General features: G+C 64.9%; 58 protein-coding genes (1 of these 58 running past the window's edge). 36 read left to right on the top strand and 22 right to left on the bottom strand.

All coding sequences use genetic code 11. The annotated features are described in order from the left end of the window. The 4 genes from HZZ16_RS06450 to HZZ16_RS06435 all read left to right on the top strand — a co-directional run. Positions 1-74, top strand: partial view of a TetR/AcrR family transcriptional regulator gene (locus HZZ16_RS06450; protein WP_197947670.1) — the end only. 547 nt of this gene lie to the left of the window's left edge; only the last 74 of its 621 coding nucleotides appear in the window; the start codon falls outside the window, past its left edge; the stop codon is at positions 72-74. Positions 75-128: 54 nt separating this feature from the next. Next, positions 129-1,322, top strand: a complete 1,194-nt coding sequence (locus HZZ16_RS06445; RefSeq protein WP_197947669.1) for an MFS transporter — start codon at positions 129-131, stop codon at positions 1,320-1,322. 136 nt (positions 1,323-1,458) lie between these two features. Continuing rightward, positions 1,459-1,878: a DUF4118 domain-containing protein gene (locus HZZ16_RS06440; RefSeq protein ID WP_197947668.1), complete on the top strand. Its 420-nt coding sequence runs from the start codon at positions 1,459-1,461 to the stop codon at positions 1,876-1,878. Positions 1,879-2,007: 129 nt separating this feature from the next. Beyond that, positions 2,008-2,205, top strand: a complete 198-nt coding sequence (locus HZZ16_RS06435; protein WP_197947667.1) for a hypothetical protein — start codon at positions 2,008-2,010, stop codon at positions 2,203-2,205. Between the two features lie 236 nt (positions 2,206-2,441). Here the strand turns inward: HZZ16_RS06435 and HZZ16_RS06430 are convergent, their stop codons facing one another. Beyond that, the gene (locus HZZ16_RS06430; RefSeq protein WP_197947666.1) at positions 2,442-3,419 is read right to left on the bottom strand and encodes a LysR family transcriptional regulator; all 978 of its coding nucleotides are present in this window, start codon (positions 3,417-3,419) and stop codon (positions 2,442-2,444) included. A gap of 120 nt (positions 3,420-3,539) precedes the next feature. Between HZZ16_RS06430 and HZZ16_RS06425 the strand changes: the two genes are divergently transcribed. From HZZ16_RS06425 to HZZ16_RS06380, 12 genes are all read left to right on the top strand, one after another. Next, positions 3,540-4,577, top strand: a complete 1,038-nt coding sequence (locus tag HZZ16_RS06425; RefSeq protein WP_197947665.1) for a class 1 fructose-bisphosphatase — start codon at positions 3,540-3,542, stop codon at positions 4,575-4,577. Positions 4,578-4,589: 12 nt separating this feature from the next. Continuing rightward, on the top strand, positions 4,590-5,465 hold the full coding sequence (locus HZZ16_RS06420; protein ID WP_035716173.1) for a phosphoribulokinase: 876 nt from the start codon (positions 4,590-4,592) through the stop codon (positions 5,463-5,465). Between the two features lie 16 nt (positions 5,466-5,481). After that, on the top strand, positions 5,482-7,500 hold the full coding sequence (gene tkt, locus HZZ16_RS06415; RefSeq protein ID WP_197947664.1) for a transketolase: 2,019 nt from the start codon (positions 5,482-5,484) through the stop codon (positions 7,498-7,500). A gap of 11 nt (positions 7,501-7,511) precedes the next feature. Further along, the gene (fba, locus tag HZZ16_RS06410; protein ID WP_197947663.1) at positions 7,512-8,597 is read left to right on the top strand and encodes a class II fructose-bisphosphate aldolase; all 1,086 of its coding nucleotides are present in this window, start codon (positions 7,512-7,514) and stop codon (positions 8,595-8,597) included. A gap of 38 nt (positions 8,598-8,635) precedes the next feature. Then, complete coding sequence (locus HZZ16_RS06405; RefSeq protein WP_197947662.1) at positions 8,636-10,096, top strand: form I ribulose bisphosphate carboxylase large subunit; 1,461 nt, start codon at positions 8,636-8,638, stop codon at positions 10,094-10,096. A gap of 10 nt (positions 10,097-10,106) precedes the next feature. Next, positions 10,107-10,514 carry a ribulose bisphosphate carboxylase small subunit gene (locus HZZ16_RS06400; RefSeq protein ID WP_197947661.1) on the top strand — a complete coding sequence of 136 codons (408 nt, stop codon included), beginning with the start codon at positions 10,107-10,109 and terminating at the stop codon, positions 10,512-10,514. Between the two features lie 100 nt (positions 10,515-10,614). After that, a complete protein-coding gene (gene cbbX, locus HZZ16_RS06395) occupies positions 10,615-11,547 on the top strand; it encodes a CbbX protein (RefSeq protein ID WP_197947660.1) in 933 nt (310 codons plus the stop codon). After that, entirely contained in the window at positions 11,544-12,281 is a 738-nt protein-coding gene (rpe, locus tag HZZ16_RS06390) for a ribulose-phosphate 3-epimerase (protein ID WP_197947659.1), read from the top strand. The genes cbbX and rpe overlap by 4 nt, the downstream gene beginning before the upstream one ends. 273 nt (positions 12,282-12,554) lie before the next feature. Next, positions 12,555-12,926 carry a hypothetical protein gene (locus HZZ16_RS38260; RefSeq protein ID WP_376707552.1) on the top strand — a complete coding sequence of 124 codons (372 nt, stop codon included), beginning with the start codon at positions 12,555-12,557 and terminating at the stop codon, positions 12,924-12,926. 67 nt (positions 12,927-12,993) lie between these two features. Further along, complete coding sequence (locus tag HZZ16_RS38255; protein WP_376707551.1) at positions 12,994-13,791, top strand: diguanylate cyclase domain-containing protein; 798 nt, start codon at positions 12,994-12,996, stop codon at positions 13,789-13,791. Next, positions 13,698-14,375 (top strand): putative bifunctional diguanylate cyclase/phosphodiesterase, encoded by a 678-nt coding sequence (locus tag HZZ16_RS38250; protein ID WP_376707553.1) that lies wholly within the window; start codon positions 13,698-13,700, stop codon positions 14,373-14,375. The genes HZZ16_RS38255 and HZZ16_RS38250 overlap by 94 nt, the downstream gene beginning before the upstream one ends. Before the next feature lie 163 nt (positions 14,376-14,538). Next, positions 14,539-14,751 (top strand): hypothetical protein, encoded by a 213-nt coding sequence (locus HZZ16_RS06380; protein WP_197947658.1) that lies wholly within the window; start codon positions 14,539-14,541, stop codon positions 14,749-14,751. Positions 14,752-14,769: 18 nt separating this feature from the next. Here HZZ16_RS06380 and HZZ16_RS06375 read toward each other — a convergent pair whose 3' ends face one another. Continuing rightward, entirely contained in the window at positions 14,770-15,606 is an 837-nt protein-coding gene (locus HZZ16_RS06375) for a universal stress protein (protein WP_197947657.1), read from the bottom strand. A 205-nt stretch (positions 15,607-15,811) separates the two neighbouring features. Here HZZ16_RS06375 and HZZ16_RS06370 point away from each other — a divergent pair, with 205 nt between their 5' ends. Further along, positions 15,812-17,356, top strand: coding sequence for a Do family serine endopeptidase (locus tag HZZ16_RS06370; protein WP_197947656.1), 1,545 nt, complete (start codon positions 15,812-15,814; stop codon positions 17,354-17,356). A 272-nt stretch (positions 17,357-17,628) separates the two neighbouring features. Next, a complete protein-coding gene (locus tag HZZ16_RS06365; RefSeq protein ID WP_197947655.1) occupies positions 17,629-17,991 on the top strand; it encodes a hypothetical protein in 363 nt (120 codons plus the stop codon). A 6-nt stretch (positions 17,992-17,997) separates the two neighbouring features. Here HZZ16_RS06365 and HZZ16_RS06360 read toward each other — a convergent pair whose 3' ends face one another. Both HZZ16_RS06360 and HZZ16_RS06355 read right to left on the bottom strand, forming a co-directional pair. Continuing rightward, positions 17,998-18,303, bottom strand: coding sequence for a DUF6496 domain-containing protein (locus HZZ16_RS06360; RefSeq protein ID WP_197947654.1), 306 nt, complete (start codon positions 18,301-18,303; stop codon positions 17,998-18,000). Between the two features lie 70 nt (positions 18,304-18,373). Next, positions 18,374-18,568, bottom strand: a complete 195-nt coding sequence (locus tag HZZ16_RS06355) for a DUF3072 domain-containing protein (RefSeq protein ID WP_197947653.1) — start codon at positions 18,566-18,568, stop codon at positions 18,374-18,376. Positions 18,569-18,683: 115 nt separating this feature from the next. On the opposite strand from HZZ16_RS06355, the gene HZZ16_RS06350 reads away from it, so the two are divergent. After that, positions 18,684-18,908, top strand: coding sequence for a hypothetical protein (locus HZZ16_RS06350; RefSeq protein ID WP_197947652.1), 225 nt, complete (start codon positions 18,684-18,686; stop codon positions 18,906-18,908). A gap of 262 nt (positions 18,909-19,170) precedes the next feature. Here the strand turns inward: HZZ16_RS06350 and HZZ16_RS06345 are convergent, their stop codons facing one another. Next, on the bottom strand, positions 19,171-19,428 hold the full coding sequence (locus HZZ16_RS06345) for a hypothetical protein (protein ID WP_197947651.1): 258 nt from the start codon (positions 19,426-19,428) through the stop codon (positions 19,171-19,173). 140 nt (positions 19,429-19,568) lie between these two features. On the opposite strand from HZZ16_RS06345, the gene HZZ16_RS06340 reads away from it, so the two are divergent. After that, complete coding sequence (locus HZZ16_RS06340) at positions 19,569-19,790, top strand: hypothetical protein (protein WP_197947650.1); 222 nt, start codon at positions 19,569-19,571, stop codon at positions 19,788-19,790. On the opposite strand, the gene HZZ16_RS06335 is transcribed toward HZZ16_RS06340, so the two are convergent. Together HZZ16_RS06335 and HZZ16_RS06330 are read right to left on the bottom strand one after the other, a co-directional pair. Beyond that, a complete protein-coding gene (locus HZZ16_RS06335) occupies positions 19,787-21,274 on the bottom strand; it encodes an HWE histidine kinase domain-containing protein (RefSeq protein WP_197947649.1) in 1,488 nt (495 codons plus the stop codon). The genes HZZ16_RS06340 and HZZ16_RS06335 overlap by 4 nt on opposite strands. Positions 21,275-21,287: 13 nt before the next feature. After that, entirely contained in the window at positions 21,288-27,581 is a 6,294-nt protein-coding gene (locus HZZ16_RS06330) for a HAMP domain-containing protein (RefSeq protein ID WP_197947648.1), read from the bottom strand. Between the two features lie 279 nt (positions 27,582-27,860). On the opposite strand from HZZ16_RS06330, the gene HZZ16_RS06325 reads away from it, so the two are divergent. Further along, positions 27,861-28,154, top strand: a complete 294-nt coding sequence (locus HZZ16_RS06325; protein ID WP_197947647.1) for a hypothetical protein — start codon at positions 27,861-27,863, stop codon at positions 28,152-28,154. A 5-nt stretch (positions 28,155-28,159) separates the two neighbouring features. Here the strand turns inward: HZZ16_RS06325 and HZZ16_RS06320 are convergent, their stop codons facing one another. Further along, positions 28,160-28,672, bottom strand: a complete 513-nt coding sequence (locus HZZ16_RS06320; protein WP_197947646.1) for a DUF4142 domain-containing protein — start codon at positions 28,670-28,672, stop codon at positions 28,160-28,162. A 95-nt stretch (positions 28,673-28,767) separates the two neighbouring features. Here HZZ16_RS06320 and HZZ16_RS06315 point away from each other — a divergent pair, with 95 nt between their 5' ends. Beyond that, positions 28,768-28,962 (top strand): hypothetical protein, encoded by a 195-nt coding sequence (locus HZZ16_RS06315; protein WP_197947645.1) that lies wholly within the window; start codon positions 28,768-28,770, stop codon positions 28,960-28,962. A 309-nt stretch (positions 28,963-29,271) separates the two neighbouring features. Beyond that, positions 29,272-29,475: a hypothetical protein gene (locus HZZ16_RS06310; RefSeq protein ID WP_197947644.1), complete on the top strand. Its 204-nt coding sequence runs from the start codon at positions 29,272-29,274 to the stop codon at positions 29,473-29,475. A 145-nt stretch (positions 29,476-29,620) separates the two neighbouring features. Here HZZ16_RS06310 and HZZ16_RS06305 read toward each other — a convergent pair whose 3' ends face one another. Further along, a complete protein-coding gene (locus HZZ16_RS06305; RefSeq protein WP_197947643.1) occupies positions 29,621-29,866 on the bottom strand; it encodes a hypothetical protein in 246 nt (81 codons plus the stop codon). A 167-nt stretch (positions 29,867-30,033) separates the two neighbouring features. Between HZZ16_RS06305 and HZZ16_RS06300 the strand changes: the two genes are divergently transcribed. Continuing rightward, the gene (locus HZZ16_RS06300) at positions 30,034-30,201 is read left to right on the top strand and encodes a hypothetical protein (protein WP_197947642.1); all 168 of its coding nucleotides are present in this window, start codon (positions 30,034-30,036) and stop codon (positions 30,199-30,201) included. A gap of 98 nt (positions 30,202-30,299) precedes the next feature. Here the strand turns inward: HZZ16_RS06300 and HZZ16_RS06295 are convergent, their stop codons facing one another. The 6 genes from HZZ16_RS06295 to HZZ16_RS06270 all read right to left on the bottom strand — a co-directional run bounded on the left by HZZ16_RS06295 (position 30,300) and on the right by HZZ16_RS06270 (position 34,533). Further along, positions 30,300-30,788 carry a DUF3147 family protein gene (locus HZZ16_RS06295; RefSeq protein ID WP_197947641.1) on the bottom strand — a complete coding sequence of 163 codons (489 nt, stop codon included), beginning with the start codon at positions 30,786-30,788 and terminating at the stop codon, positions 30,300-30,302. Continuing rightward, positions 30,788-31,135 carry a DUF3147 family protein gene (locus HZZ16_RS06290; RefSeq protein ID WP_197947640.1) on the bottom strand — a complete coding sequence of 116 codons (348 nt, stop codon included), beginning with the start codon at positions 31,133-31,135 and terminating at the stop codon, positions 30,788-30,790. Before HZZ16_RS06290 ends, HZZ16_RS06295 begins: the two co-directional genes overlap by 1 nt. Further along, positions 31,132-31,719, bottom strand: a complete 588-nt coding sequence (locus HZZ16_RS06285; RefSeq protein WP_197947639.1) for a phosphatase PAP2 family protein — start codon at positions 31,717-31,719, stop codon at positions 31,132-31,134. Before HZZ16_RS06285 ends, HZZ16_RS06290 begins: the two co-directional genes overlap by 4 nt. Before the next feature lie 153 nt (positions 31,720-31,872). After that, entirely contained in the window at positions 31,873-32,424 is a 552-nt protein-coding gene (locus HZZ16_RS06280; RefSeq protein WP_197947638.1) for a DUF4142 domain-containing protein, read from the bottom strand. Positions 32,425-32,509: 85 nt separating this feature from the next. Continuing rightward, positions 32,510-32,737: a hypothetical protein gene (locus tag HZZ16_RS06275; protein WP_197947637.1), complete on the bottom strand. Its 228-nt coding sequence runs from the start codon at positions 32,735-32,737 to the stop codon at positions 32,510-32,512. 8 nt (positions 32,738-32,745) lie between these two features. Beyond that, positions 32,746-34,533, bottom strand: a complete 1,788-nt coding sequence (locus HZZ16_RS06270) for a thiamine pyrophosphate-requiring protein (RefSeq protein WP_197947636.1) — start codon at positions 34,531-34,533, stop codon at positions 32,746-32,748. A gap of 145 nt (positions 34,534-34,678) precedes the next feature. Between HZZ16_RS06270 and HZZ16_RS06265 the strand changes: the two genes are divergently transcribed. Further along, the gene (locus tag HZZ16_RS06265) at positions 34,679-35,053 is read left to right on the top strand and encodes a PRC-barrel domain-containing protein (RefSeq protein WP_197947635.1); all 375 of its coding nucleotides are present in this window, start codon (positions 34,679-34,681) and stop codon (positions 35,051-35,053) included. A 61-nt stretch (positions 35,054-35,114) separates the two neighbouring features. Here HZZ16_RS06265 and HZZ16_RS06260 read toward each other — a convergent pair whose 3' ends face one another. Further along, a complete protein-coding gene (locus tag HZZ16_RS06260) occupies positions 35,115-35,579 on the bottom strand; it encodes a winged helix-turn-helix transcriptional regulator (protein WP_197947634.1) in 465 nt (154 codons plus the stop codon). A 174-nt stretch (positions 35,580-35,753) separates the two neighbouring features. On the opposite strand from HZZ16_RS06260, the gene HZZ16_RS06255 reads away from it, so the two are divergent. From HZZ16_RS06255 to HZZ16_RS06235, 5 genes are all read left to right on the top strand, one after another. Further along, positions 35,754-36,491 (top strand): SDR family oxidoreductase, encoded by a 738-nt coding sequence (locus HZZ16_RS06255; RefSeq protein ID WP_197947633.1) that lies wholly within the window; start codon positions 35,754-35,756, stop codon positions 36,489-36,491. 62 nt (positions 36,492-36,553) lie between these two features. Continuing rightward, complete coding sequence (locus HZZ16_RS06250; protein ID WP_197947632.1) at positions 36,554-37,555, top strand: NAD(P)H-dependent flavin oxidoreductase; 1,002 nt, start codon at positions 36,554-36,556, stop codon at positions 37,553-37,555. 108 nt (positions 37,556-37,663) lie between these two features. Next, entirely contained in the window at positions 37,664-38,083 is a 420-nt protein-coding gene (locus tag HZZ16_RS06245) for a hypothetical protein (protein WP_197947631.1), read from the top strand. Positions 38,084-38,195: 112 nt separating this feature from the next. Then, complete coding sequence (locus HZZ16_RS06240; RefSeq protein WP_197947630.1) at positions 38,196-39,761, top strand: alkaline phosphatase D family protein; 1,566 nt, start codon at positions 38,196-38,198, stop codon at positions 39,759-39,761. A gap of 143 nt (positions 39,762-39,904) precedes the next feature. Continuing rightward, the gene (locus tag HZZ16_RS06235; RefSeq protein ID WP_197947629.1) at positions 39,905-40,723 is read left to right on the top strand and encodes an aldo/keto reductase; all 819 of its coding nucleotides are present in this window, start codon (positions 39,905-39,907) and stop codon (positions 40,721-40,723) included. Between the two features lie 212 nt (positions 40,724-40,935). Here the strand turns inward: HZZ16_RS06235 and HZZ16_RS06230 are convergent, their stop codons facing one another. Then, entirely contained in the window at positions 40,936-41,388 is a 453-nt protein-coding gene (locus tag HZZ16_RS06230) for a hypothetical protein (RefSeq protein ID WP_197947628.1), read from the bottom strand. Positions 41,389-41,547: 159 nt separating this feature from the next. On the opposite strand from HZZ16_RS06230, the gene HZZ16_RS06225 reads away from it, so the two are divergent. Beyond that, the gene (locus tag HZZ16_RS06225; protein WP_197947627.1) at positions 41,548-41,820 is read left to right on the top strand and encodes a helix-turn-helix domain-containing protein; all 273 of its coding nucleotides are present in this window, start codon (positions 41,548-41,550) and stop codon (positions 41,818-41,820) included. Positions 41,821-41,838: 18 nt separating this feature from the next. Here HZZ16_RS06225 and HZZ16_RS06220 read toward each other — a convergent pair whose 3' ends face one another. Both HZZ16_RS06220 and HZZ16_RS06215 read right to left on the bottom strand, forming a co-directional pair. After that, positions 41,839-43,071, bottom strand: coding sequence for an aminotransferase-like domain-containing protein (locus tag HZZ16_RS06220; RefSeq protein WP_197947626.1), 1,233 nt, complete (start codon positions 43,069-43,071; stop codon positions 41,839-41,841). Between the two features lie 85 nt (positions 43,072-43,156). Next, the gene (locus HZZ16_RS06215) at positions 43,157-43,684 is read right to left on the bottom strand and encodes a DUF3124 domain-containing protein (RefSeq protein WP_197947625.1); all 528 of its coding nucleotides are present in this window, start codon (positions 43,682-43,684) and stop codon (positions 43,157-43,159) included. A 67-nt stretch (positions 43,685-43,751) separates the two neighbouring features. On the opposite strand from HZZ16_RS06215, the gene HZZ16_RS06210 reads away from it, so the two are divergent. The 4 genes from HZZ16_RS06210 to HZZ16_RS06195 all read left to right on the top strand — a co-directional run bounded on the left by HZZ16_RS06210 (position 43,752) and on the right by HZZ16_RS06195 (position 49,197). Then, a complete protein-coding gene (locus HZZ16_RS06210) occupies positions 43,752-45,482 on the top strand; it encodes a cation:proton antiporter (protein WP_197947624.1) in 1,731 nt (576 codons plus the stop codon). A gap of 188 nt (positions 45,483-45,670) precedes the next feature. After that, positions 45,671-46,747, top strand: a complete 1,077-nt coding sequence (gene ribB / locus HZZ16_RS06205; RefSeq protein ID WP_197947623.1) for a 3,4-dihydroxy-2-butanone-4-phosphate synthase — start codon at positions 45,671-45,673, stop codon at positions 46,745-46,747. 148 nt (positions 46,748-46,895) lie between these two features. Then, positions 46,896-48,110 carry an acyl-CoA dehydrogenase gene (locus HZZ16_RS06200; RefSeq protein ID WP_197947622.1) on the top strand — a complete coding sequence of 405 codons (1,215 nt, stop codon included), beginning with the start codon at positions 46,896-46,898 and terminating at the stop codon, positions 48,108-48,110. A gap of 169 nt (positions 48,111-48,279) precedes the next feature. Beyond that, positions 48,280-49,197: an MBL fold metallo-hydrolase gene (locus tag HZZ16_RS06195; protein WP_197947621.1), complete on the top strand. Its 918-nt coding sequence runs from the start codon at positions 48,280-48,282 to the stop codon at positions 49,195-49,197. 104 nt (positions 49,198-49,301) lie between these two features. Here HZZ16_RS06195 and HZZ16_RS06190 read toward each other — a convergent pair whose 3' ends face one another. Both HZZ16_RS06190 and HZZ16_RS06185 read right to left on the bottom strand, forming a co-directional pair. Beyond that, positions 49,302-50,156 carry a DUF1499 domain-containing protein gene (locus HZZ16_RS06190; RefSeq protein WP_197947620.1) on the bottom strand — a complete coding sequence of 285 codons (855 nt, stop codon included), beginning with the start codon at positions 50,154-50,156 and terminating at the stop codon, positions 49,302-49,304. 294 nt (positions 50,157-50,450) lie between these two features. Beyond that, positions 50,451-52,079 carry a fatty-acid--CoA ligase gene (locus tag HZZ16_RS06185; protein WP_197947619.1) on the bottom strand — a complete coding sequence of 543 codons (1,629 nt, stop codon included), beginning with the start codon at positions 52,077-52,079 and terminating at the stop codon, positions 50,451-50,453. A 65-nt stretch (positions 52,080-52,144) separates the two neighbouring features. On the opposite strand from HZZ16_RS06185, the gene HZZ16_RS06180 reads away from it, so the two are divergent. After that, positions 52,145-53,242 carry an extensin family protein gene (locus tag HZZ16_RS06180; protein WP_197947618.1) on the top strand — a complete coding sequence of 366 codons (1,098 nt, stop codon included), beginning with the start codon at positions 52,145-52,147 and terminating at the stop codon, positions 53,240-53,242. 34 nt (positions 53,243-53,276) lie between these two features. Here HZZ16_RS06180 and HZZ16_RS06175 read toward each other — a convergent pair whose 3' ends face one another. Continuing rightward, positions 53,277-53,954, bottom strand: a complete 678-nt coding sequence (locus tag HZZ16_RS06175; protein WP_197947617.1) for a L,D-transpeptidase — start codon at positions 53,952-53,954, stop codon at positions 53,277-53,279. Positions 53,955-54,277: the final 323 nt, after the last annotated feature.

Below are 54,277 nucleotides of genomic sequence, written 5' to 3'. Positions count from 1 at the left end.
GCGTCGTCGGCAAGGCCCGCGTGCCGCTCGAGGGCGAGCGCCTCGTCGGCGTCGCGATGAAGCTGCTCGCCTGAATTTTTCGTCATAATAGGGAATCATCATTCCCTATTGATAAGGAGTCGATGCGAATGACCATGAATGCCACGATCGAGAGCGCGCCCAGGCCGGATGCGGTGTCGCAGCGCCTGACCTTCGTGCTTGCCGCGGCCTGTGGCATGGTCGCCGCCAACATCTATTATGCGCAGCCGCTGATCGCCCCGATCAGCGCCGCGCTTGGCCTGTCGCATGCAGCTAGCGGGCTGATCGTCACCATGACGCAGATCGGCTACGGCACCGCGTTGCTGCTGATCGTGCCGCTCGGCGATCTCGTCGAGAACCGCGCGTTGATCTGCTCGGTGATCATGCTCGGCGCCGCGGCGCTGCTCGCCGCGGCTTTCGCAACCCATGCGCTGCCGTTCCTGCTCGCCGCACTGTTCATCGGCCTCGGCTCGGTCGCGGTGCAGATCATCATCCCCTATGCGGCGCACCTGGCCCCTGAAGCCATCCGCGGCCGCGTCGTCGGCAACGTCTCGACCGGCCTGATGCTCGGCATCATGCTGGCGCGGCCGGTGTCGAGCTTCGTCACAGCCCTGCTGTCGTGGCACGCTGTGTTCTTCTGCTCCGCCGCGCTGATGATCGTGCTCGCGGCCGTGCTCTGGATGACGCTGCCGAAGCGCAAGCCGGTGACTCGGCTGCACTATGGCCAATTGCTGCTATCGATGCCGCATCTGGTGCGGGCCACGCCGCTGCTGCGGCGGCGCGCGCTCTACCAGGCGAGCCTGTTCGGCGCCTTCACCCTGTTCTGGACGGTGGCGCCGCTGCAACTCGCCGGCGAGTTCGGCTTCTCCCAGCGCGGCATCGCGCTGTTTGCACTGGCCGGTGTCGCCGGCGTGTTCGCAGCACCGATCGCCGGGCGCCTCGCGGACCGCGGCCATAGCCGTATCGCGACGCTGGTCGCGATGCTGCTCACGGGCGCCGGCTTCCTCGTGACCTCCATCGGCGCGCCCGGCTCGATGCTCAATCTCGCCTGTCTCGTCGTGGCCGCGATTGCGATCGATATTGGCGTCCAGGGCAACGTGGTGCTGGGCTTCCGCGCCATCTTCGCGCTCGGGCACGAGCACCGCAGCCGCCTCAACGGTCTCTACATGGCGACGTTCTTCGCCGCCGGCGCGGCCGGCTCCGCGATCGGAGCCTGGGCGTTCGCACAGGGCGGCTGGACGCTTGCATCGGCCATTGGCCTTGCTTTGCCTGTCGCGGGGTTGCTCTACGCGGTGACCGAGTAGCGGCCGGTCGCCAACACGGTGCGATGCGAGCCGTTCACCAACCTTGCGATAACGCAATTTCCATCTCGCGGATTGGTTGCGGCTGTAGTACTTTCGTCGCAACCGCACCTGGTTAACGGGCGGCAGGGGGAGGCTGATGAAGCGTGCGGGGCTGTTTGGCGTACCGCGGATACGGCCGTGGTCGTGGCAGGCGTTTCTGCTCGGGCTCGCCGTCGTCGCGGTGTCGGCCGTGGTTCAGGGCATTTGCGTCCTGCTCGGTGCAAAGCTCTATTTCGCAGCGTTCCTGCCCGGCCTGTTCGTGCTTGCGCTCATGACGGGCGCACCGGCCGCGGCGTTCGCCGCGCTGCTCACCGTGCCGCTGGTGTGGTGGGCGTTCATCCCGCCCGCCTTCGAGTTCAACGCGCTGACCAGCGCGAATGCCGATTCCATCAACTTGTTTTGCCTTCTTGCCGTCCTCCTGATCGGCCTCGCCGATCTCTGCCGCGCGACAATGACGATCGTCAGAAGCGGCGGGCTGAAGCGTTCGGGCGAGAGCGCGGCGACGAATCCGCAATAGATCGCGCCGCGCGCGTTGCGCCCGCGCAACAGTCCAGCAACCATCCGCGAACTTGCCGCGCGCCGCTAACTTTTCGAAAAAGATTTGGCCGCAGTTTCTCTCGCGGGAATGACGAGGGAGTTTTCGGACATGAACGGTCACGCCATCCTGGAGAACGTGCGCCGCTACCGCGGCATCGCATCGCTCTATCGCCAGACCGCAGCATTCCGCCCGGGCCAAAGCTGGTCGCTGCTGGAGCAGGCGAGCGAGTGGGAAGCGCGGGCGCTGTCGGAGCTGGAAGCCTATTTTGGCTCGCGCACGGACCACGCCGCCCCGCTCGCGGCCTGATCGCCGGCCATCGGCGCGCCCCTGAACCGGCTCGCCGAAGGCGCGACCGCCCACGGGCAATTACGGAGTTGTCTCCGCATCCTTCTGTGCTAGCAACGGCCGAGACATTCTTTACGTCGGCCGGGGCACGCGATGACCACCTTCAACCGCATCTTCACGACGGAGCGCCTGCTCCAGATCATCGTGGTGCTGGCGGCGACGCTCGCCATGAAGCTGATGAGCTGAGCGAAGGCCGGCTATCGCCCGCCGAGCTCGGGCACGTCGGGCAGATAATTCGAGCCTTCCGAGCCGAGAAAATCGAACATTGCCTGCGCGGGCGGCAGCAGCACCTTGTCGCTGCGGCGGATCACGTACCATTGCCGCACGATCGGCAGGCCCGCGACGTCGAGCACGACGAGCCGGCCCTCGGCGAGCTCATGTGCCACGGTGTGGGCCGAGATGAAGGCGATGCCGAGCCCGGCGATGACCGCCTGCTTGATGGTCTCGTTGCTGCTCATCTCCATGCCGATGATCGGCTCGAGATCCGATTTCTGGAACATGCCCTCCATCAGCGTCCGCGTGCCCGAGCCGGGCTCGCGGGTGAGGAAGGTCTCGTGCACGAGGTCGGTCAGGCTGAGGCCGGAATCCTTTTCCAGCCAGTGACCCTTGCGCGCGACGATGATGTGCGGGTTGCGTCCGAGCTGGCGGACGTCGACGGTGACGTCGGCCGGTGGCCGACCCATCACCGCGAAGTCGAGGTCGTAGCCGTGCATGGCCTCGCGGATCTCCTCGCGATTGCCGATGGTGAGCTTGATCTCGATCTTGGGGTAGCGCTTGGAGAACGCCGCGATCGCATGCGGCACGAAATATTTCGCGGTCGAGACCGCGCCGAGATGCACAGTGCCGCCGGTCCGCCCCGCGAGCAGGTCGAGCGCGCCCTGGCAATCCGTGATCGCGGCTTCGACCCGTTCGGCCAGCGCCAGCACCTCCCTGCCGGCTTCCGTCAGCAGCATGCCGTCGCCGGTCCGCTGCACCAGGGGCAAGCCGGCGAGGTCCTGCAACTGCCGCAGCTGCTGGGTCACGGCCGGCTGGGTCAGCCCGAGATGGCTGGAGGCCGCCGTCACGCTGCCCTTGGCCGAGAGCGCCGCGAGCGAGCGCAGCTGCCGGATCGTCAGATGCCGGAGCTGGGCCGCTGCATGGCTGGCGCCATTATAAGAAAATTCTTTGAGAGCCATTATGAATAGAAATTTTCCTTATTAAGCCGCCCCTGTCAATCTCCTGATGCCGGCACTGACCGCGACCTGCCTCCACCGGGGAGGGAATGGGTGCGGCACCGGCAAAGGGGATGGACGCAGATGACCGGGCAACTCAGGCTGGACGACCACCTTCAACGGTATTGCGAGACCGCGCCGCATGCGTTGGCAGTGGCGGCCGCGGTCGATGCCATCGCGGCCGCGGCCATCGAGATTGCCGATCTCATCGCCAGCGGCGATCTCGCCGACGCCTCGGGCCTGACCACCGGGCGCAACAGTGACGGCGATCTCCAGCGCGATCTCGACGTCCAGGCGGACGCGATCCTGCGCCGCTGCCTCAGCCGGCTGCCGATCGCCGCGCTGGCGTCGGAGGAGATGCGCGAGGCCCAGATCGTCGATCGTCAGGGGCGCATCTGCATCGCGATCGATCCGCTCGATGGTTCCTCCAACATCGACATCAACATGACCGTCGGCACGATCTTCTCGATCCTGCCGGCACCTGACGATCTCTCACTGGTCTTCCATCAGCGCGGCTCGGCGCAGCTCGCAGCGGGCTTCGTCACCTACGGCCCGCAGACCTCGCTGGTGCTGACGCTCGGCGACGGCGTCGACATCTTCACGCTCGACCGCAACGCGGGCTGCTTCCGCCTCGCGCGCAGCGCCGTGCAGATCGTCGAAGCCTGCGAGGAGTTCGCGATCAACGCCTCGAACCGCCGGCACTGGGACCCGCCGGTGCGCGCCTTCATCGACGAATGCCTCGCCGGTGTCGAAGGGCCGGCCAACCATGACTTCAACATGCGCTGGATCGGCTCGCTGGTCGCGGAGGCCTATCGCATTCTCACCCGCGGCGGCGTATTCCTCTATCCATCCGATGCGCGGCCCGGCTACGGCGACGGCCGCCTGCGCCTCGTCTACGAAGCGCACCCGGTGGCGATGATTATCGAGCAGGCCGGCGGCTCGGCCTCGACCGGGCGCGAGCGCATCCTTGAGCTGTCAGCGCAGAGCCTGCACCAGCGCGTGCCGTTGATCATGGGTTCAACCAACGAGGTGCGGCGCGTCGAGGAGCTGCATTGCGATCCACTGCTGGTCGCCAGCGTTTCAGCGCCGCTGTTCGCGCGGCGCGGATTCTTCCGGCTCTGAGCGAGGCGTCCCATGTCCAGGAAGCATCCGATCATCTCGATCACCGGCTCCTCCGGCGCCGGCACCACCTCGGTCAAGAAGACCTTCGAGCAGATCTTCTTCCGCGAGAAGGTCAACGCCGCCTACATCGAGGGCGACGCCTTTCATCGCTACGATCGCGCCGAGATGCGTGCGCAGATGGCGAAGGAGGCCGAGCGCGGCAACAAGCATTTTAGCCATTTCAGCCCCGAGACCAATTTGTTCGAGGAGCTGGAGCGCGCCTTCCGCGACTACGGCGAGACCGGCACCGCGGTGACGCGCCACTACGTCCACGATGCCGAGGAATCGGCGCTGCATGGCGCCGCCCCCGGCACCTTCACCGACTGGAAGCAGCTGCCGGAGAACTCCGACCTGCTGTTCTACGAGGGCCTGCACGGCGCCGTGGTCACCGACAAGGTAAACGTCGCGCGCTATGCCGACCTCAAGATCGGCGTCGTGCCCGTCATCAATCTGGAATGGATCCAGAAGCTGCACCGCGACCGCAGCGCGCGCGGCTATTCGACCGAGGCCGTCACCGACACCATCCTGCGGCGGATGCCCGACTACATCCACTACATCTGCCCGCAATTCACCGAGACCGACATCAACTTCCAGCGCGTGCCGACGGTGGACACGTCCAATCCGTTCATCGCGCGCTGGATTCCGACGCCGGACGAATCGATGGTGGTGATCCGCTTCAAGAATCCGCGCGGTATCGACTTCCCCTATCTGCTCTCGATGCTACCGCAGAGCTGGATGTCCCGCGCCAATTCGATCGTGTGCCCGGGTGCGAAGCTGGACCTTGCGATGCAGCTGATCCTGACTCCGCTGATCATGCAGCTGATCGAGCGCAAGCGCAGCCTGAAGTGAACAGGGAGAGACTCCGATGAACATCTCCGTCCATGCCGAAGCCGACCTCAATGCGGTCACGCACAACGATCTCGCCAATGCCGTCCGCTTCCTTGCGGTCGACGCCATCGAGGCAGCGCAGTCCGGCCATCCTGGCCTGCCCATGGGCATGGCTGATGTCGCGACCGTGCTGTTCTCGCGCTTCCTGAAGTTCGACTCGGCGCATCCGAACTGGCCGGACCGCGACCGCTTCGTGCTGTCGGCGGGGCACGGCTCGATGCTGCTCTATGCGCTGCTGCATCTCACCGGCGGCGACGTCAGCCTCGACGACATCAAGGCCTTCAGGCAGTGGGGCTCGAAGACGCCGGGCCATCCCGAATATGGGCACACGCCTGGTGTCGAGACCACGACAGGACCACTGGGGCAGGGGATCGCGACCGCGGTCGGCATGGCGCTCGCCGAGCGCATGGCGAATGCGCGGCATGGCGACGGGCTCGTCGATCACTTCACGTATGTGATCGCGGGCGATGGCTGCCTGATGGAAGGCATCAGCCAGGAGGCGATCTCGCTGGCCGGCCATCTCGGGCTCGGCCGGTTGATCGTGCTGTTCGACGACAACGGCATCTCCATCGACGGGCCGACCTCGCTCGCGACGTCGGACGACCAGCTCGCGCGCTTCGCTGCCTCCGGCTGGTCGGTCCGCCGCGTCGACGGGCATGATCCCGAAGCGGTGGCGCAGGCGATAGCGGAGGAGCGGGAGACCGCAAAGCCGTCGCTGATCGCCTGTCGCACCATCATCGGCTATGGCGCGCCTGATAGGCAGGGCACGGAGAAGGCGCATGGCGCGCCGCTCGGCACCGAGCAGACGGCGGCGGCGCGCCGGAATCTCGGCTGGGACTATCAGCCGTTCGTCGTGCCGATTCCGGTGCTCAAGGCGTGGCGGATGATCGGGCAGCGCGGGCAAGTCGACCGCCTCGCCTGGCTCGATCGTTACGAACGCGCGACGCCCGAGCAGCGTAATCTGTTCGTCGAGGGCAAGGCCGTGGCTCTGCCCGCTGCCTATGCGCTGGCCGCGGCGAAATTGCGCGAGCGCTTTGCCAGCGAGCGGCCGAAGCTGGCGACGCGGCAGGCCTCGGAACAGGTGCTCGAGGGAATCGCAGGAGCAATTCCCGGCCTGGTCGGCGGCTCCGCGGACCTCACCCATTCGAACCTGACGCATGCCAAGGCGCAGGCGCCGGTCAAGAGCGGTGCGTTCGCCGGCGACTACATCCACTATGGCATCCGTGAGCACGGCATGGCCGCCGCGATGAACGGGCTTGCGCTGCATGGCGGCTTCATCCCCTACGGCGGTACGTTCCTCGCGTTCTCCGACTACAGCCGGCCCGCGATCCGGCTTGCGGCCCTGATGCGGCTGCGCGTCATCCACGTGATGACGCACGATTCGATCGGCCTCGGCGAGGACGGACCGACACATCAACCGGTCGAGCATCTCGCGGCGCTGCGCGTGATTCCGAACCTGCTCGTGTTCCGCCCCGCCGATGCCGTGGAGACGCTGGAGGCCTGGGATTGCGCGCTCGCGGCGGAGCATCGACCCTCAGTGCTATGCCTGTCGCGTCAGGCCTTGCCGACATTCCGCAGCGATGTGCGCGGCAGAAACCGCGTCGCGAACGGAGCCTATCTCGTCGTCTCGCCGGATGGCGGTCGCGACGTGACGCTCATCGCAACCGGCTCGGAAGTCTCGATTGCCCTGGAAGCCGCGCGCCTGCTCGCGACCGAGCACGTTCGCGCCGCCGTGGTCTCAGCGCCGTGTTTCGCACTGTTCGAGGAGCAGCCGGATGATTACCGCGCCGCCGTGCTCGGCACCGCGCCGCGTGTTGGTGTCGAGGCCGCTGTCGCCGGCGACTGGCATCGCTGGATTGGCGCCGACGGCGAATTCGTCGGCATGCGCGGCTTCGGCGCCTCGGCGCCGGCGCCGGTGTTGTACCGCGAATTCGGCATCACGCCGCAAAGCATTGCGGCAGCCGCCCGCCGGGCGATCGCCCGCAAGAGCCAATAGGAGGACGACCCTTGGCCCGTATCACCCTTCGCCAATTGCTCGATCACGCTGCCAGCCACGGTTACGCCGTGCCGGCGTTCAACATCAACAACATGGAGCAGGGCATCGCGATCATGCAGGCGGCGGCTGCGGTCGATGCGCCGGTCATCATCCAGGCCTCGCGCGGCGCGCGCAGCTATGCCGGCGATCTCATGCTCTCGCACATGATCGACGCGCTGGAGCGGACCTATCCCGACATTCCGCTCTGCATGCACCAGGACCACGGCAATGACGAGGCGACCTGCGCTTCCGCCATCGCCCATGGCTTCACCTCGGTGATGATGGACGGCTCGCTCAAGGCCGACGCCAAGACCGCGGCCGACTATGACTACAACGTCGCCATCACGCGCCGCGTCGTCGATCTCGCCCATTGGGTCGGCGCTTCCGTCGAAGGCGAGCTCGGCGTGCTCGGCTCGCTCGAGCACGGCGGCGGCGAACAGGAGGATGGCCACGGCGTCGAAGGCAAGGTCAGTCACGACCAGCTCTTGACCGATCCGGATCAGGCCGTTGACTTCGTTCGCGCCACCAAGGTCGATGCGCTCGCCATCGCGATGGGCACCTCGCACGGTGCCTACAAGTTCAGCCGCAAGCCGGATGGCGATATCTTGGCGATGCGGGTGGTCGAGGAGATCCACCGCCGGCTGCCGAACACGCATCTGGTCATGCACGGCTCCTCCTCGGTGCCGCAGCCGCTGCAGGACATGTTCAACCAGTTCGGCGGCGAGATGCCGCAGACCTGGGGCGTGCCGGTCGAGGAGATCGTTCGCGGCATCCGCAGCGGCGTGCGCAAGGTCAATATCGACACCGATTGCCGGCTGGCGATGACCGCGGTGTTCCGGAAGGTGGCGGCGGAAGCGCGCTCCGAGTTCGATCCGCGCAAGTTCCTGAAGCCGGCGATGGACGCAATGCGCGAATTGTGCCGCGAGCGGTTCGAGCAGTTCGGCACCGCAGGCCACGCCAGCAAGATCAAGGTCATTCCGATGAGCGAGATGGCACGGCGCTATCGCGTCGGGGAGCTCGACCCGCGCATCGACGCCCGCGAGCCCGTGGCGGCCTAGTCGATCAGAGAAAGCAGATAAGAGAGCAGGAGAGAGACATGAACGCACATGCAGGCACGGTCCGCGGCAAAGAGCGCTATCGCTCCGGCGTGATGGAATACAAGCGCATGGGCTATTGGGAGCCCGACTACACGCCGAAGGACACCGACGTCATCGCGCTGTTCCGCGTCACGCCGCAGGACGGCGTCGACCCGATCGAGGCCTCAGCTGCTGTGGCAGGCGAATCCTCGACCGCGACCTGGACCGTGGTGTGGACCGATCGCCTGACCGCGGCCGAGAAATATCGCGCCAAGTGCTATCGCGTCGATCCCGTTCCGGGCTCGCCCGGCTCGTACTTTGCCTACATCGCCTATGATCTCGACCTGTTCGAGCCGGGCTCGATCGCCAACCTCTCGGCCTCGATCATCGGCAACGTGTTCGGCTTCAAGCCGCTGAAGGCATTGCGGCTCGAGGACATGCGCTTTCCCGTGGCCTATGTGAAGACCTTCCAGGGGCCGGCAACCGGCATCGTCGTGGAGCGCGAGCGGCTCGACAAGTTCGGCCGGCCGCTGCTCGGCGCGACCGTGAAGCCGAAGCTCGGTCTGTCCGGCCGCAATTACGGCCGCGTGGTCTATGAGGCGCTGAAGGGCGGGCTCGACTTCACCAAGGACGACGAGAACATCAACTCGCAGCCCTTCATGCATTGGCGCGACCGCTTTCTCTACTGCATGGAGGCGGTGAACCGCGCGCAGGCCGCCTCCGGCGAGGTGAAGGGCACCTACCTGAACATCACCGCGGGCACGATGGAGGACATGTACGAGCGCGCCGAGTTCGCAAAAGAACTCGGCTCGGTCATCGTGATGATCGACCTCGTGGTCGGCTACACCGCGATCCAGTCCATGGCCAAGTGGGCGCGCCGCAACGACATGATCCTGCATCTGCATCGCGCCGGCCATTCCACCTATACCCGGCAGAAGAGCCACGGCGTGTCGTTCCGCGTCATCGCCAAATGGATGCGGCTCGCGGGCGTCGACCACATCCATGCGGGCACGGTGGTCGGCAAGCTCGAAGGCGATCCCAACACCACGCGCGGCTACTACGACGTCTGCCGCGAGGACTTCAACCCGGCCAAGCTCGAGCATGGCCTGTTCTTCGACCAGTCCTGGGCCAGCCTGAACAAGATGATGCCGGTCGCCTCCGGCGGCATCCATGCCGGGCAGATGCACCAGCTGCTCGACCTGTTAGGCGAGGACGTCGTGCTGCAGTTCGGCGGTGGCACCATCGGCCATCCCATGGGCATTGCGGCCGGTGCGACCGCCAACCGCGTGGCGCTGGAAGCGATGATCCTCGCCCGCAATGAGGGCCGCGACTATGTCCACGAGGGGCCGGAGATCCTGGCCAAGGCGGCCCAGTCCTGCACGCCGCTGAAGGCTGCGCTCGAGGTCTGGAAGGACGTCACCTTCAACTATCAATCCACCGACACGCCGGACTTCGTGCCGACGGCGCTGGAAACCGTCTGAGGAGATTGACATGAAGCTGACCCAGGGTTGTTTCTCATACCTGCCCGATTTGACCGACGACCAGATCTACAGCCAGGTGCAGTACTGTCTCGCCAATGGCTGGGCGGTGAACATCGAGTTCACCGAGGATCCGCATCCCCGCAACACCTATTGGGAGATGTGGGGCCTGCCGATGTTCGACCTCCAGGACGCTGCCGGCGTGATGATGGAGCTCGCCGAATGCCGCAGGGTCTATCGCGATCGCTACATCCGGATCAGCGGCTTCGATTCCAGTCATGGCTGGGAATCGGTCCGGATCTCATTCCTCGTCAACCGGCCGCCGCGAGAGGCGGAGTTCGAACTGGTGCGACAGGAGATCGGCGGCCGCGCGATCCGTTACACCACTGTGCGCCGGCAGGCCGCGCACGCGTCGACTTAACTATCCGCTTCCGCGCGGAGCTCTCCCTGCTCCGCATCCTTGGCGGACCAACTGCTTCGCCGCCTCCCACGCGGCGAAGCCCTTTTTTTTCGAGGCTCCGATGCTCGATGTGCCCCACGCAACGACGACCGAACACAACGAGACCCATTTCGATCTTCGCAAGGAGGCCGAAGCGGCCGGGATCACCGACACGCTGCAGCAGCTCGAGCAGGAGCTGGTCGGTTTGAAGCCGGTGAAGAGCCGCGTGCGCCAGATCGCCTCGCTGCTGTTGATTGAACGTATCCGGCAGCGTGCTGGATTGGCCTCCGCACCGCCGACGCTGCACATGTCCTTCACCGGTAACCCCGGAACGGGAAAGACCACCGTCGCGCTGCGCATGGCCAAGATCCTGCACGGGCTCGGCTTCGTGCGGCGCGGACAGGTGATCTCGGTGACGCGGGACGATCTCGTCGGCCAGTATATCGGCCACACCGCGCCGAAGACCAAAGAGATCCTGAAGAAAGCGATGGGCGGCGTGCTGTTCATCGACGAGGCTTATTACCTGCATCGTCCCGACAACGAGCGCGACTACGGCCAGGAATCGATCGAGATCCTGCTCCAGGTGATGGAGAACCAGCGCGAGGACCTGGTCGTGATCCTCGCCGGCTATGGCGAGCGGATGACGAGCTTCTTCGCCTCCAATCCCGGCTTCCGCTCGCGCATCGCCCACCACATCGAATTTCCTGACTATGCAGAGGCCGAGCTGCTCGTCATCGCCGAGCTGATGCTGAAGGAGCGCGGCTACCGCTTCTCGGCTGCGGCGCGCGAGGCGTTCGAGAAATACATCGCGCTACGCCGGACCCAGCCGTTCTTCTCCAACGCGCGCTCGATCCGCAACGCCGTCGACCGCATCCGCCTGCGGCAGGCCGATCGGCTTGTGTCGGATCTCGATCGCATGCTCGATGTCGCCGACCTCGAAACCATCGACGCCATGGACGTCCTCACGAGCCGCGTGTTCAGCGGCAGTGCGGATGCACGGAGTGCGGTGCCATGACGAAGGAGATCATGATTGCTCCATCGATCCTCGCGGCGGATTTCGCGCGCCTCGGCGAAGAGGTCGCGGCGATCGATGCCGCTGGGGCCGACTGGGTCCATTGCGACGTCATGGACGGACACTTCGTGCCGAACATCAGCTTCGGTGCCGACGTCATCAAGGCGATCCGCCCCTATACGAAGAAGCCGTTCGACGTGCATTTGATGATCGCGCCGACCGATCCCTATCTCGAGGCGTTCGCAAAGGCCGGAGCCGACATCATCACGGTGCACGCCGAAGCGGGTGCGCATCTCGACCGCTCGCTCCAGGCGATCCGCTCGCTCGGCAGCAAGGCTGGCGTCAGCCTTTGTCCGTCGACGCCGGAAGCGGTGATCGAGTATGTGCTCGATCGTATCGATCTCGTGCTGGTGATGACGGTCAATCCGGGCTTTGGCGGCCAATCCTTCATCGCATCGCAGATCGAGAAGATCAGGCGGATCAGGACCATGATCGGCGAGCGGCCGATCCGGCTCGAAGTCGATGGCGGTGTCACGCGCGACAATGCGGCGGCCGTGGCTGCAGCGGGCGCCGACACGCTGGTCGCCGGCTCCGCCGTGTTTCGCGGCAAGAGCGCTTCCGAATACGCCGCCAATATCGCGGCTATTCGCATCGCCGCCGAGACGGGCCGGGCTCAGAAGCTGCAACATAATTCCGCGCCCCCGAAGTGGGCCGGAGAAAGTGCGCTCATCCGGTAGATTGCGGATCAGCTGCGGACCGCTGCTGTGATCCCGGTGTGCCAAGGCGCGCCACTTTTTCCGGATTTCTACGGAGGATGCCATCCAAATCGACCGGCTCATTCAGGCCGGGTAACCAACGCACCTGAGACGGAGAATCGATTAACGACCGCGCAACGCTAAGCGTCTCAATCTGTGGTTTAGGAACGCTATGAGAGCGCGGATGCGGAACGACGGTCATCGCGGGCATGAAGCCCGCACGCGGCGCCAAGCGATGGCATGAACATGCATCGGTTGTTCGCCGAGCAGCTCCGCTGCGCCACCGATGTCACCGGACAGGTCGATCTCGTCAAGCTGGGCGAGTTCGTCAGCGCGGTCTACGAGGCCGGTGATCGCGACCGTCAGCGGATGATCGAAGTACGCTCGCAAACGCGCGACGAGGTCGAGCAGAATCTGCTGCGGACCCGCGAATTCCTCGATACCATCGAAAACATCCCGATTGCCGTCTTCGCGAAATGTGCAAAGGATTCGCGCTACATCCTGCTCAACCGCGCCGGCGAAGACTATTACGGCATGCCCCGCGAACAGATGCTGGGCGAACGCCCGAACAGATCTTCCCGGCCGACGTGGCCCGCATGGTTCACGAGCAGGATAGACGCGTCGTGACCAGCGGCATGCCGATGCTTCTCGAGGAGGCATCAAAGGCCGCGACCGGGTCGTCAATTCACGGAAAATGCTGATCACAGATGGCAACGGGGATCCGCAATATCTGGTCGGCGTGATCGAGGACGTCACGGAGCGTGTCACCACCCGGCAGCGGATCAGCCATCTTGCGCAGCATGATGTGCTCACGGACCTGCCGAACCGCAGCGCCTTCAACGCGGCGCTCGACGAACGGCTGGAACGGGCGCAGGAGGCGTCGACCAGCTTCGCCGTGCTGAGCCTCGATCTCGACCGCTTCAAGGAGGTCAACGACGTGTTCGGTCACCCTGTCGGCGACATGCTGATGCGGGCGGCGGCTGACCGGCTTGCGGCGGAAGCCGAAGGCGCGTTCGTTGCGCGGATCGGCGGCGACGAGTTCATGATCCTGATGCCCGACGATGCCGGCCGTGAGGATGTTCTGGCGCTGGCCGAACGCCTGGTCGAGACGACCGGCAAGGAGCTCGAGGTCGACGACTATCTCTCCCACGTAGGTCTCAGCGTCGGCATCGCGTTCTATCCGGACGATGGCGTGAACGCGGCGACGCTGCTCGCCAACGCCGACTCGGCTCTCTACCGCGCCAAGCGCGAGGGCAGGAGCCGGGGCCGCTGCTTCGAAACCGAGATGGACCAGGAGCTGCGCGACCGCAGGCTGTTGCAGCACGACCTGCGGCAGGCGCTCGAGCAGAACCAGCTCCTCGTCTATTTCCAGCCGCAGGCGCGGGTGGATGGCGAGTCATTGGCTTCGAAGCGCTGCTGCGTTGGAACCATCCGACGCGCGGCTTTGTGCCGCCGGACCAATTCATTCCGCTGGCGGAAGAGAACGGGCTGATCGTCGAGATCGGCGAATGGGTGCTGCGTGAGGCGTGCCGCGAGGCGGCATCCTGGCCGCGGCCGCTGCAGGTCGCCGTCAATCTGTCGCCGATCCAGTTCCAGGCCGGCGATCTCGAGTGTTCGATCCACCAGATCCTGTTGGAGACGGGGCTGACGCCGACGCGGCTCGAGGTCGAGATCACCGAGGGCATGCTGATCGGCGATTTCACCCGCGCGCTCAATTTGCTGCGGCGGCTGAAGGCGCTCGGCATCCGCATCGCCATGGACGATTTCGGCACCGGCTATTCCTCGCTGTCCTATCTGCAGTCGTTCCCGTTCGACAAGATCAAGATCGACCGCAATTTCATCTCCAACCTGGGGGCAACGCCGCAATCGGCCGAGATTGTCCGCGCCGTCCTGAGCCTGGCGCACGCGCTGAAGATCCCGGTCATTGCCGAGGGAGTGGAGACGGAAGCCCAGCGTGCTTTTCTGGCGCGCGAGGCCTGCGAGGAGATGCAAGGCTATCTCGTCGGCCGGCCCGACCTGATCGAACGCTATCTCGACCTGGTCGGTGTCGCCGTGGAGCGCCGCCTCTACGCCTAGCGTTCGGCACCAAGCGGACGTTTGGAACTAAAATCCTTTACCGGCGCTTCTCGAAAAATTAACTTGGTTCAGGCGCGTTGTGCCCGCAGCAAATGTTTTGCATAAACGCCATCGGCCTGACGCAAATCAGGGCAATAAGCCGGTGAACGCGAGGGAGGGTCTCATGGAGAACGTGCGTCGCTACCGGGCGCTGGCGTCCCTCTGCCGTCAGCAGGCGGCCTACCGGCCGCTCCAGAACTGGGAACTCCTCGGCCAGGCCGAACATTTCGAATATCTCGCCGAAATCGAGCTCAAGGCGCATTTCGACGCATGCAATGTGCATCGCGACAAGGACGCCGCCGGGCCGTCGACATGGGAGCCGCCTGTCGCGGCGTGACGGCGCTAGGCGGGCTCATCAATGGGACATCAGCGTCGGGGCCGTCATGGCTTCCAGCATGGCGCGGGTGACGCCCCCGAGAACGCGCTCCTGCAACCGCGAATGGCCGTAGCCGCCCATCACCAGGAGATCCAGACTCTCGTCGGCCGCCAGCGACAGGATCGTCGGCTGAATGTCGGCGCGCGTGGCGGTCAGGCTGACTGTGCGGGTCGACAATCCGCGCCGGCCGAGATGTCTGGCCAGACCGCTCGCTGAAGCTTCACCGGCGCCGGCCTCAGTCTCGTTGACGCTGATGATCACGATCTCGGCGGAGCGCGCCAGGAACGGGGCTGCGTCGCGCATGGCGCGGGCGGCAACGCGGCTGCCGTCCCAGCAGATGCCGATCCGGTTCGCCTTGAAGGCTCCGCGAAACGTGTAGGGCAGGAACAGTACCGGGCCGCCCGCCTGGAACAGGATCTCGCTGGGCACGTCGTTGTCGAACGAGCCCTGCGCCGGATCGGGCTGGAGCACGATGCTGAGATCGTGCAGCCGTGCCATTTCGCCGAGCGAGCCGGCGGCATCTGCCGGGATCGCGCCGAGTGCGTGGCAGGTATAGGAGATGCCGGCGTTCGCCGCCTCGCTCTTGAATACCGCGAGCGCAGCCTCGGCCCGCTCCACGGCACGCTCGCGTTCCAGCTCGAACACGGCCGCCACCGCCGCGCCGCCTTCCATGACGTAAGCCACACTGGTGGCGACATAGCCGATCGCGACGGCGTCGAGATGCGCGTTGAGGTTCGCCGCGAGCGAGATCGAGCCGTCGATCGCGGGACGCATGGGACGTTCGGTGGGAATGTGGACGAGAATGTCTTTGTACATGGCGTGCCTCCGGTGGACCTCATCCGAGGAGCGCAGTTTTTCACTGCGCAAGAGAGACGTGTTGAGCTGCATCAAACGTCCGGATTGCCTGCTGCGTCCGCTCAACCGTTCTTTGCCGAGATTTAATCGGACGGACGGGACGCCGTAAGGTGGCAGCGACCATGCTGCGGGCAAGGCGACACCTGCTCAACATGGACATTTCGACATGAACGATCGCGTCAATTCCGACATCACCACGTCTCGCAAGATCTTGCGGCCGCGCCGGCTCGCGCTGCTCGGCACCGTGGCCGCGCTGGGCGTGGCTGCCCTGGCCATTGCGCCGGGCACCTCGCCGTACGGCATCAACGCCCTGATTGCGCCGGCTCAGGCCGCCGAAGCCGCGGCGACGCCGCCCGGCTTCGGCGATCTCGTCAGCAGGGTCAAACCCGCAGTGATCTCGGTGCGGGTCAGAATCGATCAGGACAACGACAAGAACGCGATGCTGCAGCAGAACCGGATGGATTCGGACGAGGACACGCCGTTCGACCAGTTCTCGCGGCAGTTCGGCTTTCGCTTCCCTGGCGGCGCGAACGGCATGCCGCGCCAGCGCCACCAGATGATCACGGGCGAAGGCTCCGGCTTCTTCATCTCCGCCGACGGCTATGCCGTGACCAACAATCACGTCGTCGATCACGCCGAGTCCGTGCAGGTGACGATGGACGACGGTACGACCTACACCGCGAAGGTCGTCGGCACCGATCCCAAGACCGATCTCGCGCTGATCAAGGTCGACGGCAAGAAGGACTTTCCGTTCGTCAAATTCTCCGACCAGAAGCCGCGCATCGGCGACTGGGTGGTCGCGGTCGGCAATCCCTTCGGTCTTGGCGGCACCGTGACCGCCGGCATCGTCTCGGCCAGCGGCCGGGACATCGGCAACGGTCCCTATGACGACTTCATCCAGATCGACGCGCCGATCAACAAGGGCAATTCCGGCGGCCCGGCCTTCGACATGAACGGCAACGTGATCGGCGTGAACACTGCGATCTTCTCGCCCTCAGGCGGCTCGGTCGGCATCGGCTTCGATATCCCGGCCTCGACCGCCAAGCTCGTCGTCGCGCAATTGAAGGACAAGGGCGCGGTTACCCGGGGCTGGCTCGGCGTGCAGGTGCAGCCGGTGACGTCGGATATCGCCGACAGCCTCGGCCTCAAGGAGGCACGCGGCGCGATCGTCGACAATCCGCAGGAGGGCAGCCCGGCGGCGAAGGCCGGCATCGAGGCGGGGGATGTCATCACCGCCGTCAACGGCACCGCGATCAAGGACTCCCGCGACCTCGCCCGCACCATCGCCGGCTTGGCGCCGGGCACGTCCGTGAAGCTCGATGTCTTCCGCAAGGGCGACAGCAAGACGGTGACCCTGGCGCTCGGCGAACTGCCGAACGAGCGGCAGGCCAAGGGTGGCAGTGCCGACGAGGGCAGGGGACAGCCGGGTGCCGGCACGCCGCGCCTCGGCCTCAGCCTGGCGCCCGCCGGTGACGTCCAGGGCGCAGGCCAGAACGGCGTCGTCGTCACCGAGGTTGATCCGCAAGGCCCGGCCGCGCAACGCGGCATCCGGACCGGCGACGTCATCCTCAATGTCGGCGGCAAGGCTGTCAGCAATGTCGGCGAGGTGCGCTCCGAGCTGGCGCAGGCCAAATCGTCGGGCAAGCGCAGCGTGCTGCTTCAGGTCAGAAGCGCGGAGGCCACCCGCTTCGTCGCGGTGCCACTCGGGTAACGCGAACCTCGACCGCTACAGGTCTAGAAAGGCGGCCTTCGGGCCGCCTTTCGCACACGCATTCAAGCTCGCACCAGGCCCGATAACATTCTCGTTAACGGCAGGGATGGTGACCCGGTGCGTCCGAAAAAGCCGTGTTCGCTGATCACACTCGCAAGGCGCCTCGGTGCTCTGCGGCAACGTCGCCGCCGAAAGGGGTTGCAAGCGTGGAACTTCGAGCCTCCCCGCGCTTTGTGGAACTCGCCGGTGGTTCACATGTGATCGGTGCCGATATGGATCGATTGAAGCTCTCGCTCAGGAGTGCGCTGCTGGTGGCGGCATTGGTGCTCTCCGGCGGAAACGCGCTCGGGCGCGACGACGGCCGCTACGCGAATTCCCCTCTGAAGCCATGGTTCGACAGTTTGCGCAGCCATCTCGGTCCGTGCTGCTCGGATGCGGACGGCTTCGCCGTCGCCGATCCCGACTGGGAGTCGCACAACGGGCGCTACCGTGTCCGCCTCGACGGGCAGTGGATCGATGTGCCGGATGAGGCCGTCATCACCGAGCCCAACCGGGCTGGCCGCACGATGGTGTGGCCGGTCAAGACTGCGTTCGGGATTTCGATCCGCTGCTTCATGCCGGGGAGCATGATCTGAGGCGGGTCAGCGCGACCGCTTGGATTTGCGCTTCGATGATTTCTTGTTCGACGATTTCTTGGACGACGTCCTCGACGATTTCTTGGACGTCTTCTTTGCGCTCTTACGCTTCGAAGCCTTCTTCGGGACCTTCTTGCCCTTCTTGCGTGCCTTCGACAGTCCGATCGCGATTGCCTGCTTGCGGCTCTTGACGCGGCCGCCGCGCCCCCCACGGCCGCTCTTCGCGGTGCCCTTCTTGTAACGCCGCATCTCACTGGCGACATCGCTGCCCGAGCTGCGTGAGTAGCGGCGCTTCTTTGCCTTGCGTGCCATGCATGTTCTCCCTCGGAAGAGGAGAACCATTCGGCACAGCCATGGTTCCGGGAGCGTGGACGCGCGGAGATTAGAAGGAATTTGCCAGCTCGATTTCGGCTTCCAGCGCCTGGATGCGTCGGGCCGCCTCGCTGAAGGACAGATCCCGCGCATATTGGCCGGGCTGATAGGCCTCTTCGCTGAGCCGCTTCAGCTTGAGACCTTGGGCCCGCGTCATCTGCTCGCTCAGGAAAAATTTGGCGTCGTATTTACCTTGAACCTGCATCTGGCGTCTCCATCCTGAAATCGTGACTTGACTATATGTTCTTATTTTGTTCTAACAAGGCATGGACAACCGAATTAATGAAATTCGACGTAAAATCAGAGCCTTGAGGCTTGAGATGGCCGACGTCGAGGCGTCGGTGCGCGACCTCGTCGAGCGCGACCGCGACTGCACGGAAAGGGCCCTGGCGCAGATGGACCTGCGCCGGAAAATCAACCTCTTGATTGCCGAATGGAAGGCGGCCGGCGGCAGCGACGTTCTGCCTAACGTCCGCGACCGGGTGCGCCTTCGCGCCGTGAAGACGGGCGGCGGCAATCCCGCGCGCGCAGCCGAGCGCCGCTGATGGTTGGCGCCGGATACTGAAGGCCAAGTACCGAACCCAAAGACGGAAGACAAAGGGCCCCGCAATTGCGGGCCCTTCATGATTCCAGGTGCGCCTATTTGGTGTTGGTCATGCCGCCCTTGTTCGTCATGGTGCCGCCCTGATCGGAGCCGGGGCCGGCGCCCCTTGGCCGGACGGATCCTGAGTTAAATTGACGCAGGCAGCAAACCGCACGTCGCGGCAGGAGTTCCCAGCGAAGCATCTTCCGTGCGTCACGCACGCTTCAAGTTTGCTTGTCCTCGGCCAGGATGAACACGGCGCCGGTGAGCGTCGCGCCGATCGCGAAGGTCGTCACCAAGGTGACGGCGAAGACCATCGCGGCCTGGCTTCCGCCATTGTTCAGCAGGTTGGCGACGGCTGGATTGGACAGGACGAGTGTGAGGCTGAAAGTGAGGCCGAGCGCTGCGCCCATCATTGCATGCGTCATCAGCTTGATAAGGCCGCTCGCAGAGATCAGCTCAGACGACTTCTTGGTGCGCATGGGACGGCATCCCGAATTGTCACGCCAACGCGCATGTGATCTCCGGGTTCCGTTCCGCTGAAGGAATTGTTACCGCCCGTTTCATCCGGCGTTCATGCCGGGCTTGCCAAGATGGGCGCCAGCAAAACGGGAACATCGATATGGGTAAGGTCGTCTTTCTTTACCGCTCGCTAGCCTATCGCAACGCGGCCGCGGACATCCTGCGCAAGGCGCGCAAGCTTCCGCTTGGCGCGGAGCGGAGCGCGGCTCGCCGCTACGCCCGGGCGCTGCGCGATCTCGCCCAAACGGAAGCCTGGCTCGAAGGGCGAGTGGCGCGCGATCCACGCACGGCTCAGCGCATGACCGGCGCAGCGTCCGGTTAACCGGATGCGCGTTGCAATTCGGCAGAGCCGGCGGTGTCGAACTTGCCAGGTGCAGCCGTCGCGGTCTTGCTTGTCAACGGCACCTCCAGACGGCACAGCAGGCCCTCGGCGCGCCAATCGAACTGCGCCTGTCCGCCAAGCTGGGACTCGATGCTCGCAAGCAGGCTTCGTGTGCCGAAGCCGCGCGATTTCGGAGTCTTGACCAGGGGACCGCCGGATTCCTCCCAGCTCAGCGTGAGCAGCTCCTCGTCGACCTGCCAATCGATCGCGAGCCGCCCCGATCGAGTGGATAGCGCGCCGTACTTTGCCGAGTTGGTGAAGAGCTCGTGCAGTGCGAGCGCCAACGTCTGGGCCGTCGCCGGCAGCAGCTGAACTTCGGGCCCTGCCAATTTGATCTGGTCGCCCAGAGAATAGGGCGCAAGCTCCTCGTCGATCAGCCTGGAGAGCTCGGCGCCTTGCCAGCTCGACAGCGACAGGATGGTGTGCACGCGCGCCAGCGCATTGATGCGACCCTCGACGGCGTTGACATAGGCCTTGACCTCGTCGGCCCTGGTGAGGCGCACGATCGACTGCGCCAGCGCCAGCGCGTTCTTCGCGCGATGATCGACTTCCCGCGCCAGCAGGTTCTGCCGCTCCTCGGCACGCTTGCGCTCGGTGATGTCGACGGTAACGCCGCTGACGCGCACCACGCGACCGCTCTCGTCCGTGGTCGCGGCCGCCGTGCCGACGCACCAGCGCACCTCGCCGTCGGGCCGCATGATGCGGAACTCCGTCTCGTAGGCGCGCGTGCCCTTGTTGAACTCGGCGATCGCCTTGCGCAACTGGTCGACGTCGTCGGGGTGCAACAAGGCCTGAACGTTGGCCGGATTGACCTCGAAATTCTCGGGACTGACGCCGAAGATACGGTATTGCCCCTCGTCCCACATCCAATCGCCGCTGATCCAGTCCCAGTCCCAGGACCCCATCTTGCCGGCCGCGATCGCCATGCTGCGCCGCTGCTCGCTCTCGCGCAGCTTCGCGGTGGAAGCCTCCAGTTCCGCGGTGCGGGCGCGGACGCGGTCCTCGAGCTCGTGGTTCAGCCGTTCAAGCTCGCGCGTCTTGCGATAGAGCTCGGCAAACACCTTGATCTTGGCGCGAAGTACCTCCGGAACGACCGGAACCGGCACGTAATCGACCGCGCCCATCTCGTAGCCGCGCAGCCGGTCGATGTCGCTGACCTGGATGGCCGAGATGAAAATCATGGCGGTCTTCTGAAAGCGCGGATGCTCGCGGATCATCGCGGCGAGCTCGAAGCCGTCGAGCTCGGGCATGCAGACGTCGACCAGGATCACCGCGATCTCGGTCTTGAGCAGCACCTCCAAAGCCTCGCGGCCCGACGAGGCGATCACCAGGTTCTCGCCGAGATCCTTCAGGATCACCTCGTAGGCGAGCAGCTTGGCCGGCTGATCGTCGACGAGCAGGATGTTGACCTTTTCCTGGTCCATACGCGGGCCCAACTCAGCGATGCAGCCACATGCGGATCGCAAGCAGCAATTGGTCGGTGTTGACCGGCTTGGCGAGGTAGTCGGACGCACCGGCTTCGAGGCACTTCTCGCGGTCGCCCTTCATCGCCTTTGCGGTCAACGCGATGATCGGCAGACGGGCGAAGGCCGGGTTCTCGCGGATCACGCCGATGGTCTGATAGCCATCCATCTGCGGCATCATGATGTCCATCAGCACGATCGCGATCTCCGGATTGGATTCGACCAGTGTCACCGCCTCGCTGCCGGTCGTGGCCGTCAGCACCTTCATGCCGCGTCGTTCCAGCACGCTGGACAGCGCGAAGATGTTGCGGGCGTCGTCGTCGACGAGCAGGGCGGTCTTGCCGATCAGGTCCTCGTCGGAACTGTTCAGCTTCTCCAGCATGCGCTGCTTCTCGATCGGCAGCTCCGTGATCACGCGGTGCAGGAACAACGCGGTCTCGTCGAGCAGGCGCTCGGGCGATTCCACGCCCTTGACCACGATGCTGCGTGCCATGGTGTGGAGCTCGGCATCCTCCTCGGCGGAAAGCTCGCGGCCGGTGAACACCACGACGGGGATGTTCGACAGCGCCTCGTCGTTGCGGATCTGATCGAGCACCTCGAAGCCGCTCATGTCGGGCAGCCTGAGGTCGAGCACCACGCAATCGCAGGGCTGCTCGCGCAACGTCGTGAGCGCGCCGGCCCCGGTATCCGTGGCCAGGATCTCGATGTCGTCGTGGTGCAGCAGCTCGCGGATCGAGAGCCGCTCGGCCTCGTTGTCCTCGACGATCAAGAGCCGCTTGCGCCGCGGCCGCGCATATTCCTTGATCTGCGTCAGCGCGGCCGAGACGCCCTCCGTCGTCGTCGGCTTGTTGACGAAGGAGAAGGCGCCGCGCGCCAGCGCATGCTGGCGGTCCTCGTCGAGCGTGATGATCTGGACCGGGATGTGGCGGGTGAGCGGATTGTGCTTGAGCTGGCTCAGCACGGTCCAGCCCAGCATGTCGGGCAGGAACACGTCGAGGGAGACGGCCGTTGGCTGGTATTGCTTGGCGAGCTCGAGGGCCTCGGCGCCGCGCGCGGCGACCAGGACCTTGAAGCCCTTGTCGCGGGCCAGATCGACCAGCACGCGGGCATAATGCGGGTCGTCCTCGACGATCAGGAGAATGGTGTCGCCGGCCTCGAGGTTGAGGCGGTCGTCGGGCAGCTGTTCGATAACGCGCTGCTGGTCAGGTGCGGCAGGCTGCAGCGCCGGCGGCTGGCCGTATTGCTGTGACGCCGGCGCCCGCGGCGCGAGGGTCGGGCCGGAATATTTCAAGGGCAGATAGAGCGTGAAGGTGGAGCCCTTGCCCGGCGCGCTGCGCAGGTGGATCTCGCCGCCGAGCAGGCTGGCAAGCTCGCGGCTGATCGCAAGACCGAGGCCGGTGCCGCCATATTTGCGGCTGGTGCCGGCATCGGCCTGCTGGAACGCCTCGAAGATCAGCTTCTGCTTCTCCAGGGGAATGCCGATGCCGGTGTCGGACACTTCGAAGGCGATCACGGCCGGCGCCGAGTTCAGCACCGGATGATCCGTCCCCCAGCCGCCGACTGCGCCGGCGACCTTCAGGCGCACTTCGCCGTCGGCGGTGAACTTGAAGGCGTTGGAGAGCAGGTTCTTCAGAACCTGTTGCAGCCGCTTGGAGTCGGTCACGATGCTGCGCGGCAGGTTCGGATCGACATCGATCTTGAACGACAGGTTGCGGTTGTCCGCCTCGTGCCGGAACGGCCGGCCGACGGTCTCGAGCAGGTTCGCGGTCAGGATTTCCTCGGCGTCGACCGTCACGGTGCCGGACTCGATCTTGGAGAGATCGAGAATGTCGCTGATGAGGTTGAGCAGGTCGGTGCCGGCGCCATGGATGGTGCGGGCGAATTCGACCTGCTTGGCCGAGAGGTTGCCATCGGGGTTGTCGCTGAGCTGCTGTCCGAGGATCAGGATCGAGTTCAGCGGCGTGCGCAGCTCGTGGCTCATATTGGCGAGGAATTCGGACTTGTACTTCGAGGTCAGCGCGAGCTCGGTCGCCTTTTCCTCGAGCGCGCGGCGGGCCTGCTCGATCTCCTGGTTCTTGCGTTCCACCTCGACGTTGCGCTCGGCGAGCTGTTGCGCCTTCTGCTCGAGCTGGTCGTTGGTCTGCTGCAATTCGCGCTGCTGGGTCTGCAGCTCGCCGGCGAGCTGCTGCGACTGCTTGAGCAGGCCTTCCGTCTGCATCGTGGCCTCGATCGAATTGAGCACGATGCCGATGGAGTCGGTGAGCTGTTCCAGGAACGTCATCTGCGAGGTCGTGAAGGAGACCAGCGAGGCGAGCTCGATCACGGCCTTGACCTGGCCTTCGAACAGGACCGGGAGCACGACGAGGTTCTTCGGTGCGACGCGGAACAGCGCCGAGTTGATCGGCACCACGTCCGACGGAATGTCGGAGATGACGCGCGGCCGCTTGTCGAGGGCGCACTGGCCGATCAGGCCTTCGCCGAACTGCAGCACCGGCAGATAGGGGTAGACTCCGTCGCTGGCGTAAGAGGCGAGCAGCAGGAGCTGGGGATCGTTCTCGTTTTCGACCTGGTAGATCACGCCGGTGTGGGCGTTCACCAGCGGGGACAATTCGGTGAGCAGCAGCCGGCCGACGGTGGTGAGGTCGCGCTGGCCCTGGAGCATGTTGGTGAACTTGGCGAGGTTGGTCTTGAGCCAGTCCTGCTCGGTGTTCAGCTCCGTCGTGAGACGGAGGTTGGTGATCATCGTGTTGATGTTGTCCTTCAGCTCCGCCACTTCGCCGCGGGCGTCGACCTGGATCGACCGCGTCAGGTCGCCCTTGGTCACCGCAGTTGCGACTTCCGCGATCGCGCGCACCTGCGAGGTCAGGTTGGCCGCGAGCAGGTTGACGTTGCCCGTGAGATCCTTCCAGGTGCCGGCAGCACCGGGCACGTTGGCCTGGCCGCCGAGCCGGCCTTCGACGCCCACCTCGCGCGCCACCGAGGTCACCTGGTCGGCGAAGGTCGCGAGCGTCTCGGTCATGTTGTTGATGGTGTCGGCGAGCGCCGCGACTTCGCCCTTCGATTTCACCGTGAGGTTCTGCTTCAGATCGCCATTGGCGACTGCGGTCACCACCTTGACGATGCCGCGCACCTGCTCGGTCAGGTTCGCCGCCATGAAGTTGACGGTGTCGGTGAGATCCTTCCACGTGCCGGCGACGCCGGGCACCTGGGCCTGGCCGCCGAGCTTGCCTTCGGTGCCGACCTCGCGCGCCACGCGCGTCACCTCGCCGGCGAAGGCGTTGAGCTGGTCCACCATGGTGTTGATGGTGTTCTTCAGCTCCAGGATTTCGCCCTTCACGTCGACGGTGATCTTGCGCGAGAGGTCGCCGCGCGCGACCGCCGTGGTGACTTCGGCGATGTTGCGGACCTGGGTGGTGAGGTTCGCAGCCAAGAGGTTGACGTTGTCGGTCAGATCCTTCCAGGTGCCGCCGACGCCGGGCACGACGGCCTGACCGCCCAGCCGACCCTCGGTGCCGACCTCGCGCGCCACGCGCGTGACTTCGGCGGCGAAGGAGCGGAGCTGCTCGACCATCGTGTTCAGCGTGTCCTTCAGGAGAAGGATCTCGCCGCGCACGTCCACCGTGATCTTCTTCGACAGGTCACCGCCGGCGATCGCGGTCGCGACCTCGGCGATGTTACGGACCTGCGCCGTCAGGTTGGAGGCCATGAAGTTGACGTTGTCGGTGAGGTCCTTCCAGGTGCCGGCGACGCCGGGCACTTCGGCCTGGCCGCCGAGCTTGCCTTCGGTGCCGACCTCGCGCGCCACGCGCGTGACTTCGCCGGCAAAGCCGTTGAGCTGGTCCACCATGGTATTGATGGTGTTCTTCAGCTCGAGGATTTCGCCCTTCACGTCGACGGTGATCTTGCGCGAGAGGTCGCCGCGCGCGACCGCGGTCGTCACCTCGGCGATGTTGCGGACCTGGGCGGTGAGGTTGCCCGCCATCGAGTTCACGGAGTCGGTCAAGTCCTTCCAGGTGCCGGCGACGCCGGGCACGTTGGCCTGACCGCCGAGGCGGCCTTCGGTGCCGACCTCGCGCGCCACGCGCGTCACCTCGCCAGCGAAGCGGTTGAGCTGGTCGACCATGGTGTTCAGCGTGTCCTTGAGCTGAAGGATCTCGCCGCGCACGTCCACGGTGATCTTGCGCGACAGGTCGCCGCCGGCGATGGCGGTGGCGACTTCCGCGATGTTGCGGACCTGGGCGGTGAGGTTGCCCGCCATCGAGTTCACCGAGTCGGTCAAGTCCTTCCAGGTGCCGGCGACGCCGGGCACGTCGGCCTGGCCGCCGAGCTTGCCGTCGGTGCCGACCTCGCGGGCGACGCGCGTCACTTCGCCGGCGAAGGCGTTGAGCTGGTCCACCATGGTGTTGAGCGTTTCCTTCAGCTGAAGGATTTCGCCGGACACGTTCACCGTGATCTTCTTGGACAGGTCGCCCTTCGCCACCGCGGTTGCGACCTCGGCGATGTTGCGGACCTGGCCGGTGAGGTTCGAGGCCATCGAGTTGACGCTGTCGGTGAGGTCCTTCCACGTGCCGCCGACGCCGCGCACCACCGCCTGACCGCCGAGCTTGCCTTCGGTGCCGACCTCGCGCGCCACGCGCGTGACTTCGCCGGCGAAGGCGTTGAGCTGGTCCACCATCGTGTTGATGGTGTCCTTCAGCTCAAGGATCTCGCCGCGCACGTCCACGGTGATCTTCTTGGAGAGGTCGCCGCCGGCGACTGCGGTGGTCACCTCGGCGATGTTGCGGACCTGTGCGGTCAGGTTCGAGGCCATCGAGTTGACGCTCTCGGTGAGGTCCTTCCAGGTGCCAGCGACGCCAAGCACGTTGGCCTGGCCGCCGAGGCGGCCTTCGGTACCGACCTCGCGGGCGACGCGCGTCACTTCGCCGGCGAAGGCATTGAGCTGGTCCACCATGGTGTTGAGCGTCTCCTTCAGCTGAAGGATCTCGCCCGAGACGTTCACCGTGATCTTCTTCGACAAGTCGCCGCTCGCGATGGCGGTCGCGACGTCGGCGATGTTGCGGACCTGCGCGGTCAGGTTGGAGGCCATGAAGTTGACGTTGTCGGTGAGGTCCTTCCAGGTGCCGGCCACGCCGGGCACCTGGGCCTGGCCGCCGAGCTTGCCCTCGGTGCCGACCTCGCGCGCCACGCGCGTCACTTCCGAAGCGAACGAGTTGAGCTGGTCCACCATGGTGTTAATGGTGTCCTTCAGCTCCAGGATCTCGCCGCGCACGTCCACGGTGATTTTGCGCGAGAGGTCGCCGCGCGCCACCGCGGTGGTGACGTTGGCGATGTTGCGCACTTGTGCGGTCAGGTTGCCGCACATCGCGTTGACGGAGTCGGTCAGGTCCTTCCAGGTGCCGGCGACGCCGGGCACGATGGCTTGGCCGCCCAGCTTGCCGTCGGTGCCGACCTCCCGCGCCACGCGCGTCACTTCGGAGGCGAAGGAGCGCAGCTGGTCCACCATCGTATTGATGGCTTCCTTGAGCTGAAGGATCTCGCCGCGGACGTCGACCGTGATCTTCTTGGAAAGGTCGCCATTGGCGACCGCGATCGTCACCTCGGCGATGTTGCGAACCTGATTGGTCAGGTTGTTCGCCATCGAGTTGACGCTCTCGGTGAGGTCCTTCCAGACGCCGGTCACCTCCGGCACCTGGGCCTGGCCGCCGAGCTTGCCTTCGGTGCCGACCTCGCGCGCCACGCGCGTCACCTCCGAGGTGAACACGCCGAGCTGCTTGATCATGGTGTTGACGATCGTCGCCGACTGCAAGAATTCGCCGCGGAGCGGACGGCCATCGACGTCCAGCTTGACGGTCTGCAGCAGGTCGCCTTGCGCGACAGCAGCAACCGCGCGTGTCACCTCGCGCGTCGGCCACAACAGGTCGTCGATCAGCGTATTGACGGAACCTTCCATGTCGGCCCAGGAGCCCGACGCAAGACCGAATTTCACGCGCTGGCGGGTCTTGCCTTCGCGTCCCACCACCTGGCCCACCAGCTCGAGCTGCTGCGCCATGCGCTGGTTGGCAGCGATAATTTCGTTAAAGGTGTCGGCGATCTTGCCGTCGATACCGAGATAGTCGCCGCTCATGCGCACCGAAAAGTCGCCGCTGCGCATCGCCTGCAAGGCGAGCAGCAGTTCCGCTCGGGAATCCGGCTCGGACGTACCGTTGATTTTTGGCTTTGGGACGCGACGACCGGAGCGTGATGCAGTTCCGGAATCGAGGTCGCTCATACTGTTTCCCCCGCAGGCGTCGGCCGAATCCGCGGCAAGACGCGTTCGTCGAAATAAGAGCGTCAGCCAAATTCGAAATCAAGCGCCAACGTACGGCGCAAGGAATTGGAACCCGCTTTGCTCAGCCCAACCGAGTTAACAACGGACCGGCCGGTTTGGTTCCAACCCTCTGACGGAAAAAGGCCGCGGGGGCGGGTCGTCCACGCGTCGGCCGTCCGCATCCCTCCTTCGGAACGGAGCGCCGAGCCTGACGGTTAGCCCTAGACAGGGAGAACGGACATGAAAGCAGCAATTGTCGCCATCGCCATCACGGTGCTTGCCGCGGGGTCGGCTCTGGCGCAGGGCGGCGCGCCAAGCGGGCGCGGCTCCGTGACAGGCGACCCCGCCGCAAGCTCCGCCAGCCCGAAGGCGGACACGCCGACCACCGGAGCGGCTAGCCGCTCGAATCCGAGCGGAAGCGGCACGTCGTCGTCCGGCGGCAAGGACGACAACGCCGATGCGGGTCGCGACAAGATGCCGGAGAGTGACCGCACCGTGCGGCCGCAGAGCCAGCAACATCCGAACGAGAATTAGAGAGGTTATTTGTCCGCCATGGTGCGCTCGGCGTCCCTGGCCTGCGCGCGCAGCAGCGGCAGCTGTTCGCGCGCGAACGCTGCGAGCGCCGCATTATCGGGCGCCGCCAGATAGCGCTCGAGCAGGCCGATGATCGATGCATACTCGGGAATCTGCGCGGCATAGAAACTTCTGACGTAGGCCGGACCATCCGACATTTCGGGCTCGACGAGGCTCGCGCTCGAGGATGTTGTCCTGCCGACGTGCAGTTCCGCGCCGATGGCCTCCTGGACCTCTTTCAGCCTCTTGTCGCGGTTAGCCGCTTCTTCGGCGCGCAGGGCGGCGAGATTTTTGACCTCCGCGTTGCCCTTGAGGTCGGTGTTCTCGAGCAGCCCCTGTTGAAACCGGCTGAAATTGTAGGCGCCGCTGATCACCTCGATCGCGGAGGGTGCCCGTTCGCCGGGCTTTCGCTCGCCAACGCTGTCGGCCAGCGCAGAGGTGCTGATCAATGCTAAAATGGTTGCGGCGACAACTCGCATCGATCTTCAATGACGAATCGCGGGCGAAAGTTCCCCGACCATTACGATCCGGTAAGCGGGTTGCGGCGCAAGAGTTCCGTCCCCACGTCCTCTACATGAAACAGTCTGACATCTTCAGAGACAACGCCGACAATTGTCTTCAGCTTGCCGAGCGTGCCGACGGACAGCCCGCGCATAAGCGCTATTCGCGCATGGCCGACGCCTGGACGGCACTCGCCAACGAGCAGGATTGGCTCGACGGCGAAATTTCGCCCGTTCCCGTCCATGCAGCTCCAAAGCGGAACGGGTGAGCTCGTCATCAAGAATCTGCATGTGAGACCGCTCACGGAAGGACAGCAACTGATTTGGGATCGTCCGGGGAAATCGATTGAGGTTCTAGCTGCAGAAGGAGGTTTGGCGATGGCTCCACGTCTGGCTCTTCTTTCCCTCATTCTCGCCTTTGGCGTCTCCGTTGCATTCGCGACGGTGACGACGGTGCGGCAGGTACATCTCGAGAGCGCATCTGCCGTTCACGCCACGCGCAGCTGATTGCGGCAGCGGAACATTCGCCGCCGCAATGCGTAAGCGCTCCGACACATCAGCAGAAGCGAGAGCGCATCATGGCCCATTCCGATCAAGGCATCGTCAAGGACAAGCGTGGGGAGGAGCAGCCCCGCGACAAGGAACGTGCACAATCCGTGCACAAGACGGATCCGAAAGGCTCGCCCTCGCGTGAAGCGACACGGGATCCCAAGCTGAACGACAACATCAAGACGCCGGGTTCCGGCGCCATGCCGGACGGCTCGAGCGACGCCACGGGCTAGCTCTCACCAGGAACGAATTCGCGCGGGAAGAGTCGACGGATTGCTTCCGGTAGTCATGCCCCCGGTGCGCCGGAAGTAATCTCCAAGGACGGCCCTGGCACCCACCGTGCCGGGGTCGTTTGCTTTTGGAGGGGGCTTCTGTGCGTCATTTGCCGCCGCTCTCGGGATCCCCCTGAGTATGTCCTTCGGGCCCGCGGCCGAACACGCCGAAGCTGCTTGACTTCACGCCGGCAGCGGCATCAACGCCCACAGCGGCCAGTCCGAACTTCAGGAGTTCGCGGACTGCTGCCGCCCGCGTCGGCATGCGGTGTTTGAACCGGAAATCGTCAATGGCGGCCAACTCTTCCGGCGAGAGCATGACCTGAAGGCGCTCGGCGCGAAGGTCGTTCATGGCGATCACGCAATTTGAGTAGGTTGAGTAGTTTACTCAACGAGCCAACTTGATGCGAGTTCCACGAAAGCCGACAAAGTCTGCAAATGAGCAGGAAACCAATCAAATCAATAATTTATTGAAACGCGCGCTGCCGTGGGGCATTGTTCCGGAAAGGGAGAGAGACCATGACGGACCAAGTCAGGTTGCCTCGCAAGCTTTCCGAAGAACCCACAGCACCCGAGCCGGTGCGGCCAAGCCAGCAGAAGATCATCGATGAGGTCGAGCGCTGGGCCAACAGCCCGGGCCTGCAGCCGCCGCAATCGCAGCCCCCGACGGGAGCCAAAGCGAGCTAGGGCATGATCCGGAAAAGTGTGCAGCGGTCTTCCCAAAAAGATCATGCTCAAACAATAACCTAAAGCGCGATGACGATTCATCCTAATCGCTTCACGCTTTAGGGCTTCACGAAGCGAGAGCCCGTTGCCGACGGCGAAGGGCCTGATCGGCGCGACTTGTGGGAGACAATGCGAAGCTTGCGCCTGAGCCACCAGGCCGCCACGGACACGATGGCCCAGACCGTCAGCGCGGCGAAGAAAGCAAGCGCGACGCTTGCCCCGACGATCGAATGGAAGATAGCGGCGAACGCGGCGAGGCCGATGCTGCCGAGTGCGGCGCCGGCGGCATCGAGCGCCGCGGCCTCCTGTCCGCGACGCCGCCCGCTCAGGCCGGCCTTCTCCTTGGCGTGACGCTCGTGGCTTTCGATCAGCGTCGCGCTGGCGCAGAAGATGGCCGGAAGAGCAAGGAAGAGCCCGCCGACGGACACGCCGAACTTCGAGCCGATAACGCCCGCCAGCACCGTCGCACCGCCGCCGAGCACGAAGCGAATGGCGTACTCGTACCATCGCGTCTGTTTCAGCGCCGATGTCGATAGCTTCACCAGCATCAGGCGGCACCTCCCAGGCCGGCAAGCAGGCCGAAGGCGACCACGAGCCACGCGACGAAGGCAAGGATGGTTGCTGGAAGCGCGCCGAAACGGAACCTCATCAGGAGATGGCAGACGACAATGCTGTAGCAGGCGAGCGCGACGGCGCCATACATCATCGTCCAGCTCTGGGCCGCAGCATATTGCGGTCCGTGTTGGACCACGGCGATGGCGAGGGTGGCAAGCGCCACCGACGGTGCGGCGCCGAGCAGCCCGGCAAAGCTCTTCGGCCGCAGCATGTCACCTGCGATTGCGAAGACGGATACGATCAGGCCGCCGGCGACGAAGCGCACGAGATATTCGGTCATGGCTGACCCTCCGAAGCGTCGCGGCGCCGGGGCCGCGACTTCGCAAGCGTCAACGGCCTGAACAGGCGCTCGACGACGATGCCGAGCGTGAAACCTGCCACGACGTCACTGGCCCAGTGCGCGAGCAGCGCGAGACGCGTCAGGGACAGCGCTACCGCAAACGATCGCACCAAATTGCGCGGGGCGGGCGGCAACAAACCGGCCGCCGAGGCAAGGGCGCCCATATGCACGGCGTGGCCCGAGGGAAACGCGTCGCGGGCCCGCCCCGAAACGGGAACACCTCGCCAGTGGCCGCTCACCGTCAGCCGGTCGGGCCTCGTCTGATCGAACACGGATTTCAAGACATGCGGCAACACGGCCGTCACCAGCGACACGACCAGGACGTGATCGGCCACGCGACGCTGCTGTGGATGCCGGAGGTGGGTGTAGAGCCATCCCGCTGCCGCCAGTGCGACCAGGATATGCTCGTCGGCGCCCCAGGTCATGGCCTGGGCGGCATGCTCGAGTTCCGAGCTGGTATGGTGCGCGATCTCGTTGGCGATCGCCGTATCGATCCGGGTGGGTTTGACTGTTACTAAGGCCATCGGTCCGTCGGCGACATTTCCTCCATGACAGTTTTGTAAAGCCTGGAAACAAGGAAAGTTCCTGGGCGCAAGCGGCGCCCAGCGGCAGCGCGATGACGTTCTCATCGCGCGCCAGGCAGGACGCCGGGAGGACCGGCGTCCTGCCGCAATGCGTTACTTGGATTGGCCGACGCTCGGCGCCCTGCCGAGGTTCTTGGCCATGTCGAGGTGGTGCTTCAACGCCGGGAGCGTCTTGCCGGCCCAATCCTTGAGCTCGGCATTGTCGCCGCCCTTGGCGTAACGCTCGAACAGCGACACTGCGTCTTCATGCGCGCTGACCTGATAGGAATTGTAGTCCGAGCTGAAGTCCTTGCCGCTCGCATTCTTGAGCTTGTCGATCTTGCTCTGATGCGAGCTGTCGAGCGCCGTCGGCAGCGTGGCCTGTACCTTGCCATTACCGACCAGACCCTTGAGCTCGGTGCTCGTCTTGGTGTGATCAGTGATCATCTGCTGAGCGAAGGTTTTCTCTTCCGCGTTGCCCTTCTGCTGGGCGAGCTTGCTCGATTCGATCTCGAACATGTCGCTGATCGCGACCTGCGTGACGAAGTCGGCGGTCGCAGGCGCAACGCCGAGCGCCGAATTCACGCCGGTCTTTTCGCCCAGCGATTGGGCGAGAGCGGGGCCTGCGAGAACCATACAGGCAAGGGCGATGATTGTGCGTTTCATGGTCAAATCCTTCCGAAAGGTCGCGCGGCCGCTTGCCCGCGACGTGCGCCGACCAACACGCCGCCGGGGCCGAGGTTCCTAAGGGCTAATCCGCGGGATTCCGTCCGGTGCGCGGATTGATCGGATCCGTCGGCTTGCGTCGAAGCCGCTCGGGCAGGAACGGTTCGGCAGGCATAGCGGTTGCGTCGGCCCGTACGTCAGCGTGGTGCTGCGCCTGCTCGTGGGATGTGCGATTGTCGTTGATCCGGCGCTTGACGTCGAGACCGTCGACCGGATCGTTGACGCCGTGTCGGATGTCGCGGAAGTCACTCATGGTTCACCTCATTGCGTTCCGGGCAGGATCGATTCCAGCACCTGCCGCGCTGCTCCCTTGATCATCCCGCTCTCGTTCGGGTCGCCCTTCATCACGGCGAGCGAGAAGTTCTTCGCCTGCTGCAAGGTGATGTGTGGCGGCAGCGGCGGCACCTCTGGATCGGTTTTCACCTCCAGCACGATCGGCATCTCGCTGCCCAGCGCCTGCTCCCAGGCCGAGCCGAGCAGCTGTGGGCTGTCGACGAAGATGCCGCGCAATCCGATCAGCTCGGCGAAGCGCGAATAGGAGACATCGGGAATGCGCTGCGACGCCTCGAACTTGGGATCACCGTTGATAATGCGTTGCTCCCAGGTGACCTGGTTGAGGTCCTCATTGTTGAAGACGCAGACGATGAAACGCGGGTCCTTCCAGTCGCGCCAATATTTCGCAGCGGTGATCAGCTCCGCCATGTTGTTCATCTGCATGGCACCGTCCCCGACCAGTGCAATCACGGGGCGGTCCGGATGGGCGTATTTGGCCGCCAGCGCGTAAGGCACCGCAGCGCCCATCGAGGCGAGCCCGCCGGAGAGCGAGGCCGTCATGCCGCGCCGCATCTTCAGATCGCGGGCGAACCAGTTGGCGCATGAGCCGGAATCGCTGGTGATGATGGCGCGGTCGGGCAGGCGCGGTGACAATTCCCAGGCGACGAGCTGCGGATTGACTGGCGCGGCGGGCTGATGCGCGCGGTCATCCAATGTCTTCCACCATGTCGCAACGTCCTCTTGGATGCCCCGGCGCCAGGCGCCGTCGCCTTTGGGTTTCAGCCGCGGCAACAATGCGCGCAGCGTCTCAGTGGCATCTCCGACGAGGCCGACCTCCATGGGAAAGCGGATCGACATCATGCTGGCATCGATGTCGATCTGCACGCCGCGCGCGCTGCCCTCCTTCGGCAGGAATTCGGCGTAAGGAAAGGCCGAGCCCACCATCAGCAGCGTGTCGCATTCCATCATCATGTTGTAGCTGGGCTCGGTACCGAGCAGGCCGATCGAGCCGGTGACCCATGGCAGGTCATCGGGCAGCGCGGCCTTGCCGAGCAGCGCCTTGGCGCAGCCGGCCGACAGCCGGTCGGCGACCGCGATGACTTCGTCGGTAGCGCCGAGCGCTCCGGCGCCGACGAGCATCGCGACCTTTTTGCCGGCATTGAGGATCTCCGCGGCACGGTCGAGATCGGCATCACGCGGGATGACTTTAGGCGCGCTGTACCCGACGCCGGAATGCAGCGTGCCGTGCGCGCGGGGTGGGTCCTCGTAAGACTCCTCCTGCAAGTCGTTGGGCAAGATGATGACGGTGGGAGTCCGCCGCGCCAGTGCGATCCGCACCGACCGATCAATCAGGTGTCGCACTTGCGCGGGCGAGGACGCCTGCATGACATAGGCGCCGGCGACGTCCTTGAACATCGAGAGCAGATCGAGTTCCTGCTGATAGTGACCGCCGAGGGCGTTGCGCGACTGCTGGCCGACGATCGCCAGCACCGGCTGGTGGTCGAGCAGCGCATCGTACAGCCCGGTGACGAGATGCGAGGCGCCGGGACCGGAGGTCGCAATGCAGACGCCGAGCTCGCCCGAGAATTTTGCGTAAGCGGTCGCCATGAATGCCGCCATTTCCTCGTGCCGCGCTTGCACGAAGCCGATCTTGCCGCCGGCCCGGTTCATCGCACCGAACACCCCGTTGATGCCGTCGCCGGGATAACCAAAGATGTGGCGCACGCCCCATTGGTGCAGGCGCTGAATGATGAAGTCGGAGACGGTTTGGGACATTGCGGGCGGCTCTCTCTGTTGCGGTCTCGGGTGCCTCAGAGAACCGGTTCTTTGTGGTGATGTTCCCAAGCATTTGCGGAACAGGCGCCGGAACGATCACACACCCCTTTCGCTTGATTCACAAATGGCTGAGTGGAGAACGATGATGCTCAATCAGGCTGAACTGGACCGTAACGAGATGGGCCGGCTGATCGGAAGCGACAAGGTCGAGGGAACCGCGGTCTATGGGGCCGATCGCAACAAGATCGGTTCAATCGAACGGGTCATGATCGACAAGATCAGCGGCAAGGTCTCTTATGCGGTGCTTGGTTTCGGCGGCTTTCTCGGCCTCGGCAATGATCACTATCCGTTGCCCTGGCAGTCGCTGAAGTACGACACCGAACTCGGCGGTTACGTGACTGCGATCACCGCCAAGGATCTGGAAGGCGCGCCGAAATACGGTGAGAAGACCGACTGGAACTGGAGTGATGACGCCGCCGTCCGTGGCATCAACTCCTATTACGGCGTTCCCTTCGCTTGAGCTTCGCAATTTTGTCGCGAGCTCCTCGCAAGGGCGGTGGCGAGAGGCGCGCCGCCCTCGCTCAACCCGCCGCTTCTTTCCGCCCGGGCCCCGTATGCACATGCACCTGCTTGGCATGCAGCACCTCGCCGCATTCCGAGCACACCATCACGGGATCGAACAGCTTGCCGCAGCTCTTGTGCTCGTGCAGCAGCGGGCGGCCGCGCTCGTCGCCCATATGGGCGTCGCCCCAATGCACCATCGCCATGATGATCGGGTAAAGGTCGAGCCCCTTCTGGGTGAGGATGTATTCGTAGCGCTTCGGTGCCTCGGAATAGGGGACGCGGCGCAGGATGCCGAAGCGCACCAGCTTCTTCAGCCGCTCGGAGAGCAGATGGCGTGTGATCTGGAGCGAGGACTGAAACGCCTCGAACCGCCGGACCCGCAAGAAGCACTCGCGCAGGATCAGCAGCGTCCAGCGGTCGCCGATCACGGCGACGGTGCGCGCGAGCGAGCAAGGCTCTTCCTCCAGCGTGTCCCATTTCATGATGTGGTTCCTGCAAGGCGTCAGTCTGAAAAAGGAACTAAGTTGATCAGGCAGCGATATTTCTGCTGAAGTCTAGCATACCGCTGCCAAGTTTGACAGTTCTATTTTTGAACTATAGCCTCCGACATCTTAAATGCCGCACGCTCGCAGTGCGGCTCACCGGAGGAGGCGATCTTGTCCAAGCGAAACGCCACTGCGGCCGTCATCGGGGCCGGCGACTTCATCGGCTCCGAGATTGCCAAGAAGTTTGCCGCCGAAGGGTTCTCGATTTTCGCCGGTCGCCGCAATGGCGATAAGCTCGCGCCGTTGGTGGAAGAGATTGAAGCTGCCGGTGGTGACATCCACGCCCGCTCGCTCGACGCGCGGAAGGAAGATGAGGTCATCGCCTTCCTGAACGACGCCGACAAGCATGCGCCGCTCGAAGTCTGCATCTTCAACGTCGGCGCCAACGTCAATTTCCCGATCCTCGACACCACCGAGCGCGTATTTCGCAAGGTCTGGGAGATGGCCTGCTATTCCGGCTTCCTTGCGGGCCGCGAGGCGGCGCGGCTGATGCTGCCGCGCGGCGGCGGCAACATCTTCTTCACGGGTGCGACCGCGAGCTTGCGCGGCGGCAGCGGCTTTGCCGCCTTTGCCAGCGCCAAGTTCGGCCTGCGCGCGGTGGCGCAGGCGATGGCGCGCGAGCTCGGGCCGAAGAACATCCACGTCGCTCATCTCATCATCGATTCCGGCGTCGACACCGAATGGGTGCGCCAGCGCCGGCTCGAGGCGCTCGGCCCGAATGCGCTTGATAATCCCGACCTCCTGATGCCGCCGTCGTCGGTCGCGAACGCCTATTGGCAGCTTTATCAGCAGCCGAAGAGCGCCTGGACCTTCGAGATGGAGATCCGTCCCTTCGGAGAGAAATGGTGACCGCGGCGCGAAAGTCCGGCTAGACTGAGCTCAACATCAAGCAAATTCCGGGAGGATCTTCAGTGAAGACCGCGATCACCGAACTGTTCGGCATCGAGCACCCGATCATCCAGGGCGGCATGCACTTCGTCGGCTTCGCCGAGCTGGCCGCTGCCGTCTCCAATGCCGGCGGGCTCGGCATCATCACCGGTCTCACGCAGAAGACGCCCGAGCTGCTCGCCAAGGAGATCGCGCGCTGCCGCGACATGACGGACAAGCCCTTCGGCGTCAACCTCACCTTCCTGCCGGCCTTCTCGGCGCCACCTTATCCGGAATATATCGCGGCCATCGTCGAGGGCGGCATCAAGGCGGTGGAGACCGCGGGCCGCAGCCCGGAAGCCTACATGCCGGCACTGAACGCCGCCGGCATCAAGGTCATCCACAAATGCACATCGGTGCGCCACTCGCTGAAGGCCGAGCGCATCGGCTGCGACGCCGTCAGCGTCGACGGCTTCGAGTGCGGCGGCCATCCCGGCGAGGACGACATTCCCAACATGATCCTGCTGCCGCGTGCGGCGGAAGAGCTGAAGATCCCGTTCGTCGCCTCCGGCGGCATGGCCGATGGGCGCAGCCTGGTCGCGGCGCTCTCGCTGGGCGCGGCGGGCATGAACATGGGCACGCGCTTCATCGCCACCAAGGAAGCGCCGGTGCACCAGAACGTCAAGAACGCGCTGGTCGCGGCTACCGAGCTCGACACGCGCCTGATCATGCGGGCGTTGCGCAATACCGAGCGCGTCCTGAAGAACGCCAATGTCGACCGGCTGCTGGAGATCGAGCGCGAGAAGGGGGCCAAGCTCACGATCGACGACATCCACGACCAGGTCGCGGGCGTCTATCCCAAGATCATGCTGGACGGCCAGATGGACGCCGGCGCCTGGAGCTGCGGCATGGTCGCAGGCCTGATCCACGACATCCCGTCCTGCAAGGAGCTGATCGATCGCATCATGGGCGAGGCGGAAACCATCATCCGCAGCCGCCTGCTGGGATTTCTGGACGGGGCGGGCGCTGCGCGAAAGGTCGCCTGACACCGTCAAACTTCTTAACCACGGCGGCATTTGACCGCTGGAATTACCTGCGGCGCCTCCTAGATAGGGGTAAATTGCCCTTTCATAAATCGATTTCAGGAGGCGTCCGTGGTCCTGAAAAGCGTTCCCTTCGCAATTGCCTTTGCCCTCGTGGTCGCAGGGGCCGGTGTCGCGCACGCCGACGACTACAAGCCCGGCGAATATCTCGGCCTCGATCTCTCCAAGGCCGTGCTGTCGCCGAAACGTCTCGGGCCGGAGACGCACTTCGCACCGGTCGCACTCGAAGCGCGTGGCGGCAGCGAGGCGCAGGCGCGCGTTGAGCCCGTCGACGTGCCGAAGAAGGTTGCCGCCGAACGCGTTCGCGTGGCCGAGCCGAAGGGCGCGCATGCGGCGAGCAGCCAGCCGCGGGGCGCGGCCCGTGCCAAGCTCGCGCACCGCCGCGGCAATCCGCTCGATGCGCAGGCGATGGACACCCGCATCCAGACCTGGCCATGCCGTTCCGGCGGCATCTGCAATTGGAAGCGGTGATCACAGGCGTCATCCGCGCGTCGCAAAACCGTAGGCGCGGAGTCAAGAAACCGTAAGCTGGGAGTCAAGGAGCGCAGGCACCTTCCGTCGCGATTCGACGAAGGTCTCCTGAATGGCAACGCTCCGCGCCTCGCGCGCATGGACCCGGCGGCAGTTCCTGGTCCGCTCCGCCTCCAGTCTCGCCATCGCCTCCCTTGCGAAGCCTCACCTGAGCCGCGCCGCCGATCGGCCGCAGATCGCAGGCGGCATCCAGTCCGGCGATATCTCCGGCGGCTCCGCCGTGATTTGGGCGCGAGCCGACCGTCCCGCGCGAATGCAGGTGGAATGCTCCACCGTCGAGAGCTTCAAGACCATCATCGCCTCGACTTCCGGCGATGCGTTGCCCGACGCCGATCTCACTGCAAAACTCCTGCTGGCGGATCTGCCGCCCGGGCAGGACATCTTCTACCGCGTCCGCGTCGACGACATCGCCACCGGTCTCGTCGGCGAAAGCCGCATCGGCCATTTCCGCACCGCGCCGGCAGCGCGCCAGTCGATCTCTTTCCTATGGTCCGGCGACACCGCGGGGCAGGGCTGGGGCATCGACGTCTCCCGCGGCGGTTATCGCAGCTATCGCACCATGCTCGACAATCGTCCGGATTTCTTCATCCACTCCGGCGATCACATCTACGCGGACTGCACGATTCCGGCTGAGCAAAAGCTGCCGAACGGCGAGACCTGGCGCAACATCGTCACCGAAGAGAAATCCGAGGTGGCGCACACCCTGGCGCAGTTCCGCGGCAATTACAAATACAACCACCTCGATGAGCACTTCCGCGCCTTCCACTCGCAGGTGCCGATGTTCGCGCAATGGGACGATCACGAGGTGACCAACGACTGGTCTCCGATCGGGACCTATGACGAGTCCGGTTACGAGGACGACGGCACCCCGCGCCTGGTCGCGCGCGCCCGCCGGGCCTTCTTCGACTTCATGCCGATCCGCGACATCGGCGCGCGGCACGGCCGCGTCTATCGCAAGATCGCCTACGGTCCGCTGCTGGATGTCTTCATGATCGACATGCGCAGCTACCGCGACGAGAGCTGGAACAAGGGCGATGATCACCGCGGCTGGATCCTGGGCGCCGAGCAGCTCGCCTGGCTAAAGCGCGAGCTCGCCGCTTCGCGCGCCACCTGGAAGGTGATCGCGGCCGATTTGCCGATCGGCCTGATCAGCCTGGACGCCGTCGCGCTTGGTGATGGGCCGCCCGACCGGCGCGAGCACGAGATCGCCGATCTGCTCTCCTCCATCAGGCGTGCCGGCATCCGCAACATCGTCTGGCTCACCGCCGACATGCACTACACCGCCGCGCACTATTACGATCCGAACAAGGCGCAATTCCAGGACTTCGAGCCGTTCTGGGAGTTCGTCTCCGGCCCGCTGCATGCCGGCAGCTGGGGACCGGGCGAGCTCGACGATACGTTCGGCCCGGTTGCGATGTACCAGCACGGCTGCAACGCCGCACAAGGCGACAATCTGGCGCCGTGCTTTGGCTTGCAATTCTTCGGGCGAGTCGACATCGACGGCCGCAGCGGTGTGATGACGGTGACCCTGAAGGACGTCGACAATCGCGACCTCTGGTCGGTCGACATCGTGCCGCAGCCGCAGGTGCATCCCGCGGTGGTGGCGCAGCATTCCTAGGCTGCTAACCCGATCTTGATTGGCGGACGCGCTCCTCCCGCGCTAGGGTGGGGGTTCCCGCCACTTCTTTTCCATCACCGAAAAGTCTGCTCACGCGGCGTCGCCGCGCGCATCCGGTGGGCTGGATTGCTCAGGAGCGTTTCATGGACCATCTGAAGACACAGGGCATCAGCATGCCCAAGCTCGGCCTCGGCACCTTCCGCATGCAGGGCGATGTCTGCCGTGCCGCGGTCGAGAGCGCGCTTTCCATCGGCTATCGCCACATCGATACGGCCGAGATGTACGCCAACGAGGAGGCGATCGGTGCGGCCATCGCCGCGTCGGGCGTGCCGCGCGCCGAGCTGCACGTCACGACGAAAGTCTGGCACGAGAACCTCAGCCCCGATGCGATTCGCCACGCTTTCGACGCCAGCCTCAAGAAGCTCCGGCTCGACCATGTCGACCTCTATCTCGTGCATTGGCCGTCGAAGGCCGCGAACTGGGGCGCGGTGTTCGAGACCCTGATGAAGCTCAAGGAGGAGGGGCGCACGCGCGCCATCGGCGTTGCCAATTTCACCACCGCGCTGCTCAAGGTGGCGGTCGACGAGATCAAGGCGCCGATCGCCTGCAACCAGGTCGAATATCACGCCATGCTCGATCAATCGAAGGTGCTGGCCTATCTCCAGGCGAGGTCGATCCCGCTGGTTGCCTATTGTCCGCTGGCGCAAGGGCGTTTCGCGACCGATCCGGTGCTGGCCGACATCGGCGCCAGGCACAATGCCACCGCGGCGCAGGTCGCGTTGAAATGGCTGCTCGACCAGGACGGCGTCGCCGCGATCCCGAAGACCTCGCGTCGCGAGAGCCAACAGGCCAATCTCGACGCGCTGAAGATCACGCTCGACGATGCCGACCGCAACAAAATCGCCGCACTGGCCAAGGACAGACGCTGCGTCAATCCCGGCTTCGCGCCGGCATGGGATTAGCAGGCTGCGGCTGTTTACCCTCTCCCCCTGTGGGAGAGGGTGGCTCGCCGCGAAGCGGCGAGACGGGTGAGGGGTATCTCTCCACGTATGACTCTGGTGAGTTTGTGGAGAGATACCCCTCATCCGGCGCTTCGCGCCACCTTCTCCCACAAGGGGAGAAGGAAAAGAACACAATAGAAATGGCCCCGTGAGGGGCCATTTGCGAAGGCGTGCTAATCGCAGCGCTGCTGCGCGGGCGTCGGTGCACCGGTGGCGACGTATTTGCCGTTCCTGATCGTGTACTCGCCGCGCTCGCTGCGATTGTAGATCGCGCGCAGGCTGCCGTCCTTCTGCAATAGCAGCCCGAATTCACGCGCCTGGTGCAGCGAGGGGAAGTACACCATCACATTGAGCAGGCCCTCGGCATTGACCGTGGCGGACACCACTTCGTTCTCGTCCCGGGCCTCGCCGAAATTGCGCCGGTACATCACCCGGCCGTCTTGCGGGATTTCGTACGACAAGCGCGCACCCTGGTCGCGGTCGGGCCGGGCCGAGCAATCGACCGCCCACGAGCCGAGCAGGCCCCATTGCTCAACGGTCACGGCCAGCGTCTCGGCACCGGCCGTGGAGGTGAACGCAACCCACAGCACGGCAGCCGCGATCCAGCGGCCCGAACAACGCATCATGTCCTGAAAAACCCCGCCTCGAACAATTCCAAACTCTAGCATCTCGCGCGCGACCCTGCCACGGCAGCTGCCGATCGCTCGCGAATTTGATCCGCGTCAATGAGGCCGGACGTTTCGAAGGTAAGATGGCATTTCCCGAAGGCGAACGTGGATAGAGCAATGCTGAATCAAGTCATGGATCTTGCGGGCGAAGTGCTGCCGGGGAGCTGTGCCGTACCGCCTTATTCCGAGGCCGCGTTTTTGAGCGAGCTGGGCGATCGCTTGCGGTCCTCCCGCATGCGCTGCGACCTGTCGCGCCGTGAGCTCGCCCGCCGTTCGGGGATTTCCGAGCGCTACATCGCCCAGATCGAGGCCGGCAAGGGCAACGTCTCCATCGTCCTGTTGCTGCGGCTGGCGTCCGCGATTCACGGCAGTCAGCCACAGGCGGCCTGAGGAGACGCTCGACGGGCCTCAGGCTCGCTTCTCCACATTGGCGCTGCGGGCGGGCAGGCCGAACTCCTTGCGGCAGACTTCGGCCAGCACGGCGACGCCGTCGCGGATCTGCTGGTGCGTGGGGCTGGCAAAGCACAGCCGCAGCCGCGAGGCGGAATGGCCCTTGTTGGTCGACCATTCCGGCCCCGGATTGATCGAGACGCCGGCGGCGAGCGCGGCCTGATACAGCTTTAGCGTATCGACCTGGTCGGGCAGCTTCACCCAGAGGAAGATGCCGCCCTTGGGCTCCTCGAATTCCGCTGCCGTCCCGAACTGCTCGTTCAGGGCTTCCATCAGCGTGTCTAGCTTGCTGCGCAGGGCCTTGGTCAGGGCCGGCACGTGGGCTGAAAAATGCGGCTTGCAATAGGTGGCGAGCACCATCTGCTCCAGCGCACCGGAGCCCGCATCCGTCTTCAGCGCCAGCATCCGCGACATCACTTCCCAGGGCGCCACGACGAAGCCGACGCGCAGCGCCGGCGCGATCGACTTGGAAAACGAACCGATATGGATCACGCCGCCGCTCTCGCTCATCGCGTAGATCGCGGGCGGCCGCTGCCCGGACCAGACCAGGTCGGCATAGCAATCGTCCTCGAAGATCGGCACGCCATATTCGGTCGCAAGCCGCACCAGCTCGGTGCGGCGGCTCTCGGGCATGATGCTGCCGGTCGGGTTCTGCACCGTTGGGATGGTGTAGATGTATTTCGGCCTGATGCCGCGGCGCTTCAGGTCGGCCAGCGTGGCGGCCAGCAGGTCCATGCGCATGCCGTCCTTGTCGAGGGGAATGCCGACGACATTGACGCCAAGCCGCGCCAGCCGTGTCAGGGAGCCCTGATAGCTCTCCTGCTCGAAGATCACGGTGTCGCCGCGAGCCAGCAGCGTTGCATTGACGAGGTCGAGTGCCTGCAACGAGCCGGAGACGATCAGGAGGTCGTCGACCGTGCAGGTGATACCGGCATCGCGCTTGAGTTTGGTCACCAGGAATTCTCGCAAGGGCAGGTAGCCCTGCGGTCCATGCGCCAGCCCATAGGTGGCGAGCGAGCGCCCCTCGCGCCGCAGCACCGTGTTAGCCGCTTCGATCAGCTCATCGAGCGGCACCTGTTCGGAATCGTTGTTGCCGCCGACGAAGCTGTATTTGGCAAGTCCCGTCCAGCGCGCAGACGGGGCCGGCAGCCCTGCTGGAAACAGGGGCGCGAAATCGAAGCTGGACGTCATGGGAGCGTTCCTCGTTTTGTTCTTGTTGAGCGCCGGCTTTGCACCGGCCGCCTTACTTCTTGCCGGCCGTCCTGGTCGGACGGCCTTAGTTCTTTTTGGCCGACCTTGTCGGACGGCCTTGGCTGATGAAAGCGTAATGTGCGTTGGCGATGCCGCCAACCATCAAGGCTTCGATCACGGGCTCGGCGATCTCGCCCGTGGCGGCCCAGTCGACCAGGAAATTGGCGCCGGTCCCGCCGCGCACGTCATCGGTCGGAATGAAGATCGAGACGGTGGCGAGCGGCCTCAACGCCACCGGCGCCTTCAGATAGCTCTCGACCTGCTTGCCTGCGGTGTCGAAATAGGCGATGCGTTTGATGACCAGCGGCAGGGTCTCGGAGGCGTTGTGTACGCTCAGCGTCACTGAGAAGTCGACACGCAGCTTGCCCTGGCTCATCGCGACGCTGGAATAGGCCGGCACGTAGAAACCGCCGGAAACGGCGAGGTCCTCCTTCGGCAGCGCGGTGAGCGAATCGGCGAAGTTTTGTTCGATATTGACTTTGGATTGCGCGGCGGCGGGCACGGCAAAGGCGAGGGGACCTAGCAGCATGGCTGCGATGAGCCCATTCCGCATGTGACGAATTGCTCGCTTGCCGCACCGCAACCCATCTCTAGGGTGCGGCAAAACGGACCAATTTGGCATGCACGAGCTCATTCGCGACATCACTCTCTCTATCCTGTTTGCCTGGATGCTGGGCCTGCTCGCCCATTTCTCCCGGCAACCGCTGATCCTGGCCTACCTTATCGCCGGCTTCTGCATAGGTCCATTCGGCGCCGGCTGGGTCCATTCGCAGGAATCGATCAGCGTCATCTCCGAGCTTGGCCTGATCTTCATGCTGTTCATGATCGGGCTGGAGATCGACCTGAAGAAGATCGTGCGGGCCGGGCGGGTGATCCTATTCGCGGCGGGCAGCCAGCTGCTCGGCGGCTGTCTGCTCGGGGTTCTGTTCTTCGTCGGCATCGGCCTGTCGCTCGGCGGCGGGCATTTCGATGCGGTCTATCTCTGCGTCGCCTGCGCGCTGTCGAGCACGGTCATCATCGTCAAGGTGCTCTACGAGAAACGCGAGCTCGACACGCTGCCGGGCCGCATCACGCTCGGCGTGCTGGTGCTCCAGGATATCTTCGCCATCCTGTTCCTGGCGGTGCAGCCGAGTCTCGCCAATCTGCAGGTCAGCGTCATCCTGCTCTCGATCGGCCGCGTCGCGGTGCTGGTCGCCGCCGCGTTGCTGGTCAGCCGTTACGTGCTGCCGCGCCTGTTCCACCAGATCGCTCGGCGGCCAGAGCTGATCCTGCTCGGCGCGCTCGCCTGGTGCTTTCTCGTCGCCGAGACGGCCGAGCGGCTGTCGCTGTCGCGCGAAATGGGCGCGCTGATCGCCGGCGTCTCGCTCTCGACCTTCCCTTACGCGCTCGACGTGACCGCCAAGGTCACCACGCTGCGGGACTTCTTCATCACGCTGTTCTTCGTCGCGCTCGGCATGACCATTCCCGTGCCCGGCCTCTCGGTGATCAGCCTCGCCTTGATGATCGCGGCATTCACGGTGGCAAGCCGCCTCGTTACGACGTTCACCCCGCTCTATCTGATGAAGCAGGGCCTGCGCGCCAGTCTGTTGCCGGCGCTCAATCTCGCGCAGATCTCCGAGTTCTCGCTGGTGGTGATCCAGACCGGCGTCACCGACCACCACATCGCAGCCGAGACGGCGAATGCCGCCTCCTTCGCCTTCGTGGTGCTGGCGGTGCTCTCGACCTTCGTGATGACCCGCAGCGACGAAATCACGCGTTGGGCGATCGGCCCTCTGAAGCGGATCGGCCTGCGCGATCTCGACCATGGCAACGGCCATGCCGAGGAGGGCCACGACGGCGGCCATGGCGAGGCCCGCCGGATCGTCATCCTCGGCTTTTTCCGTGCGGCGAGCGCGCTTTTGGCCGAGATCGAACGGCAGACGCCGGTGCTGCTCGAGCAGATCACCGTGGTCGATTTCAACCCTAATGTGTACAAGACCCTGCTTTCGCGCGGCTTGCACGTGATCTATGGCGACATCAGCAGTGTCGACACGCTGATCCACGCCGGCATCGGCAAGTCCGAGATGATCATCCTCAGCGTGCCGGATTCGCTGCTGAAGGGCGCCACCAACGAGAAGCTGGTCCGCCACGTCCGCGCGCTCAATCCGACGGCCCTGATCGTTGCCACGGCCGACCTGTTGGCCGACGTCGGCGCGCTTTACGAGGCCGGCGCCAGCTACGTCACCGTGACCCGGCTCAGCGATGCACATGAGCTGTTTACCGTGATCGAAGCCGCCCAGGCCGGCCTGCTCGCGGACAAGCGCGCCGAGCTCGATCAGCGCCTCGGCGAGCGCCGCGAGGTGCTGCCCTGACAGCCACGGGCCGCCTTCCTTGCCGCCTTCCTTGCGGGCAATCTGCGCCTATATCGCTGGTATGCCCGGTGCAAGCCTGAAACCCATCGGCAGGCCCGCCCGCTGGCATATGTGGTTGCGCTGGGGAGACTAGCGCCCCGACCCAAGTCCGGCTAAGCCTCCCGGCCATAACCGATAGAGATTGGGAAATGCCCGATAGCGTTCAGGAAGTCTTGCAGGCCTTTGCCCGGGGTGAGCTCGTGGTCGTCACCGACGACGAGGACCGCGAGGGCGAGGGCGATCTGATCGTCGCCGCCTCGCTGTGTACCGCCGAGAAGATGGCCTTCATCATCCGCCATACCTCCGGCATCGTCTGCGCGCCCGTGACGACCGAGGACGCGCGCCGGTTGCGGCTCGATCCGATGGTCGCCCACAACGATTCCGCGCACACCACCGCATTCACGGTCTCGATCGACTACAAGCCCGACGGCGGCACCGGGATCTCCGCAGAGGAGCGCGCCTCGTGCTGCCGTGCGCTCGCCAATCCCAACGTGGGCGCCAACGACTTCGCCCGGCCCGGCCACATCTTCCCGCTGATCGCCAAGGATGGCGGCGTGCTGCTGCGCTCCGGCCATACCGAGGCCGCGGTCGACCTCTGCAAGCTTTCCGGCCTGCCGCCGGTCGGCGTCATCAGCGAGCTTATGAACGACGACGGCAGCGTGATGAAGGGCGAGCAGGTCGCGCAGTTCGCGGTCAGGCACAAGCTCAAGCACGTCACCATCGCGGACATGATCGCCTACCGCCAGGCGCGCGAGAAGCTGATCGAGCGGGTCTCGACCTTCGTCACCGACAGCCCGATCGGCCCCTTGCAGGGCTACGCCTACCGCTCACCGTTCGATTCCATCGCTCACGTCGCCTTCGTCTACAACGGGGTCGGCGACGGCAAGAACGTGCTGACGCGCTTCCACAAGCCGAACATCGTCAAGGACACCTTCACCGGCCACAAGCGCATGGCCGTCGTGCTCGAGCATTTCAAGAAGACCGGCCGTGGCGTGCTGGTCTACCTGCGCGACGGCGCGGCCGGCGTGCCCGTTTCGCCGCTGCCGGACGAGACGTCGACGGAGGCCGACCGCAACCGTCAGTGGCGCGAGGTCGGCGTCGGCGCGCAGATCCTGCGCGACCTCGGCGTGACTTCGATCCGGCATCTCACCTCGTCGGTGCACGACTACAAGGGCCTATCGGGCTTCGGCATCGAGATCGTCGCCAACGAGCAGCTCGAAAGCTGACACGCATTGTCATTCCGGGGTGGCGCTGAAAGCGCCACGCGTCGCGCCACCCCGGAACGACCGAAGCCAGGATGCAATTGAACTTGTTGCCGCGGCGCTTTACTTTGTCGGGCAATTATCGACGGAACCAGACGCGAAAGGACGTTTCATGAGCGTGCGCCCTCAGGCCAAGGACGAGCCGGCTGCGGCTTCTTTCCAGTGGGACGATCCGTTCCTGCTCGACGAGCAGCTCACCGAAGACGAGCGCATGGTGCGCGACACCGCCCGCGCCTATGCGCAGGACAAGCTGCTGCCGCGCGTCTCCAAGGCCTATCTCGAGGAGAAGACCGATCGCGAGATCTTCAACGAGATGGGCGAACTCGGCCTGATCGGCATCACGCTGCCCGAGGAATATGGCTGCGCCAATGCGAGCTACGTCGCCTATGGCCTCGTCGCGCGCGAGATCGAGCGGGTCGATTCCGGCTACCGCTCGATGAACTCGGTGCAGTCATCGCTGGTGATGTACCCGATCTACGCCTATGGCGACGAGAACCAGCGCAAGAAGTACCTGCCCAAGCTCGCCAGCGGCGAGTGGGTCGGCTGCTTCGGCCTGACCGAGCCCGATGCCGGCTCAGATCCGGCCGGCATGAAGACCCGCGCCGAGAAGGTGTCGGACGGCTATCGCCTCACCGGCAGCAAGATGTGGATCTCGAACGCGCCGATCGCCGACGTCTTCGTGGTCTGGGCCAAGTCGGCCGCCCACGACAACCAGATCCGCGGCTTCGTCCTGGAGAAGGGCATGAAGGGCCTGTCCGCGCCCAAGATCGGCGGCAAGCTCTCGCTTCGCGCCTCCATCACCGGTGAGGTCGTGATGGACGGCGTCGTGGTCCCGGAGGACGCCCTGCTGCCCAACGTCTCCGGCCTCAAGGGCCCGTTCGGCTGCCTCAACCGCGCCCGCTACGGCATCTCCTGGGGTGCGCTTGGCGCCGCCGAGGACTGCATGCACCGCGCCCGTCAATACACACTCGACCGCAAGCAGTTCGGCAAGCCGCTCGCCGCGACCCAGCTGGTGCAGAAGAAGCTCGCCGACATGGAGACCGAGATCGCGCTCGGCCTGCAGGGCTCGCTTCGCGTCGGCCGCCTGATGGACGAGGGCAAGTTCGCGCCCGAGATGATCTCGATCATGAAGCGCAACAATTGCGGCAAGGCGCTCGACATCGCCCGCACCGCCCGCGACATGCACGGCGGCAACGGGATCTCGATCGAGTATCACGTGATGCGCCACGTCCATAACCTCGAGACGGTCAACACCTATGAGGGCACCCACGACGTCCACGCCCTGATCCTGGGCCGCGCGATCACGGGTATTCAGGCGTTTTTCTGAACGTCACGGAGCACCGTGGCGATTGTCTCGCTCCACTGGATCGTCCGCGCAGGCGGACGATCCAGTATTCCAGAGACCTAGCCTTCGCCACAGATGCCGCGGCGTACTGGATACCCCGCCTTCGCGGAGTATGACGGCGGGGATGGGGCAGCAGTGCACAGGAAGTCCGATGTCCGACAACGACGACGTCCCGTTCAACCGCAACTTTCCGCTGCAGCCCGGCATCGTCGAGGAGGTTCGCCCCGGCGTGCGGCGCGTGCTCTGCAACAATCCGAGCCCGTTCACCTTCACGGGCACGGTCAGCTACATCGTCGGCAAGGGCAATGTCGCGATCATCGATCCCGGTCCGGATGACGCGGCGCATGCGGCGGCGCTGCTCGATGCCGTGCGCGGCGAGACCGTGACGCACATCTTCGTCACCCACACCCATCGCGACCATTCGCCGAACACCGCGCGGATCAAGCAGGCGACAGGTGCGCCGGTCTATGCCGAAGGCCCGCATCGCGCCTCGCGGCCGCGGTTCGAGAGCGAGAAGCACAATCCGGAATCCGGCGCCGACCGCGATTTTGCGCCGGACGTCAATCTCGCACACGGCGACGTCGTGGAAGGCGACGGCTGGCGGCTCGAGACCGTGGCGACGCCCGGCCACACGGCCAATCATCTGGCATTCGCCTGGCCGGAGCGGAAGTTCAACTTCGTTGGCGATCACGTGATGGGCTGGTCGACCTCGATCGTGGCGCCGCCGGACGGCTCGATGATCGATTACATGGATTCGCTCGATCGGCTCGCGGCCCGGGAGGAGGATCTCTATTTCTCGGGCCATGGCCCCGAGATTCCCGAGGGCCAGCGCTTCGTGCGCTTCCTCATCCGGCACCGCAAGGCGCGCGAGGCCTCGATCCTGCACCGCCTCGCCAAGGGCGAGGCCGACATCCCGACCATGGTCCGCGCGATCTATATCGGTATCGATCCCCGCCTGACCACCGCGGCCGGCTATTCCGTTCTGGCGCATTTGGAAGAGCTGGTCGCCCGCGGCGTGGTGGCGACGGATGGCGATCCCGTGATCGGCGGGACCTATCGGATGGCTTAGCTCGTCATTCCGGGGCGCGCGTTAGCGCGAACCCGGAATCTCGCGCTACAATCTCGAGATCCCGGGTTCGCCGCCATGCGGCGCCCCGGGATGACGCTAGCGCGTCATTTCTTCACCGTCTTCGCCGGCGCCTTGGGCGGTGCGACCGGGGTCTTCTTCACCGGCTTGAGCGCGTCGGCATCGGCGGCGGTGTTGAGGTCGTCGATGAATTTCTTGACGCGCGCGGCATTGCTGCCGAGGTCGTTGTCGAAATTGCGCGACGCAGAGCGGATATCGACGCGGGAATCATCGCCATCCGGCACGACCCTGATCGAAACGTCCTCGCGGAAACCCATGATCGGCGTGCGCGCCACCGCCTCGATGCGGCCGATGCGACGCGGCGGCTGCGGTGCGCGCTCGTCGATCACGATCCATTTGCGCTTGTGGACGAGCTGGAGCGCGATCGCATAGGCGCGGTCGGCCGAGATCTCGAGCTCGACGGGCTCGATCTCGGGATAGAAGTGGCGCTGCTGCTCCGCCGAATAGAGGCCGGCATAGACCGCGGTGTTGGTGCCCTCGCCGGTGCGCAGGCGCGCCAGCGCATCGAAGCGCGGCGGATCGATCGGGTCGGTGGTGATGTCGTAGATCGACGGCAGCTTGCGATATTGAAAGGCGAGATAAGCGGGGTAGGCAAGGATCGCCCCGTCGATCAGGAAGGCGAGCAGGATGCGCGCCATGCCGCGCGAGCCGTTCTGCCAGATTGCGGCAAAGCCGGCGAGCCCGAACAGGATCGAGAGGCCGGCGATCGCGAGCCCGCCGAGGAACGTCGCAAGCGCCGGCTTCGGCTCCAGGAAATCGAAGCGGACGATGATGACCGACACCACCACCGCCACTACCGCGAAGACGGCCAGATTGCGCGCCCAGCTCGCCAGGCTGGACACGGGCTCCGATTGGTAAGGAGCGGAAAACCTGCGGGCCATCGGGTGAAGCTCTGCCGGATGTTGAGCGCGGTGCCGGCCGATCGGCGCGACGATGGGCCGTTGAGACCACGGCGCGGGGGCAAATTCAAGGGTCGATCACCCTCCCCTGGAGGGAGAGGGTCGATCGCGCGCAGCGCGAGCGGGGTGGGGTGATCTAGCCACTCGGGCACTGTTGGATGAGGAGATACCGTCACCCCACCCCGTCTCACATGTCGCTGCGCTCTATGTGAGCCAACCCACGGGCGAGCTATGCTTGTCCCGGACCCCTCCAGGGGAGGGTGGGCACCAACGTCTCTACGCCGCCGCGTTCGGGAAGCGATAATCCCTAAACTGGTCGCGCAGCGCCGTCTTCAGGATCTTGCCGGTGGCCGTATGCGGAATGCCGTCGACGAAAGCGACGTCGTCGGGCATCCACCATTTGGCGATCTTGCCCTCCATGAACTTCAGGATGTCCTCGCGCGTGGCCTGCTGGCCCTGCTTGAGCTGCACGATCAAAAGCGGCCGCTCGTCCCATTTGGGGTGGAACACGCCGATCACGGCGGCTTCCGCCACGGCGGGGTGGCCGACCGCGAGGTTTTCGAGGTCGATCGAGGAGATCCACTCGCCGCCGGACTTGATCACGTCCTTGGAGCGGTCGGTGATCCGCATATAGCCGTCCTCGTCGATGGTCGAGACGTCGCCGGTGTCGAAGAAGCCGTCCTCGTCGAGGATGTTGCTGTCGACGCGGTAATAGGCCTTGGCGACGGCGGGCCCGGAGACCTTGAGGCGACCGAAGGTCTTGCCGTCCCAGGGCAGCTCCTTGCCGGCATCGTCGGTGATCTTCATCTGAACGCCGAACGGGGCATAACCCTGCATCTGCAGCACGTCGAGCCTGGCCTCGCCGGTCGCATTCTGGAACGGCGGCTTCAGGGCCGCGACGCTGCCGATCGGGCTCATCTCGGTCATGCCCCAGGCGTGGCGGACGTTCGAGCCCATGTCGAGGAAGGCCTTGATCATCGAGCGCGGCATCGCCGAGCCGCCGCAGATCACCATCTTCAGCTCCGGCAGCTTGAGATTGTTGGCGGCCATGTGCTGGAGCAGCATCAGCCACACCGTCGGCACGCCGGCGGTGTGCGTCACCTTTTCGGTCGAGAGCAGCTCATAGACCGAGGCGCCATCGAGCTTGGCGCCCGGCATCACCAGCTTGGTGCCCTGCGACGGAGCGGAGAAGGCGATGCCCCAGCTGTTGGCATGGAACAGCGGAACGACCGGCAGCATTGTCTCGGACGCACTGGTGCCGAGCGCGTCGACGTTGTTGGCCATCAGCGCGTGCAGCACGTTGGAGCGATGCGAATACAGCACACCCTTGGGATCACCGGTCGTGCCGGAGGTGTAGCACATCGCCGCCGCCGTGTTCTCGTCAAAGTCCTTCCATTTGAATTTGCCGTCGGCCTGCGCAATCCAGTCCTCGTAGGCGACCGCGTTTTTCAGCGTGGTCTCCGGCATGTGAGCCTTGTCGGTGAGCACGATGTAGCGCTCCACGCTGGGCAGCTTGTCCGCGATCTTCTCCAGGATCGGAATGAAGGTGAGATCGGTCATCACGACGCGATCCTGCGCATGATTGACGATCCAGGCGATCTGTTCGGGGAAAAGGCGGGGATTGACGGTATGGCAGATGGCGCCGATCCCCATGATGCCGTACCAGACCTCCAGATGACGCCAGGTGTTCCAGGCGATCGTTGCAACACGGTCCCCGAGCTTGATGCCGTCGCGCTCCAGCATCTGCGAGACCTTGAGCGCGCGCTGGTGGATCTCGGCGTAGTTGGTGCGATGGATCGGTCCCTCGACCGAGCGTGTGACCACCTCCTGCTTGCCATGAATCCTGGCGGCGTGTTCGATGATCCGGTGGCAGAGCAGGGGCCAATCTTGCATCAAACCAAGCATTCCGACGTTCCTCCGAGAAGTCGCTGGGCGCATTGTCGCTCTCAGCGTTGGGCCAAAGAATTGACATGAGTTTTAGCCTGCCGGAGTTTCGCCGCAAATGGTCTTGTCGCGGCTATATGTCCGCCGGCACGGCAATGGTTACCGTCGCGCTCGGGCTGGTGCTCGTGTCTGCGGAGACGGCAGAGGCGCGGAAACATCCTGCGCCACTCGATCTCTTCAACCTGGGCACACCACGGCCGCGGGCGGCGGCTCGCGCCGCCAGGATCCCGCTGCCGAGAGCGCGGCCCGCAGAGGCCCCAAAGGTGCAAGAAAAGGCGACCGACGAAGCTCCGCCCGAAACGGAGGGTAAGCCGTCTGCCGACCAGCCGACCGCCGACAAGCCGGTCGAGGCTGCGCCACCCCAGAAGCAGGCCTCAGCCTGCCGGCTCGCGCTGACCGAGGACATCGCGATCGCGCCCTCGATCCCGGATATCCGCGGGCCCGGTGCCTGTGGCGGCGAGGATCTGGTGCGGCTGGAAGCCATCGTGCTGCCGGACAAGCGCAAGGTGACGGTGAAGCCGGCGGCGATCCTTCGCTGCACCATGGCGTCCGCGCTCGCCGATTGGCTGCGCAACGACATGGTGCCGCTGGCCGCGGGCCTCGGCTCGCCCATTGGCGAACTCGATAATTTCGATTCCTTCGAGTGCCGCGGCCGCAATCGCGTCGCAGGCGCGATGCTGTCCGAGCATGGCAAGGCCAATGCCATCGACATCCGCGCCATCAAGCTCGCCAATGGGCAGTCGATTGGTCTCACCGACCGTACCACTTCGCGCGAGCTGCGCGAGCGCGTGCTGCACTCGGTCTGCGCACGCTTTTCCACCGTGCTCGGCCCGGGCTCGGACTGGTACCACGAGGACCACATCCATCTCGATCTGGCCCAGCGGCGCAACGACTACCGGATCTGCCAGTGGAACGTGTGGGATCCGCTGCCACAGGTCGCTCCGCTGCTGCCGGCGGAACGTCCCGAGGAGGCACCGCCGCGCGAGGTCGCGGCCAAACCCGAGGCAAAGGAGAGCGCCGACGACGGAGGGGCGGAGACACGTCCGGAGCATCCAGCGGACAAGCCGGCGACGGATAGCAACAAAGCCCAGCCGCACAAAGCGGCAACAAAAAAGCGCCGGTGAAACCGGCGCTTTGAAAAGCCTCGGGCAGGCCTGCTTAGAATGAACTGGAGCCGCCGCCCTGGAGCGCAAGGCGCGAATTGTAGGGCGAATCGCCGTGCTTCGGCTCGAGCACCACGACGAGGGTGCCGACCTTGACGCGGTCATAGAGATCGATCGCGTCCTCATTGGTCAGGCGGATACAGCCGGACGAGATCGAGGCGCCGATATATTCCGGCTGGTTGGTGCCGTGGATGCGGAACAGCGTGTCCTTGCCACCCGAATACAGGTACAGCGCCCGGGAGCCCATCGGATTGTCTGGACCAGGCGCGACATAGGTCGGCACGCCCAAACGCGAAATTTCGCTGGGGGTGGGGTGCCAGGCCGGCCACTCGGTCTTGCTGCCCACCTTGGCGATGCCCGACCAGGCCATCGCTTCTTCACCGACGGTGATGCCGTAGCGGATCGCCTTGCCGCCATCCAGCACGTAATAGAGGTAATGATTGTCGGAATCGACCACGATCGAGCCAGGCGCTTCCTTACGGTGGTACTGGACGATGGCGCGGCGGAACGGCTCGGCGACCGGGGTGTTCTCGTACCTGACCTTGGCGAGGAGCTCCTTGTCCTTCGGCTTGAAGGCCTTGGTGTCGGTCGCCTCATAATGAGTGGCCTGCATGCAGCCCGACAGCATCAGGCCGGCGGCCAAAATCCCAAACTTAACTTTCAGCGACGACATGGTTTGGTTCCAATCAAAACAATACCGTGCGGAAGGGGCCTGAGCTTAGCGCCCAAGTTCCTCGACTCCGTTAAGCCCATTATCGTTGAAATCTGCCACAATTCCAGCGCTGAAGCCGTTTTCCCGCGCTGCAAGGCCCCAGCTGTGGCTTTTCTGCCGCAAATTTGGCGGTGTTATGAGGGTTTTTGTGGTGCGACGCGCCAAACTGTTCCTTCGGCGCCACAGTTGAGCCTTGGGTCGGCCGCAGATGCAAACGCTCCGTTAATGTTGTTGTCATCGTGAACCTGTCAGAATCGCGCTAAGGGCAGTCGTTCTGTCGCAGG

Origin of the sequence: Bradyrhizobium glycinis (assembly GCF_016031655.1) — a bacterium.
GTDB classification, from domain to species: Bacteria; Pseudomonadota; Alphaproteobacteria; order Rhizobiales; family Xanthobacteraceae; genus Bradyrhizobium; species Bradyrhizobium glycinis.
The sequence above is the reverse complement of the archived record's forward strand: the minus strand, read 5'-3'. Positions and strand labels throughout refer to the sequence as shown.

What these genes read in the sequence shown, in the direction of transcription:
- HZZ16_RS06315 (WP_197947645.1), top strand. Translation starts at nt 28,768, where the DNA reads ATGAAACAGTCTGACATCTTCAGAGACAACGCCGACAATTGTCTTCAG.
- HZZ16_RS06300 (WP_197947642.1), top strand. Translation starts at nt 30,034, where the DNA reads ATGACGGACCAAGTCAGGTTGCCTCGCAAGCTTTCCGAAGAACCCACA.
- HZZ16_RS06365 (WP_197947655.1), top strand. Translation starts at nt 17,629, where the DNA reads ATGGATCGATTGAAGCTCTCGCTCAGGAGTGCGCTGCTGGTGGCGGCA.
- cbbX (WP_197947660.1), top strand. Translation starts at nt 10,615, where the DNA reads ATGCTCGATGTGCCCCACGCAACGACGACCGAACACAACGAGACCCAT.
- HZZ16_RS06220 (WP_197947626.1), bottom strand. Translation starts at nt 43,071, where the DNA reads ATGACGTCCAGCTTCGATTTCGCGCCCCTGTTTCCAGCAGGGCTGCCG.
- HZZ16_RS06280 (WP_197947638.1), bottom strand. Translation starts at nt 32,424, where the DNA reads ATGAAACGCACAATCATCGCCCTTGCCTGTATGGTTCTCGCAGGCCCC.
- HZZ16_RS06310 (WP_197947644.1), top strand. Translation starts at nt 29,272, where the DNA reads ATGGCCCATTCCGATCAAGGCATCGTCAAGGACAAGCGTGGGGAGGAG.
- HZZ16_RS06440 (WP_197947668.1), top strand. Translation starts at nt 1,459, where the DNA reads ATGAAGCGTGCGGGGCTGTTTGGCGTACCGCGGATACGGCCGTGGTCG.
- HZZ16_RS06295 (WP_197947641.1), bottom strand. Translation starts at nt 30,788, where the DNA reads ATGCTGGTGAAGCTATCGACATCGGCGCTGAAACAGACGCGATGGTAC.
- HZZ16_RS06235 (WP_197947629.1), top strand. Translation starts at nt 39,905, where the DNA reads ATGGACCATCTGAAGACACAGGGCATCAGCATGCCCAAGCTCGGCCTC.
- rpe (WP_197947659.1), top strand. Translation starts at nt 11,544, where the DNA reads ATGACGAAGGAGATCATGATTGCTCCATCGATCCTCGCGGCGGATTTC.
- HZZ16_RS38255 (WP_376707551.1), top strand. Translation starts at nt 12,994, where the DNA reads ATGCTGATCACAGATGGCAACGGGGATCCGCAATATCTGGTCGGCGTG.
- HZZ16_RS06320 (WP_197947646.1), bottom strand. Translation starts at nt 28,672, where the DNA reads ATGCGAGTTGTCGCCGCAACCATTTTAGCATTGATCAGCACCTCTGCG.
- HZZ16_RS06345 (WP_197947651.1), bottom strand. Translation starts at nt 19,428, where the DNA reads ATGCGCACCAAGAAGTCGTCTGAGCTGATCTCTGCGAGCGGCCTTATC.
- HZZ16_RS06195 (WP_197947621.1), top strand. Translation starts at nt 48,280, where the DNA reads ATGTCCGACAACGACGACGTCCCGTTCAACCGCAACTTTCCGCTGCAG.
- HZZ16_RS06305 (WP_197947643.1), bottom strand. Translation starts at nt 29,866, where the DNA reads ATGAACGACCTTCGCGCCGAGCGCCTTCAGGTCATGCTCTCGCCGGAA.
- HZZ16_RS06175 (WP_197947617.1), bottom strand. Translation starts at nt 53,954, where the DNA reads ATGTCGTCGCTGAAAGTTAAGTTTGGGATTTTGGCCGCCGGCCTGATG.
- HZZ16_RS06215 (WP_197947625.1), bottom strand. Translation starts at nt 43,684, where the DNA reads ATGCGGAATGGGCTCATCGCAGCCATGCTGCTAGGTCCCCTCGCCTTT.
- HZZ16_RS06405 (WP_197947662.1), top strand. Translation starts at nt 8,636, where the DNA reads ATGAACGCACATGCAGGCACGGTCCGCGGCAAAGAGCGCTATCGCTCC.
- HZZ16_RS06335 (WP_197947649.1), bottom strand. Translation starts at nt 21,274, where the DNA reads ATGGACCAGGAAAAGGTCAACATCCTGCTCGTCGACGATCAGCCGGCC.
- HZZ16_RS06190 (WP_197947620.1), bottom strand. Translation starts at nt 50,156, where the DNA reads ATGGCCCGCAGGTTTTCCGCTCCTTACCAATCGGAGCCCGTGTCCAGC.
- HZZ16_RS06380 (WP_197947658.1), top strand. Translation starts at nt 14,539, where the DNA reads ATGGAGAACGTGCGTCGCTACCGGGCGCTGGCGTCCCTCTGCCGTCAG.
- HZZ16_RS06200 (WP_197947622.1), top strand. Translation starts at nt 46,896, where the DNA reads ATGAGCGTGCGCCCTCAGGCCAAGGACGAGCCGGCTGCGGCTTCTTTC.
- HZZ16_RS06400 (WP_197947661.1), top strand. Translation starts at nt 10,107, where the DNA reads ATGAAGCTGACCCAGGGTTGTTTCTCATACCTGCCCGATTTGACCGAC.
- HZZ16_RS06370 (WP_197947656.1), top strand. Translation starts at nt 15,812, where the DNA reads ATGAACGATCGCGTCAATTCCGACATCACCACGTCTCGCAAGATCTTG.
- HZZ16_RS06240 (WP_197947630.1), top strand. Translation starts at nt 38,196, where the DNA reads ATGGCAACGCTCCGCGCCTCGCGCGCATGGACCCGGCGGCAGTTCCTG.
- HZZ16_RS06420 (WP_035716173.1), top strand. Translation starts at nt 4,590, where the DNA reads ATGTCCAGGAAGCATCCGATCATCTCGATCACCGGCTCCTCCGGCGCC.
- HZZ16_RS06230 (WP_197947628.1), bottom strand. Translation starts at nt 41,388, where the DNA reads ATGATGCGTTGTTCGGGCCGCTGGATCGCGGCTGCCGTGCTGTGGGTT.
- HZZ16_RS06325 (WP_197947647.1), top strand. Translation starts at nt 27,861, where the DNA reads ATGAAAGCAGCAATTGTCGCCATCGCCATCACGGTGCTTGCCGCGGGG.
- HZZ16_RS06260 (WP_197947634.1), bottom strand. Translation starts at nt 35,579, where the DNA reads ATGAAATGGGACACGCTGGAGGAAGAGCCTTGCTCGCTCGCGCGCACC.
- HZZ16_RS06425 (WP_197947665.1), top strand. Translation starts at nt 3,540, where the DNA reads ATGACCGGGCAACTCAGGCTGGACGACCACCTTCAACGGTATTGCGAG.
- HZZ16_RS06430 (WP_197947666.1), bottom strand. Translation starts at nt 3,419, where the DNA reads ATGGCTCTCAAAGAATTTTCTTATAATGGCGCCAGCCATGCAGCGGCC.
- HZZ16_RS06210 (WP_197947624.1), top strand. Translation starts at nt 43,752, where the DNA reads ATGCACGAGCTCATTCGCGACATCACTCTCTCTATCCTGTTTGCCTGG.
- HZZ16_RS06340 (WP_197947650.1), top strand. Translation starts at nt 19,569, where the DNA reads ATGGGTAAGGTCGTCTTTCTTTACCGCTCGCTAGCCTATCGCAACGCG.
- HZZ16_RS06435 (WP_197947667.1), top strand. Translation starts at nt 2,008, where the DNA reads ATGAACGGTCACGCCATCCTGGAGAACGTGCGCCGCTACCGCGGCATC.
- HZZ16_RS06330 (WP_197947648.1), bottom strand. Translation starts at nt 27,581, where the DNA reads ATGAGCGACCTCGATTCCGGAACTGCATCACGCTCCGGTCGTCGCGTC.
- ribB (WP_197947623.1), top strand. Translation starts at nt 45,671, where the DNA reads ATGCCCGATAGCGTTCAGGAAGTCTTGCAGGCCTTTGCCCGGGGTGAG.
- HZZ16_RS06445 (WP_197947669.1), top strand. Translation starts at nt 129, where the DNA reads ATGACCATGAATGCCACGATCGAGAGCGCGCCCAGGCCGGATGCGGTG.
- HZZ16_RS06185 (WP_197947619.1), bottom strand. Translation starts at nt 52,079, where the DNA reads ATGCTTGGTTTGATGCAAGATTGGCCCCTGCTCTGCCACCGGATCATC.
- HZZ16_RS06225 (WP_197947627.1), top strand. Translation starts at nt 41,548, where the DNA reads ATGCTGAATCAAGTCATGGATCTTGCGGGCGAAGTGCTGCCGGGGAGC.
- HZZ16_RS06265 (WP_197947635.1), top strand. Translation starts at nt 34,679, where the DNA reads ATGCTCAATCAGGCTGAACTGGACCGTAACGAGATGGGCCGGCTGATC.
- HZZ16_RS06350 (WP_197947652.1), top strand. Translation starts at nt 18,684, where the DNA reads ATGGCCGACGTCGAGGCGTCGGTGCGCGACCTCGTCGAGCGCGACCGC.
- HZZ16_RS06355 (WP_197947653.1), bottom strand. Translation starts at nt 18,568, where the DNA reads ATGCAGGTTCAAGGTAAATACGACGCCAAATTTTTCCTGAGCGAGCAG.
- tkt (WP_197947664.1), top strand. Translation starts at nt 5,482, where the DNA reads ATGAACATCTCCGTCCATGCCGAAGCCGACCTCAATGCGGTCACGCAC.
- HZZ16_RS06285 (WP_197947639.1), bottom strand. Translation starts at nt 31,719, where the DNA reads ATGGCCTTAGTAACAGTCAAACCCACCCGGATCGATACGGCGATCGCC.
- HZZ16_RS06180 (WP_197947618.1), top strand. Translation starts at nt 52,145, where the DNA reads ATGAGTTTTAGCCTGCCGGAGTTTCGCCGCAAATGGTCTTGTCGCGGC.
- HZZ16_RS06270 (WP_197947636.1), bottom strand. Translation starts at nt 34,533, where the DNA reads ATGTCCCAAACCGTCTCCGACTTCATCATTCAGCGCCTGCACCAATGG.
- HZZ16_RS06290 (WP_197947640.1), bottom strand. Translation starts at nt 31,135, where the DNA reads ATGACCGAATATCTCGTGCGCTTCGTCGCCGGCGGCCTGATCGTATCC.
- HZZ16_RS06360 (WP_197947654.1), bottom strand. Translation starts at nt 18,303, where the DNA reads ATGGCACGCAAGGCAAAGAAGCGCCGCTACTCACGCAGCTCGGGCAGC.
- HZZ16_RS06375 (WP_197947657.1), bottom strand. Translation starts at nt 15,606, where the DNA reads ATGTACAAAGACATTCTCGTCCACATTCCCACCGAACGTCCCATGCGT.
- HZZ16_RS06275 (WP_197947637.1), bottom strand. Translation starts at nt 32,737, where the DNA reads ATGAGTGACTTCCGCGACATCCGACACGGCGTCAACGATCCGGTCGAC.